Annotated in this window: 50 protein-coding genes and 1 riboswitch (1 of these 51 running past the window's edge); of the genes, 5 read left to right on the forward strand and 45 right to left on the reverse strand. The window is 40.8% G+C overall.

Going from position 1 to position 57,671, the window contains the following annotated elements; all coding sequences use genetic code 11:
* Positions 1-230: 230 nt before the first annotated feature.
* The 17 genes from cas2e to BUB93_RS04655 form a co-directional block, all read right to left on the reverse strand.
* The gene (gene cas2e / locus BUB93_RS04575) at positions 231-1,139 is read right to left on the reverse strand and encodes a type I-E CRISPR-associated endoribonuclease Cas2e (RefSeq protein WP_073269909.1); all 909 of its coding nucleotides are present in this window, start codon (positions 1,137-1,139) and stop codon (positions 231-233) included.
* Positions 1,136-2,137, reverse strand: coding sequence for a type I-E CRISPR-associated endonuclease Cas1e (gene cas1e / locus BUB93_RS04580; RefSeq protein ID WP_073269910.1), 1,002 nt, complete (start codon positions 2,135-2,137; stop codon positions 1,136-1,138). Before cas1e ends, cas2e begins: the two co-directional genes overlap by 4 nt.
* The gene (gene cas6e, locus BUB93_RS04585) at positions 2,138-2,794 is read right to left on the reverse strand and encodes a type I-E CRISPR-associated protein Cas6/Cse3/CasE (RefSeq protein WP_073269911.1); all 657 of its coding nucleotides are present in this window, start codon (positions 2,792-2,794) and stop codon (positions 2,138-2,140) included.
* A 3-nt stretch (positions 2,795-2,797) separates the two neighbouring features.
* Positions 2,798-3,490, reverse strand: a complete 693-nt coding sequence (gene cas5e, locus BUB93_RS04590; RefSeq protein WP_159432064.1) for a type I-E CRISPR-associated protein Cas5/CasD — start codon at positions 3,488-3,490, stop codon at positions 2,798-2,800.
* A 17-nt stretch (positions 3,491-3,507) separates the two neighbouring features.
* A complete protein-coding gene (cas7e, locus tag BUB93_RS04595) occupies positions 3,508-4,599 on the reverse strand; it encodes a type I-E CRISPR-associated protein Cas7/Cse4/CasC (protein WP_073269913.1) in 1,092 nt (363 codons plus the stop codon).
* A gap of 29 nt (positions 4,600-4,628) precedes the next feature.
* Entirely contained in the window at positions 4,629-5,213 is a 585-nt protein-coding gene (gene casB, locus BUB93_RS04600; RefSeq protein WP_073269914.1) for a type I-E CRISPR-associated protein Cse2/CasB, read from the reverse strand.
* Positions 5,213-6,820: a type I-E CRISPR-associated protein Cse1/CasA gene (gene casA / locus BUB93_RS04605; RefSeq protein WP_073269915.1), complete on the reverse strand. Its 1,608-nt coding sequence runs from the start codon at positions 6,818-6,820 to the stop codon at positions 5,213-5,215. Before casA ends, casB begins: the two co-directional genes overlap by 1 nt.
* Positions 6,801-9,554: a CRISPR-associated helicase Cas3' gene (gene cas3, locus BUB93_RS04610; protein WP_159432065.1), complete on the reverse strand. Its 2,754-nt coding sequence runs from the start codon at positions 9,552-9,554 to the stop codon at positions 6,801-6,803. Before cas3 ends, casA begins: the two co-directional genes overlap by 20 nt.
* A 142-nt stretch (positions 9,555-9,696) precedes the next feature.
* Positions 9,697-10,017 carry a hypothetical protein gene (locus BUB93_RS04615; protein ID WP_073269916.1) on the reverse strand — a complete coding sequence of 107 codons (321 nt, stop codon included), beginning with the start codon at positions 10,015-10,017 and terminating at the stop codon, positions 9,697-9,699.
* Positions 10,018-10,091: 74 nt separating this feature from the next.
* On the reverse strand, positions 10,092-13,295 hold the full coding sequence (locus BUB93_RS04620; RefSeq protein ID WP_073269917.1) for a DEAD/DEAH box helicase: 3,204 nt from the start codon (positions 13,293-13,295) through the stop codon (positions 10,092-10,094).
* Between the two features lie 277 nt (positions 13,296-13,572).
* The gene (guaA, locus tag BUB93_RS04625) at positions 13,573-15,108 is read right to left on the reverse strand and encodes a glutamine-hydrolyzing GMP synthase (RefSeq protein ID WP_073269918.1); all 1,536 of its coding nucleotides are present in this window, start codon (positions 15,106-15,108) and stop codon (positions 13,573-13,575) included.
* A 13-nt stretch (positions 15,109-15,121) separates the two neighbouring features.
* Positions 15,122-16,579 (reverse strand): IMP dehydrogenase, encoded by a 1,458-nt coding sequence (gene guaB / locus BUB93_RS04630; protein ID WP_073269919.1) that lies wholly within the window; start codon positions 16,577-16,579, stop codon positions 15,122-15,124.
* Between the two features lie 133 nt (positions 16,580-16,712).
* Positions 16,713-16,814, reverse strand: a riboswitch (purine riboswitch).
* Positions 16,815-16,932: 118 nt separating this feature from the next.
* A complete protein-coding gene (locus BUB93_RS04635; protein ID WP_073269920.1) occupies positions 16,933-17,943 on the reverse strand; it encodes a PTS sugar transporter subunit IIC in 1,011 nt (336 codons plus the stop codon).
* A gap of 130 nt (positions 17,944-18,073) precedes the next feature.
* A complete protein-coding gene (gene groL / locus BUB93_RS04640; RefSeq protein WP_073269921.1) occupies positions 18,074-19,699 on the reverse strand; it encodes a chaperonin GroEL in 1,626 nt (541 codons plus the stop codon).
* Between the two features lie 34 nt (positions 19,700-19,733).
* Entirely contained in the window at positions 19,734-20,015 is a 282-nt protein-coding gene (groES, locus tag BUB93_RS04645; protein ID WP_073269922.1) for a co-chaperone GroES, read from the reverse strand.
* A gap of 138 nt (positions 20,016-20,153) precedes the next feature.
* Positions 20,154-20,834 (reverse strand): DUF554 domain-containing protein, encoded by a 681-nt coding sequence (locus tag BUB93_RS04650; RefSeq protein WP_073269923.1) that lies wholly within the window; start codon positions 20,832-20,834, stop codon positions 20,154-20,156.
* Positions 20,831-21,715 (reverse strand): DNA-3-methyladenine glycosylase family protein, encoded by an 885-nt coding sequence (locus tag BUB93_RS04655; RefSeq protein ID WP_073269924.1) that lies wholly within the window; start codon positions 21,713-21,715, stop codon positions 20,831-20,833. Before BUB93_RS04655 ends, BUB93_RS04650 begins: the two co-directional genes overlap by 4 nt.
* A 106-nt stretch (positions 21,716-21,821) precedes the next feature.
* On the opposite strand from BUB93_RS04655, the gene BUB93_RS04660 reads away from it, so the two are divergent.
* A complete protein-coding gene (locus BUB93_RS04660; RefSeq protein WP_073269925.1) occupies positions 21,822-22,259 on the forward strand; it encodes a hypothetical protein in 438 nt (145 codons plus the stop codon).
* A 44-nt stretch (positions 22,260-22,303) separates the two neighbouring features.
* Here the strand turns inward: BUB93_RS04660 and BUB93_RS04665 are convergent, their stop codons facing one another.
* Positions 22,304-22,876: an ANTAR domain-containing response regulator gene (locus BUB93_RS04665; protein ID WP_073269926.1), complete on the reverse strand. Its 573-nt coding sequence runs from the start codon at positions 22,874-22,876 to the stop codon at positions 22,304-22,306.
* A gap of 91 nt (positions 22,877-22,967) precedes the next feature.
* Between BUB93_RS04665 and BUB93_RS04670 the strand changes: the two genes are divergently transcribed.
* A complete protein-coding gene (locus BUB93_RS04670; RefSeq protein WP_073269927.1) occupies positions 22,968-23,792 on the forward strand; it encodes a hypothetical protein in 825 nt (274 codons plus the stop codon).
* Positions 23,793-23,805: 13 nt separating this feature from the next.
* On the opposite strand, the gene glnA is transcribed toward BUB93_RS04670, so the two are convergent.
* Together glnA and BUB93_RS04680 are read right to left on the reverse strand one after the other, a co-directional pair.
* A complete protein-coding gene (gene glnA, locus BUB93_RS04675; RefSeq protein WP_073269928.1) occupies positions 23,806-25,134 on the reverse strand; it encodes a type I glutamate--ammonia ligase in 1,329 nt (442 codons plus the stop codon).
* 166 nt (positions 25,135-25,300) lie between these two features.
* Positions 25,301-25,951 (reverse strand): redox-sensing transcriptional repressor Rex, encoded by a 651-nt coding sequence (locus BUB93_RS04680; RefSeq protein ID WP_278278373.1) that lies wholly within the window; start codon positions 25,949-25,951, stop codon positions 25,301-25,303.
* A 220-nt stretch (positions 25,952-26,171) separates the two neighbouring features.
* Between BUB93_RS04680 and abc-f the strand changes: the two genes are divergently transcribed.
* On the forward strand, positions 26,172-28,091 hold the full coding sequence (abc-f, locus tag BUB93_RS04685; RefSeq protein ID WP_084116972.1) for a ribosomal protection-like ABC-F family protein: 1,920 nt from the start codon (positions 26,172-26,174) through the stop codon (positions 28,089-28,091).
* Between the two features lie 45 nt (positions 28,092-28,136).
* On the opposite strand, the gene BUB93_RS04690 is transcribed toward abc-f, so the two are convergent.
* From BUB93_RS04690 to BUB93_RS04805, 24 genes are all read right to left on the reverse strand, one after another.
* Complete coding sequence (locus BUB93_RS04690; protein ID WP_073269930.1) at positions 28,137-28,646, reverse strand: ferritin; 510 nt, start codon at positions 28,644-28,646, stop codon at positions 28,137-28,139.
* A 348-nt stretch (positions 28,647-28,994) separates the two neighbouring features.
* Positions 28,995-30,008, reverse strand: coding sequence for a tRNA (adenosine(37)-N6)-threonylcarbamoyltransferase complex transferase subunit TsaD (gene tsaD, locus BUB93_RS04695; protein WP_073269931.1), 1,014 nt, complete (start codon positions 30,006-30,008; stop codon positions 28,995-28,997).
* Positions 29,980-30,672: a TIGR01906 family membrane protein gene (locus BUB93_RS04700; RefSeq protein ID WP_073269932.1), complete on the reverse strand. Its 693-nt coding sequence runs from the start codon at positions 30,670-30,672 to the stop codon at positions 29,980-29,982. The genes tsaD and BUB93_RS04700 overlap by 29 nt, the downstream gene beginning before the upstream one ends.
* The gene (gene rimI, locus BUB93_RS04705) at positions 30,669-31,121 is read right to left on the reverse strand and encodes a ribosomal protein S18-alanine N-acetyltransferase (RefSeq protein WP_073269933.1); all 453 of its coding nucleotides are present in this window, start codon (positions 31,119-31,121) and stop codon (positions 30,669-30,671) included. Before rimI ends, BUB93_RS04700 begins: the two co-directional genes overlap by 4 nt.
* Positions 31,118-32,365: a CapA family protein gene (locus tag BUB93_RS04710; RefSeq protein WP_073269934.1), complete on the reverse strand. Its 1,248-nt coding sequence runs from the start codon at positions 32,363-32,365 to the stop codon at positions 31,118-31,120. The genes rimI and BUB93_RS04710 overlap by 4 nt, the downstream gene beginning before the upstream one ends.
* Positions 32,366-32,394: 29 nt before the next feature.
* Positions 32,395-33,678, reverse strand: a complete 1,284-nt coding sequence (locus BUB93_RS04715; RefSeq protein ID WP_073269935.1) for a sensor histidine kinase — start codon at positions 33,676-33,678, stop codon at positions 32,395-32,397.
* Positions 33,679-34,350 (reverse strand): response regulator transcription factor, encoded by a 672-nt coding sequence (locus BUB93_RS04720; protein WP_073269936.1) that lies wholly within the window; start codon positions 34,348-34,350, stop codon positions 33,679-33,681.
* A gap of 55 nt (positions 34,351-34,405) precedes the next feature.
* Positions 34,406-35,506, reverse strand: a complete 1,101-nt coding sequence (mnmA, locus tag BUB93_RS04725; RefSeq protein ID WP_073269937.1) for a tRNA 2-thiouridine(34) synthase MnmA — start codon at positions 35,504-35,506, stop codon at positions 34,406-34,408.
* A 16-nt stretch (positions 35,507-35,522) separates the two neighbouring features.
* A complete protein-coding gene (locus BUB93_RS04730; protein WP_073269938.1) occupies positions 35,523-35,969 on the reverse strand; it encodes a C-GCAxxG-C-C family (seleno)protein in 447 nt (148 codons plus the stop codon).
* On the reverse strand, positions 35,963-38,347 hold the full coding sequence (locus BUB93_RS04735; protein WP_073269939.1) for an ATP-binding protein: 2,385 nt from the start codon (positions 38,345-38,347) through the stop codon (positions 35,963-35,965). Before BUB93_RS04735 ends, BUB93_RS04730 begins: the two co-directional genes overlap by 7 nt.
* Positions 38,344-39,432: a metallophosphoesterase family protein gene (locus tag BUB93_RS04740; RefSeq protein ID WP_073270032.1), complete on the reverse strand. Its 1,089-nt coding sequence runs from the start codon at positions 39,430-39,432 to the stop codon at positions 38,344-38,346. Before BUB93_RS04740 ends, BUB93_RS04735 begins: the two co-directional genes overlap by 4 nt.
* The gene (gene tsaB / locus BUB93_RS04745) at positions 39,419-40,138 is read right to left on the reverse strand and encodes a tRNA (adenosine(37)-N6)-threonylcarbamoyltransferase complex dimerization subunit type 1 TsaB (RefSeq protein ID WP_073269940.1); all 720 of its coding nucleotides are present in this window, start codon (positions 40,136-40,138) and stop codon (positions 39,419-39,421) included. Before tsaB ends, BUB93_RS04740 begins: the two co-directional genes overlap by 14 nt.
* A complete protein-coding gene (tsaE, locus tag BUB93_RS04750; protein WP_084116978.1) occupies positions 40,135-40,620 on the reverse strand; it encodes a tRNA (adenosine(37)-N6)-threonylcarbamoyltransferase complex ATPase subunit type 1 TsaE in 486 nt (161 codons plus the stop codon). The genes tsaB and tsaE overlap by 4 nt, the downstream gene beginning before the upstream one ends.
* Before the next feature lie 32 nt (positions 40,621-40,652).
* Positions 40,653-42,377, reverse strand: coding sequence for a homocysteine S-methyltransferase family protein (locus BUB93_RS04755; protein WP_073269941.1), 1,725 nt, complete (start codon positions 42,375-42,377; stop codon positions 40,653-40,655).
* A gap of 118 nt (positions 42,378-42,495) precedes the next feature.
* Positions 42,496-43,080 (reverse strand): ECF transporter S component, encoded by a 585-nt coding sequence (locus BUB93_RS04760; RefSeq protein WP_073269942.1) that lies wholly within the window; start codon positions 43,078-43,080, stop codon positions 42,496-42,498.
* A gap of 58 nt (positions 43,081-43,138) precedes the next feature.
* Positions 43,139-43,942 carry a hypothetical protein gene (locus BUB93_RS04765; protein WP_073269943.1) on the reverse strand — a complete coding sequence of 268 codons (804 nt, stop codon included), beginning with the start codon at positions 43,940-43,942 and terminating at the stop codon, positions 43,139-43,141.
* Positions 43,943-43,961: 19 nt separating this feature from the next.
* Positions 43,962-46,118 (reverse strand): Tex family protein, encoded by a 2,157-nt coding sequence (locus BUB93_RS04770; RefSeq protein ID WP_073269944.1) that lies wholly within the window; start codon positions 46,116-46,118, stop codon positions 43,962-43,964.
* Positions 46,119-46,148: 30 nt separating this feature from the next.
* Positions 46,149-47,253, reverse strand: a protein-coding gene (prfB, locus tag BUB93_RS04775; RefSeq protein ID WP_200789422.1) for a peptide chain release factor 2 whose coding sequence is annotated in 2 segments (ribosomal slippage) — positions 46,149-47,177 and positions 47,179-47,253 — 1,104 coding nt in all. Because the reading frame shifts where the segments join, the coding sequence is not laid out codon by codon here.
* A 15-nt stretch (positions 47,254-47,268) separates the two neighbouring features.
* Complete coding sequence (gene secA, locus BUB93_RS04780; RefSeq protein WP_073269946.1) at positions 47,269-49,782, reverse strand: preprotein translocase subunit SecA; 2,514 nt, start codon at positions 49,780-49,782, stop codon at positions 47,269-47,271.
* A gap of 83 nt (positions 49,783-49,865) precedes the next feature.
* Entirely contained in the window at positions 49,866-51,494 is a 1,629-nt protein-coding gene (locus BUB93_RS04785; protein ID WP_073269947.1) for a DUF5317 domain-containing protein, read from the reverse strand.
* Positions 51,491-52,756, reverse strand: coding sequence for an HD-GYP domain-containing protein (locus BUB93_RS04790; RefSeq protein ID WP_073269948.1), 1,266 nt, complete (start codon positions 52,754-52,756; stop codon positions 51,491-51,493). Before BUB93_RS04790 ends, BUB93_RS04785 begins: the two co-directional genes overlap by 4 nt.
* A gap of 273 nt (positions 52,757-53,029) precedes the next feature.
* Positions 53,030-53,668, reverse strand: coding sequence for a hypothetical protein (locus BUB93_RS04795; protein ID WP_073269949.1), 639 nt, complete (start codon positions 53,666-53,668; stop codon positions 53,030-53,032).
* Positions 53,669-53,819: 151 nt separating this feature from the next.
* Positions 53,820-54,350: a ribosome hibernation-promoting factor, HPF/YfiA family gene (gene hpf / locus BUB93_RS04800; RefSeq protein WP_073269950.1), complete on the reverse strand. Its 531-nt coding sequence runs from the start codon at positions 54,348-54,350 to the stop codon at positions 53,820-53,822.
* Between the two features lie 462 nt (positions 54,351-54,812).
* Positions 54,813-55,274 (reverse strand): methylated-DNA--[protein]-cysteine S-methyltransferase, encoded by a 462-nt coding sequence (locus tag BUB93_RS04805; RefSeq protein ID WP_073269951.1) that lies wholly within the window; start codon positions 55,272-55,274, stop codon positions 54,813-54,815.
* 249 nt (positions 55,275-55,523) lie between these two features.
* On the opposite strand from BUB93_RS04805, the gene fba reads away from it, so the two are divergent.
* Both fba and BUB93_RS04815 read left to right on the forward strand, forming a co-directional pair.
* The gene (gene fba, locus BUB93_RS04810; RefSeq protein ID WP_073269952.1) at positions 55,524-56,453 is read left to right on the forward strand and encodes a class II fructose-1,6-bisphosphate aldolase; all 930 of its coding nucleotides are present in this window, start codon (positions 55,524-55,526) and stop codon (positions 56,451-56,453) included.
* Between the two features lie 77 nt (positions 56,454-56,530).
* On the forward strand, positions 56,531-57,103 hold the full coding sequence (locus tag BUB93_RS04815) for a histidine phosphatase family protein (protein WP_073269953.1): 573 nt from the start codon (positions 56,531-56,533) through the stop codon (positions 57,101-57,103).
* Here the strand turns inward: BUB93_RS04815 and mnmL are convergent.
* A protein-coding gene (mnmL, locus tag BUB93_RS04820) for a tRNA modification radical SAM protein MnmL/YtqA (protein ID WP_073269954.1) crosses the window boundary here: on the reverse strand, positions 57,096-57,671 show its 3' portion. 393 nt of this gene lie beyond the right edge of the window; only the last 576 of its 969 coding nucleotides appear in the window; its start codon lies off the right edge, out of view; it ends in the stop codon at positions 57,096-57,098. The two genes, BUB93_RS04815 and mnmL, sit on opposite strands and share 8 nt — an antisense overlap.

Here is a 57,671-nt window from a genome sequence, read left to right on the forward strand (position 1 = left end):
ACGGATCACCCCCGCTTGCGCGGGGAATACCTTGACCCAAGACGGGGTGCCCGGTCCGAAGACGGATCACCCCCGCTTGCGCGGGGAATACGTTATATTATCAAATGCAAATGCTAATTATTTAGGATCACCCCCGCTTGCGCGGGGAATACTCTACCACTTTGCCGTCTCGGACGGGTATGCGAGGATCACCCCCGCTTGCGCGGGGAATACACTTAAAAACCTCCTGTTTATAGCCTTTTTTGTTCTCTGTCCTTTCCGATTTTTTTCAGTTTCTCTAACAAATAGTATGTCGAATAACAATCTCCTATGCTTCTATGTTTACTCTCATACTTTATATCAAAATAATTCAATAACGTACCAAGCTTATAGTTTTCTACATTTATTAATGTTCGTTTAGCGATGGCTAATGTATCGAAGCAAGTATTTAATATTATTGGTAATTTATGTTTTTCACTTGCGGTTTTCAGAAATTTTAAATCAAAATCAGCATTATGCAATACTAATGGCAATTCACCGATAAAACTTATCAAACATAAAATAGCCTCTCTTAATTCTACTCCTACCTTATTTATTTCCGAATTACTTATCCCCGTGAGTTCAACTATTGAATCCGGTATTTTGTGATTTAATTTGATTAGAAAATTAAGCTCGTCAATCACTACATTTTTGCAAACTTTGATTGCACCAATTTCAATGATTTCATCTTCAGTTAAAGACAATCCAGTAGTTTCCAAGTCAATTACAGCATAATCCTCAGGAATTTCTTTCAATGCTTGATTTCGTTTTGTCATTCTCTTTGCTTTGCGCATATTTCCCGCACTACTAAATCCTAACTTTGTCGCATCTTTCTTTTTCAAGCGCGCTGGGCTAGGCTTCAACATTAGTTTTAGACCATCAAAATCTATTGGTTCCCAATCACTGTTATGAACTCGAAAATCCATTCCTTGCTCGTTATTTGTGCTTAAAACCATTGTAGCACGTCCAGTTTTCGCGCTTTCTTTAATCCGTTTCCATAGTTCTTCTCGTACTCTTGAACTAACTTGCCCAACATAAATTCCAGTATTTATTTCAAACAACCACTTTGTCAAATCACCTCTTAGTGCCAATGGACAATCTACTATTGAGACAACTATCATTCTTCATCCTCCAAAATTGTACCGTATCCATCCTCCATCAGTTCCTGATCTTCATACTCGTCTTCTTTTCCGTATGAGATTGCATGCGGCACAGAACCTTTCTTATCATCCCAAAGGTTTAAAATGTCTACTCCCAGTTCATTATCCTCCGAATCATTTTCCAACAGCAATTCCCGCAAATCAGAAACCATATCTTTTAATAACCTTCCATCAAAAATCGCATCCCGGACTCTTCTTCGAGTAATTGAACTGATATCACTAGGATTTTCTGCTGCAACCTCGAAAGCTATAGGAATTGTTATTTCCGCTTTGTAAAGATCCGCAATATCGTACACAAACGATCGTTCATGGCCAGTGTGAATAAATCCTAATCCTGGTGAACATCCCATCGCTACAATCACGCTATGTGCTACACCATATAGACATGCATGCGCAGCAGATAAAGCCATATTAACTACATCGCTATTTTCAAAATTATGTGGATTATATTCTCGTCCATTCCAGACAACACCTGTTCGCTTTGATTCGTTGCGATATACTGCACGCACACGTGCTCCTTCCCTTCCACGCAGTTGTTGCATTGTTAACAATGAAACATCTTCATTAGGAAATCTTTTTTGATACATCTTTCTCGCAACTTCTATCCTTGAACGTACATTTGAAACCAACTCCGCTTGCCTTACTAATAAACGAGAGGAGCTTGTTAGTGGGCGTCCATGGGCATAATATCGAACACCTCTTTCCCCCACCCATACTACACTAGTTCCTGAGTCTCCTATAAGTTCAATAGCTCTATGAGATATCTTTGTGCCAGGTCCAAGTAGTAATATCCCTAGCGATGCAGAAGGTATGTTGACAGTCCCTCTAGCATCTGTTACCGTTATCGCTCCATCATTTCTATTTAAAACAGCTTTTTCAACATAAAGAAATGATATCCTATCCTTCATAGTAGGCAATGTTTGAATTTCTGGTTTTTCAATACCATTATAATTATTCATTTAATCACCTTCATATGGCGCTATGGTCAAAAGACCACAACCATAAGCCTTACCTCTACCTATTCCCGATATTATAGTATTCTTAAATCTTTCTATATTTTGGATTTTTAATACACCCTCAAAATCCGCAATACGCAAGGTAACTTCGTTTCCATTCTTTTTACGAAACTTTTTCCAATCTGTAAAGACAACGTCAAACGAATCATTATTAATTAAAAACCCATTTCGTTGAGAACGCTCGATTAACCAGTCCTTTTGTTGAGTAGCTGTTACATGTGCTACAACCTTTCCTCTTTTTTTTGTTTCAATTCTATTTTTTGTTTTGCTGTAAACAGGATTCGCCCTCAAACGGAATCTCCATAGTTGATTATTATCCAACCTATTAAATAAGTTATTTAACTCTTTTGCATCCCACAAATTATTCTCTAAACCAAATCCAAGCTGTTCATTAATCTGTTCAAAAATAGGTATCTTGCAGCTTTGAATTAATAGACAACACTGTCCATTTAATATATCTAATCGCCACAATGTACGTTCACTTTCATTTCGCACAAACCCAAGACTGGATTCAACAGCTCCATGCAAAATTTGTGGTGAACTCATAGCTCTGATAGTGTCTCTTTTATTAATATTTAAGATTATTCGGGACAGGTACACACTTCACTCCTCCTCAAAAGCAGATAATGGATCATGGTCAGTTATACCATATTTTTCTATATTTTCTCCATCATTTGACCGCTGAATATTTTGAACGTATTCAGTTATTTGGCGAAACCCATATTCTCGTCTGCTCTGATTGAATGAAATCGGCAAGTCTCTTTGAAACAAAACTTCATCGTCCTCAATATTTGAATCTATTAATATTCTTAAATTCAATTTGTTCTGATTTCTTTTTTTTCTCCACTCGCTCACCAACCAGGGTTCGTTGTTTAAAGCATCTTTTAGACTTACTTGCTCTTTAATACCTAATGATACTATGCCTTCGGGCGGACATGAACGTCTTCCCAAATACAGCGGAAAAGCGGGTTTGAGTAATGCTGTATCAATTTTTTCAAGCAAATTTATATTCCCCTCAAGTCCGACTAAAAAGATAGCATCTGACAAATAATATCTATTTGTCACATATGGTTTTTCTCCTTTAACCGTCTGATAATCTTTAAGCAATACCCCTTCTTGATCTACTCGAACCCCAAATTTAAGTTCTAACAAATCTTCTATAGTCTCACTCCTCCTTCTTCCCATCGCTGCAGCTATCATGCCTATAATTCCGCTTTTGCTTGGGGCTCTATCTGTTCCTCTTTTTTCAAATTTAGATTCAACCCCCCAAGATTGTAAAGGTCCAGCCAGGCGCATCAATAGAGTGCTCATTTTTACACCTCTAGGCTTCTTAATGACTCTGATAGTTCATATTCAACAGACATTAACAAGTCTTCAAACGATTGAGGCTTTGCGAGTTCAGCTAATGACTCACCAGTAACAAAAGTTTTTTGGGGGTTGCTTGCAAATGTTTTATACGAATCTAAAATGTGCTTGGCTAATACTTGTGAAGAAGCTATCATTAAACCGTTATCTCCTGCTGTCACTGGTTTTTCAAATGCACCAATATAATTAATTGGCTGATCTTTCCTCAATGATATCATCAATGAGTCAGGTAGTGTACGATTAGCGAAAGTGTTTTGTTTACCTGTAGGCATTGAATAGACAAATGCGTAAATAAACTGACGTATTGCATTTATAGAGCCCTCTCCAAGATATTTAAACAATTCATGAACTGCAACCGTGGAATATCGATACAATGTTGATGAGTTGAATTCTATAGTCCCTATATGACCTGCTCCAGCATTATCTTTATCAGATATATCATCAACAGCAGTAAAGTAGTCAAATTCGTTCGTAACCTTGTGGGTAGATATGCTATGCGCTACTTGAGCACAAGCATCTGTATTAAGAAGTGGAACATCTGCTACCATACGACCAAACAATGCTATGTCAACTCCAGGTAATTCTTTCAAAGCGCCCTTTAATTTTTCCTTATCCTTTTTTGATGGTTTTTCACCTGCCACCTCAGGATTTTCCATTGCTAATTTAGCTATAGATTTGGCCTGCGCCATGCTTATGAAGAACAATGAATCAGTTCCCTTGTCAACAGACTTTATTTTCAACCCCGCATTGATTAAAAGTTGGGTCGCCAATTTTTCTGAATCTCCTTCATAACCTAGATCAGCTATTTGTTTTGCCACCAACTCTACAATTTTTTTTGTTCGAAACCCTAAATCATCAGAGTCGAACAAATTTTTGAACATCAAACGCATAGATCTTTTCCAGCTTTGAGAAGAAACCCTCGCTCGTGTAACTCCACCATAAATCGCAGTTTTGGGACTTCCGGTATCATCTCTGTTGATACAACTTGGGGGGACCGTCTGTAAAATATGCATATCCAAATACAACCTGTTGCTTTTCATCGATTCATCTCTCCTTATTTTTCATTATTTTATTTAAATTCACCTTCTATCTGCATTCTATATAAGTCTTGACCCCATTGCAGACGCACACCATCCCTAAAATCGGGGATTTGAAATAAGTAAATGTCTCTAGCCAATCTTGCGTAGTCCAATGGAATGTCTTTATTTTTCATGAGTTGAACCAAACTTCTTAACTGCCAAATAAATCTTTCCCGAGTATCTGAAGACGCTACTATATGAAATCTTCTCATCACTGAGACTTCGTTGTTTTTATCCTTATCAATAAGTTGTTTAACAGCCAAGCCCAAAGTCTTATCAGTCTTATGCATACATTGATTCTTAATATCCTTACCTTGTTGGTGCAATGCATAAAGACATAAAGCGGTGTGTACTGACCACTCCCCAATGGATGGTTCTTCGCTGATGCTGCTTAATGATACTGGCAATCCATTTAATGTTACATCCCACAACTCAGGTTGGCTTCCTGGTATTTTCCCAATTCCTCGACGAAGTTTGGCAAGTGTAGCTTTAGTCAGAGAATCGTTGTTGTTTGCTTTCAAATAGTTTATCTTTTGTCTTACAAATTCACTCGCTTTCTTGGCTTCACCATACATTAATATTTATCTCCTTTCAATTTCAAAACCTCTTGGCTTGCTGTATTGTATAGAAAACGATTAAACGCCTTTGGTGCTGCATATCTATTTTCTTTTCCATTTTCAATAACAATACGGCCAATAAAAGCTTTAACTCCAGCTTGTTCAACCAACTCATTTCCCAGTCTACGTATTATTCTTCTTTCTTCTTCCCACCATTCATTACAAACATCGTTCATTTCATCATTAATCGGATCTATTTTGCTTAACCATTTACGAAATGGCAAATCCAAACGATAATAACCTTGCTGTTTTGCAAAATCCCTACAATTTCTTACGTTGATATCCCCTTTTGCTTTAGCAACATTTTGAGCAAGTATTCCAACCTGCTGAACAAGCCTGTCTGTAATTTCAATTTCGTCTACAATACGGCTTAACCATTCATTTCCTAGATACGTCAATAAATCAGAGCTAAACGCAATCATATCACTTGACAAATCTTCTACAAAAAAATCTTTGTCAGCATATTTTAACGATACCGTTTGAAATCGAAACAGTGATAATGGAATTATATTTTCCGCTTTTAAACGTGCTATCCAACTGACAACTCCTGGACGTTGTTTCCCTTGTCTTTGGACTGCTATAGTAGAAAAATCCCTCCAAATCTGACGTGCTGGATCATGTCGTTTCGGCTGATATACAGGTGAGTCTGATTCTTTTTTAGCTGTATTTTTCCAAACTGTCATTTGTTCTGCAAAAGCGTTCTCTTTTTGGAAAAATTCTCCTCCAAGCAACGAGAAACCAATTATTTTTTCATCAAGACGCTTTAGTAGCAAGCGCCTAGATTGTATTGTTAACAATTCGGAGGGGTTGTCAGGTATCGATATTTCAACTCTTTCACCTGTTCTCACTGGATTTTCCCATATAGGCGATTCTTTCCCCCACAATTCATTTAATCCATCCTTTAAAAATATCATGTTCAGAAGTAGTGTCTCAAACAAATTATCACCTACAGCAATTATCAATCCTAGTTTCCCTAGCCATCCAGCACCAGGGCTAGGCAATCCTTTCTCTTTAGGTTTAGCAGAAGTATCATCAAAGGAATTTATGTACAAAAGCCATCGCGCTGCTTCTGGATAACTTAGCGCTGTTTTTTCATCACCTGACCTTTGTGGAAATAAACGCAATTTATTGTTGCTCTCTGATAAGATTCCATTTAGTTTTGCAGCAGTGTATTCCGTGGCATTTTCTAAATTTGGCACTTGATAAAAAGGTGCTTCTGGATGAAACAACCAAAAACGATCGCTATACATATTTAGATATTCATTAATAATTGGCACATCTAAAGTTCTTTTATCCCATAAACTCTTCCATCTCCACAGTGCTTCACTTGGGGATTTTATTGGTTCAAACTTGCCACTTAAATCGTATCTACTAAAAACTGCATGTAGTATAGCTAATAACAATCGTAGGACTGCGATATCTTGACTATCCATTTCACCAGCCAATCTTTTCCATTCATGAGCACGCTCGAAAACCGTCACAAGAGACACTTCTTCCTTCTGACCATTATGTTTTATAACGGCAATCCACGGTTCATTCAATAAATTAAATTCTTTTTCCTTCATTCAACCGCTCCTCCTTCTCGTAGTACAATCCATAAGTTTGACTGTAAAACAGAAAATACTCTCCTATTTTAGCTACCAATCTACTATCTAGCACTAAAAACAATTCCCCTGAGAGCCATGGTGAATATAACCACTCTAGAAACTCATTTTGAGCCAATAACTCAAGTTCTTCAATGGTTTTATCAATATTCCATGGTGCACACAATACAGATGGTAATCTAATTCTGCAACGTGCCAATACTTGAGCTGAATACTTATCTAAAACTTCATACTTCGGTAATTCACGACCATTTTCAATCCATGGTAAATATCGAATCCTACCTGAGCTGTCTTTTTGAACAACCAACACCTCAATAGATTCATCTCCATCACGGACCGCAGCTTCACCACTTTTTTCGCCTACATAGGTTTGAAGCCAACTTTTCATATCTCCGTCAACCCAGGGTCTATCTATTCTATAAGAGTTCGCACGTTGAATTTTATCTTGTATTCGTTTTTTGTAATCTGAAAACGCCTTTGTATAATTAGATTTTTCTAAAAAACTTCCCTCTTTTGCATATGTTTTTTGTACCAACTGAGAAATATCATCCGGTAATAATATTTTTGAAGGAATGCAATCACGTGTACGCAAGAGCAAATATTCACCATATACTTTTTCTGTACCTTCTTCAAATTTTCCATCTATAATACCAGTTAAAAAACACCGAGCAACTTTTAACTTTTCGGGTCTCTCTCTCGAGTGCCTGTGCAATCTACCAATACGTTGTAAAATCAAATCCATCGGTGAAATATCAGTAATCAAGACATCAAAATCAATGTCAAGAGACTGTTCAAGCACCTGTGTCCCGACGATAATTCTTTTATAAGGTCGTACTTTTTCTTTGCTTGGTTTCCCAAGTTCTGATATAATAAGTCTCTCCTTCTCCGCACGATCAGGCGCTAAAAACCTAGAATGATAAAGCTTCACAATATTATCGTCGAACTTTTCACTCAGCAATTTTGCAATTTTTTGCGCTCTACTAACTGTGTTTACAATTATACCTGCACAACCTCCATCCGATATCAGGTCGTTCAGCTTTTTAAAAAGATCATTGTCTGACAGATAGTCCACTTGAACGGTTTTTGATTTTTGGTCTATGCCAACATCTATTTGGGAAACATTATTTCCTTCTGTGTATGTTATAATTGGGTAATTAAAACTTGTACTCCACTCAGGCAAACTACTATCCTTAATATTACCTCTATTTAATGGATCTGACTGATTTTTTTTATAGGAGGCCTTATTTAAGTATGCATCGATAACTTCTCTTCGCTTATCTGTAGTTAGCGTAGCAGATAGAACAATTACAGGGACTCTATATGCTCCCAACCAGTTCAAAGCTCTTGATAGATACTGACACATGTACGCATCATAGGCATGACACTCATCAATTATTACAACTTTATTTGCTAAACCCAGATGCCTCAACATCACATGCTTTTGCTTCAAGGCTGCCAGGAGTAGCTGATCGATAGTACCTACAGCAAAGTCGTCAAGCATATTTTTTTTTCGTCCTTCATACCATTCATGAACAAACACACTGCTGCTATCGTTCTCATTTTCTCTAATCTTTTGATATAATTCGTTAAATTCAGCTTTACCATGCATTAAACGAAGTGACTGAAAGTCATCACAATCAAGTTTTTCTACCCATTTTAATATCCGAGGAAAAATCCCATCTGAAGTTGATTGAGTTGGAAGCGCAAAAAAAACTCCTTTTCTTTTACTTTTTGATGCAAATATCTCTGCAGCAACAAGTGCTGCTTCTGTTTTCCCTACACCCATTGGAGCTTCTATTATCATGATCCCAGGAGATTCTATCTTCTTTGATTCGTTTAAAACAGTTGCTTGAAGTTCATTAGGCATAAAATCAAAACGTTGTTGAAAAAAGTCTGTTTGAATCCATTTGCTACCAACTCTCCATGGATCAGTTAACAACAATGTATCCCAAGCATATTCAATTCTTGAGCGAGCATTATAATCATCCAACTCATCAATTCTTATTAGTGGAAAATATTTTTCATTGCTAACAATCCAATCTACCATTATAATCAACCCACTTAGCAATACTTGCGCTGACATTTGAGGACTTGGTAGTTCTTTTATTGATGAAAACCCTGCTAATTCAAGTGAATATTCAATCAATTCTTGTTGAACGTTAGTCCATTGTCTATAACCTTCTTTTCCTAAATGGAAGTTTTCAGCATATATTCCAACTCCACTATTTATTAATATCTCGTTTTCAGGTGGTTTACCGTGATGAGAGCCTGCTACGGACGATATGCTTGTGTTACAACCAAATTGCTCTAATAATTTATATGTTGCTAATGCATGTGGTGTTTTTATTGCTCTTTTAAAATATGCTGAGGGTTTTATAGGTAGCCCTGAATCATATATTTGATTGAAAATAAATGATTCTAATTCACTATGCAGCAAATTAGATTTCGCTTGAAAAACAGGAGTCGCTTTTCCTAAATCATGAACCGCCGATAAAAAAACAAAAAGCTTTTCTGCCTCAGATTTATCTGCAATACCATCATTTATAACTTCTATTACACCCTCTGGAATCCATAGATTCCATATTTTTTTTGCCATCATGGCTGCATCTTTCATATGATATACTAATGGAAGCCACATCAATTCTTGATCTTTACTTTTTTTTGCCCACAAGCTTCTAGCCATCTCAGATATCAAGTTCCCCCCCCTTGAAGTCAAACTTAACTTTTGTATCATCGCACTTATTTATATTATATAAGTGTATTTTACCATATTTAATAGCTAAATCTCTATTTTTGGAAAATAAATTTCTAATTTAAGTTTCTGTTGTTAATTTTCATCAACGTCCAGAAAAGTTGTGACTAAACTCCTGATTGTGGTGATATGCTTTCCTCGTAGTAGCCCTCGATATGTTAAGATGGTTGTCATGAGCTTTGAAAAAGACTCGACAGGGACACTTCTCAAATCTAATGTCAGTTTTGACGGTTGGTTGGGAAGTGTCCCTTTTTACCCTTACCCTTATTTGCACTTCACTTTCTTTTAAAAGGGTCCCCATTAGTTCTTCAAAGAATATCTTATCCCTGTACTCGTTGAAAATCTTATCTTTATTTATTCCTCTCATCATACTTGTGGGGCTAGCTTTTCTAACTAATCTTGGCATCTTATTCACCTCAAGTGGAAATCAACATATTAAAATTTAGAAAGCAACAGGAACCGTCCCTGTTGCTTTCTCTCTTATTCTGCTTTACTGGCTAGTTCCAATAATTTTGCCGGCATCCGATTTCTAAGCTCCCAAATAATATTAATTGGAGCTGATCCTTCATGCCGTACATAATCGGCAAATCCTAAACAAGTATATAAGCATGTATAGTCCTTTTGCTTCTTATAACTTCTAGCAAACATCAAGACTTTTCGCCCACTTTTCTTCTGAGAAATATAACGCTGACCAGTAGTCGATTCAACCGTAGTTCTACTTTGGCTTTGCCAGTGAAATAATTTTTCATTAATAGCATAGTCATCATATAAAGTAGTTTCACTATAGTCAGACTCACTCTTGTTTAAAGTTACAAATAATACATCCATTTCTTTTTCGTTAATGTAGAGAACGCCTTCTCTTAATGGATACAGTCTTTCATAATTGTGTTTTTCAAGAGCTGAGAGGACCATATTTATTGTATAAACACCGTGAAGCTCAAGTGCTCCATTAAGCTCGGCTATGGGCGTCGTTACTTGATCTTGATGATCATAAGTGAATTGTATAACCGACATAAGCTCATCAAAATAACACTGTTTCCCAAACAGCATGTCTAAAACTTCATTAAATTCCTTTCCAAGCATATTTATACCTTCGTTCATAAATGTGTAATAGAGCATATCCAAATATAAACTGGACAAATGAGACGTTCTGATAGTACTTAAATCAAATCTCTCCGCATAAATATCGGGCAGGTTATCCAATAACCATTTCAACCAATGCACAGCCTTGACTTGAGAAAGCCTCGCATAACCGTTGCTTAGCATTTTATCATGTTCCCTGCTTGAACCGGGCATATTGGAAAGTCCAGATAGTGTAGCTTTTTTCGAATCGATTCTATACAACTCAAGTGGACTGACGTTCCAGTGAATGAAAAAATCCAAGAAATTATTTTTGGAATCTTTCCCCTGCCAGTCTCTTATCTTGCGAAGTACCTGCCTTTTGTTGTTGACCGCATTTGAAATATGATTCAAAACTGTTTTTTGTGCAACCTTCTCCAGATATATAGCGCATCCTTTGGGCACATGGACAAATCCTGATTTAATTTCTTGACTGACAGATCCTTTTGTCTGTTTCATTAAAGCTCTAAAGCGTTCTTCAAAATTATACTCAGCCCTTTGTTGCCCTACAAAATCAATTACTGTGAGAGCTTCTTTGTCTTCTGATAATCGAAGTCCCCTTCCTAATTGTTGTAAAAAAACTGTAAGGCTTTCCGTCGGTCTTAAAAACAAAACGGTATTCACTTCCGGTATGTCTACTCCTTCATTGTATAGGTCTACTACAAACACAAAGTGAATCTCTTTGGATACAAGTCTCTGTTTTGTGCTTTCTCTTATTTTCAAATCGGAATCTGATGTTAAAAAATCTGAAGGAATCCCTGAATCATTAAAAAAGTTAGCCATAAACTCAGCATGTTTTTTTGTGACACAAAATCCGATACCTATAATTTCTGCCCAATCTAAGGCGTAATTTCCTATTGCCATTTTTATTTGTTCTGCGCGGATTTTGGCACTTCGTTCGCTTAAGACTATTAGGTTTTCTAAATCCTCCATATTATACTTTCCTGCTTGCCATCTCACATGTCGAAAGTCTATGCTGTCAGTTACACCAAAATAATGAAATGGACTTAATAGTTTTCTTTCGATAGCTTCGGTCAACCTCAGCTGAATTGCATCCGGACTATCAAAGTAGTCAAAGATACTCTGACCATCTGTTCTCTCAGGTGTTGCAGTCAAACCCAAGAGTATCTTAGGCTTAAAGTGCCTCAGCAGATCTTGGTAGGATGGTGCTGCCGCATGGTGAAATTCATCTACTATGATAAAGTCATAATAATCCTCTGGTAATGTTTCAATAAACTTTGTCGAATTAACAGACTGGATTGATACAAAAACGTGCTCTATGCTTTCAGGTCTTATTCCATCAACCAGTAAACCGCCAAAATTAGGCTGCTTTAATATATTTCTGAAGCACTGCAAGCTCTGAGATAATATTTCTTTTCTGTGGGCTACAAATAGCAACCTGGCTCTTTGATTTTCTTTATTAAAACGTTTGTAATCAAATGCTGAAATCACGGTTTTGCCTGTACCAGTGGCAGAAATTACTAGGTTTCTGAAATTGCCGTGCACCTGTCGCTCGGCTTCTAGCTTATCTAGAATTTCCTGTTGGTAATGATGTGGTGATATATCAAAATAGTGAACATCCATTGCAGAATTACCATTTGATTCGATTCCTTTTCCCTTTAACAGTGCGGTTTTTAGTCTGTTTTCGTCTGTTTCGCGGTTAAAGATCATAAATTCAGGGCTATTCCAATACGTCTCAAATGTTGCCTCAATTTTTTGCATAGCAGGTTTAGAGTCATATTCTGAAAGTTTTACGTTCCACTCTAGACCACTAGTCATGGCACTTTCAGATAAATTTGATGATCCAATATATGCCGTGCTAAATCCTGTATTTCTCCAAAAAACATATGTTTTTGCATGAAGTCGAGTTCTTTCAGTATCGTAAGAGATCTTTATTTCAGTATTGCAAAGCTTAGACAACCAATCAACCGCTTTATAGTCTGTAGCTCCTATATATGAAGTTGTTATCACCCTTAGTTTTCCACCTTGTTCCGTAAATTCCTTAAGTTCATCCATAACCAATCTCAACCCTGTCCACTTTACAAAAGATATCAACCAGTCAATGCGCTCGCAACTAACTATTTCCTTGCGGATTTCTGATTCCATTCTTGGTTCATGAGCAGCACCTGTAAATAAACTCTGAGTTGCCACACTTGTGGAAGGTCTTACTAACTCCATTTTTGATTTATTAACTAGATGCTCAGCTTTCCTTTCAGCAATAGCCAAAAGCATCTCACCCTCTTTTTGGATCCAATAATTATCTAGCCGCTTAATTAAATCCACATCAGGACTTTTCTGTTGAGACAAAAAATTCGCCATATAACGAATCAACTCATTAGCCAAGCTTAACCTGTCTTCAATTTTATGGTTTTTGTGATCAAGAGCTGTAAATACTTCTCTAAGAATTTTTGCCAAGTAATTAGCTAGCATATCCTGGGATGTTACCGCATTTATATAGCTTTTATCGATATAAAATTTAGGATTATGAGCTAGTTTTTCCAGCTCTTGATGGATATATCCATTTATAACTTGCTCATAGATTCCTATGGGTAGATTTGTTTTCAATGCAATTCACCTGCTTTATGCGTCATCTTGTTCTCAAAATGCGTTTTTTCAACTTTATCCTTATTATCCCATCTTCAGTCTCTAATTACAACACGTTATTTACATCATTAAACTTTTTCTTGAATCTATACGATAAATATGTAATTACCTTTAAAGTAACATCCGTTCTTCATAGCCTCCTAAAATTCAATAAAAAAAGTGTCTTAGAGGTGGCATGAAAATTCCTAACCTCTAAAACACCTTAAAACTCTTAATCCTTGATTTGCCTACGTTTTCATTACTCCCACTCGATAGTGCTTGGCGGCTTGCTCGTTACGTCATAAACTATACGGTTAACGTGGCTTACCTCGTTAACTATCCTGGTAGAAATTCTCTCCAATACGTCATGTGGAATTCTTGCCCAGTCGCTGGTCATTCCGTCGGTGCTTGTTACAGCCCTTAGTCCGATGGTGTAGTCGTAGGTTCTCTCATCGCCCATGACCCCAACGCTTCTATTGCCGGGAAGCACTGCAAAGTACTGCCAGATCTCTTGATCTAGGCCTGATTTTTTGATCTCGTCTCTAAATACGAAGTCTGCTTCCTTTAAGATATCGAGCTTTTCCTGGGTTATCTCTCCCATTATCCTTATTGCAAGGCCCGGTCCCGGGAAAGGCTGTCTCCATACAAGGTCTTTAGGTATGCCTATCTCTTCTCCTACGGCTCTAACTTCGTCTTTAAACAGGTCTCTAAGAGGCTCTATAAGCTCAAAGCCAAGGTCTTCAGGCAGTCCTCCAACGTTGTGGTGGCTTTTTATTACAGCCGCGTCTTTAGTTCCGCTTTCTATTACATCGGGATAAATTGTTCCCTGGAGAAGATAGTCTATTCCTTCAAGCTTCTGGGCTTCCTCTTCAAATACCCTGATGAACTCTTCTCCGATAATCTTTCTCTTCGTCTCAGGATCTGATACACCTTTAAGCTTATTTAAAAATCTTTCCTGGGCATTTACCCTGATGAAGTTCATGTGGAAACGCTCTTTAAATATCTTTTCCACCTGGTCTCCTTCGTCTTTTCTGAGAAGACCGTGGTCTACAAAGATGCAGTGAAGATTGTCCCCTATGGCTTTGTGTACGAGTACGGATGCAACGGAAGAGTCTACCCCGCCGCTTAACGCGCACAGTACTTTTTTGTCTCCAACAAGTTCCTTAACCTTTTGAATCTCTTCCTGGGCGAAGTTTGCCATTGTCCACTCACCGGAGCAGCCGCAGATGTCATATAAGAAGTTAGATAAAATCTGTCTTCCAAATTGGGTATGCTCTACTTCCGGGTGGAACTGAACTGCATATAGACGCTTTTCTTCGTTTTCCATAGCCGCTACAGGACAGGTTTCCGTCTTTGCAGTAACTGCAAAGCCCTGTGGGACATCCTTAATGTAGTCTGTGTGGCTCATCCAGCAGATGGAGCTTTCCCCAACACCCTTAAGAATCTTGCTTTCTTTAAGGATATGAAGCTCTTTTTTCCCGTATTCTCTGATATCCGGTCTTGCTACGAATCCGCCAAGTATGTTTGCCATAAGCTGAGCTCCATAGCATATGCCAAGCACGGGTATTCCCAATTCAAATATCTCTTTGTCGCAAGCAGGAGCCTTGTCAGCATATACGCTTGAAGGACCCCCTGTAAATATTATGCCCTTGGGGTTTTTCTTTTTTATCTTTTCAATGGATGTGTCGTAAGGCAGGATCTCGCAGAAAACCTTCTCTTCTCTGACCCTTCTTGCAATCAATTGATTGTATTGCCCTCCGAAATCCAGCACTATTACCAGTTCGTGATTTTCCATTTTTCCTCCCGCATCAATAATTGGCGCTGCTGTAGTTAGAAGGCTCTTTTACTATGGAGACATCGTGAGGATGGCTTTCCTTCAAACCTGCGCTTGTTATTTTTATAAACTCTGTATTTTCCTTAAGCTCATTGATGTTTTTGACTCCGCAGTATCCCATGCCGGCTCTTAATCCGCCGATCATCTGGAATATGCTGTCCGCCAAAGGCCCTTTGTAAGGCACTTTGCCCTCCACGCCTTCAGGAACCAGCTTTCTTTGGCCTTCCTGGAAGTACCTGTCCGAGCTGCCTTGCTTCATGGCAGCCTCCGAGCCCATGCCTCTGTACGCTTTAAAGCTTCTTCCCTGGTAGATCATCATCTCTCCGGGGCTTTCCTCGGTTCCGGCAAAAAGTCCGCCTATCATCACACAGTCGGCTCCTGCGGCTATGGCTTTTACCACATCCCCTGAGAACTTGATTCCTCCGTCTGCAATAACCGGCACTCCGTATTCCTTAGCAACTTCGGCACAGTCCATAATAGCTGTAATCTGGGGAACTCCGATACCTGCTATTACTCTCGTGGTGCATATAGATCCCGGTCCGATGCCCACTTTTATTGCGTCGACTCCCGCTTCTATCAAGTCTCTTGCTGCAGAAGCGGTTGCGATGTTTCCTGCGATAAGCTGGGTATCCGGGAATTTGGTTTTAATCGTTCTTACCATCTCCACCACGCCCACTGAGTGTCCGTGAGCAGTATCCAGCACGATGACGTCTGCATTTGCCTCTATAAGGGCCTTTGCTCTTTCAAGGCTATCCTTGCTGACTCCTACCGCTGCACCTACAATCAGCCTGCCGTTGCTGTCCTTTGCAGAGTTAGGATACTTGATTGCCTTTTCGATGTCCTTAATTGTTATCAAGCCTTTTAAGTAGAAGTTGTCATCTACTATAGGAAGCTTCTCGATTTTATGACGCTTCAAGATTTTTTCAGCTTCCTCAAGGGTAGTTCCCTCAGGGGCTACAACAAGGTCTTCTTTTGTCATTGCGTCTTTTATTTTCTTTAAAGGGTCATTTTCAAATCTAAGGTCCCTGTTGGTTATGATTCCAACAAGCTTACCTTCTTCTGTTATAGGCACGCCGGAAATATGGTATCTTTCCATTAGCTCAAGAGCGTCTCCTATTATATGTTCCGGACTTAAAAAGAAAGGATCTACGATTACGCCGTGTTCGCTTCTTTTAACCTTGTCAACTTCCATTGCCTGGTCTTTGATATCCATGTTCTTGTGGATTATTCCAATTCCACCCTGTCTTGCAATTGCTATTGCAAGCTTAGCTTCAGTAACAGTATCCATGCCTGCACTGGCTATTGGAATGTTAAGCTTGATTTTTTTTGTCAAAACTGTGCCTATTTCCACCTGATGAGGCAGAATTTCGGATTTTGAAGGCACTAAAAGCACGTCGTCGAAGGTCAACCCTTCTCTAATCATTTTACTCATTTTTTCCCTCCTATTTTAATTAAATGTGCGTACGCACGTTATGCAGCGTTTTGAAAAGCAATGCTTGCTTTTATGAAAACAGTCATTTTGATTGCAAAAAAGACAAATAGCTCTTTCTACTTGTCTTAAGATATTGTGAAATACCCTAGCTTATAGTCGAAAAATTTACGGTTTTTCGGTAGAGACTTCCAGGCCATATCCCTGATTTTATATAAGATAGCTGCGATTGGTTTATGATATTTTTATAAGTATAGTATTGTTCAATTTATTTGTCAATAAGAATCAATATAAATGAATATTCTGAAAATTCCCTATGAACAAAGGACCTTCCATATATGTGAAGGTCCTGGAAATTATATCTGAAGTTTTAAATCACCATCTTTGATCCAGTTCATTTTTCTTAAGAGCTCAGATACCGATAGGGTAATAATAGCTGGCAGCAAGAAGTGGAGCAGTATGATTCCCATCCAAACAAAGCCCGTTCCCCCCATTGCCTCTAAAGTTCCAAACTGGCCTACAAAACCGCTTGTACCCATACCTGATCCATATGGCACGTTTTCCATCTTAAAAAAGACTGTAGCCACAGGACCTAGGATTGCGGATGAGATGATGGGCGGTATCCACACCTTGGGATTTTTAACTATGTTGGGCATCTGAAGCATGGAAGTGCCTATTCCCTGAGCCAACAATCCACCCATTTTATTTTCCTTGTAGCTCATTACCCCAAAGCCTACCATCTGGCAGGCACAACCTACTGTCGCCGCGCCTGCAGCCAGTCCGCTTAATGACAGCATCAAACCTATTGCTGCAGAACTGATTGGAAGGGTTAGGGCGATGCCCATCAGGACAGAAACGATAATCCCCATCGGTATGGGCTGCTGCTCAGTTGCCCACATGATTACCTGACCGAATCCTGTCATAAACGCGGCTATCACAGGACCTACGAAAAATGCGGCCATTCCGCCGGTTATAATAGTTGTTGCAGGCGTTATTATTATGTCCACCTTAGTTTCCTTTGAAACAAGCTTTCCGAATTCAGCACCGACTATTCCCGCTAACAGTGCAGATACCGGGTCTCCACCGATCATTCCGTTGATGGCAGATGCAAATATTACAAGAGGGGGAGCCTTTAGCGCGTATGCTACAGCAACTGCAATTGCCGGTGCAGTCATCGCCCTGGCCGCCGGCCACACTACTTCTGTTAAGAAAGCTATCTTAAGAACTACGCCAATCTGGTTTAATATGCTGCCGATTATAAGAGTGGCAAACAAGGCATAGGCCATAAATCCCAAAGTGTCAATAAGATATCTTTTGACTGTGAACCGTATATCTTTCTTAGCTAAAAAATCATTTATCTTTCCCATCTCCAGCTCCTCAAATAAAATTTAATTGAATAATTCCATCTGTAAATTTTATACCAAGGCATGACATCTGTCAATACAGCTGTATTAACAATAAAAAACCCTGTACCATTTCTAGTACAGGGTAGTTATGTTACATCATTGGCATTCCGCCGCCCATGCCGCCTGGCATAGCCGGTTCGTCTTTAGCAATCTCCACAACAGCAACCTCAGTTGTAAGGAACATTGCAGAAACGCTTGCCGCGTTTTGAATCGCAGAACGGGAAACCTTAGTAGGATCGATGATGCCTGCCTGGAACATGTCAACATACTGACCGTTGGCAGCGTCAAAGCCCATTCCCTCTTCTTTGTTCTTTAGGTTCTCGACTACTACAGAACCTTCCAAACCTGCATTTGCAGCGATTTGTCTGATTGGCTCTTCGATAGCTCTTCTTATGATGGATGCGCCTGTCTTTTCGTCTCCTTCAAGAGTCTCTAAAAGTGCTTCCAAAGGTTTTATCGTATTGATGTAGGCTGTACCTCCACCGCTTACCACGCCTTCTTCCACAGCAGCTCTTGTTGCGTTAAGGGCATCTTCAATCCTGTATTTTCTTTCCTTAAGCTCAGTTTCAGTAGCAGCACCAACCTTGATTACTGCAACTCCGCCAGCAAGCTTTGCCAGTCTTTCCTGAAGCTTTTCTCTATCATACTCAGAATCGGTTTCCGGAATCTGCTTTCTGATCTGGTTGATTCTTTCTTCAACCGCTTCTCTTTGTCCTTCACCTTCAACGATGATGGTGTTTTCCTTGTCGACTTTGATCTGTCTTGCTCTACCAAGCTGCTCTACAGTCACGTTCTTAAGCTCAAGTCCCAGCTCGTCTGAAATAACCTCAGCGCCTGTTACTGCTGCGATGTCAGAAAGCATTGCTTTTCTTCTGTCCCCAAATCCTGGAGCTTTAACCGCTACGCAGTTGAAAGTTCCTCTTAATTTGTTTACCACTAATGTAGCAAGAGCTTCTCCCTCTACATCTTCAGCGATTATAAGAAGCTTTCCGCCTTGCTGTACGATCTGCTCTAAGATAGGAAGGATTTCCTGAATGTTGTTGATCTTTTTATCCGTAACCAAAATGTAAGGGTTGTCAAGGACAGCTTCCATTTTATCAGTATCTGTTACCATGTAAGAAGAAAGGTATCCTCTGTCAAATTGCATTCCTTCTGTGAATTCAAGCTCAGTGTCCATAGACTTGCCTTCTTCAACAGTGATGACACCGTCGTTGCCTACCTTTTCCATAGCATCTGAAATCAATTGTCCGATAGTTCTGTCAGCAGCTGAAATAGAAGCTACCTGTGTGATTTCTTCTTTATTCTCAACTTTTTTGCTCTTAGTCTTAAGCTCGTCCACAACTACGGTGACAGCTTGTTCGATGCCTTTTTTAAGTCCCATAGGGTTTGCTCCGGCCGCAAGGTTTTTAAGTCCCTCTCTGATGATCGCCTGAGCAAGAAGGGTAGCAGTAGTAGTACCGTCACCTGCAACGTCGTTAGTCTTTGTTGCAACTTCCTTTACAAGCTGAGCTCCCATATTTTCAAACTGGTCTTCAAGCTCGATCTCTTTTGCAATTGTAACACCGTCATTTGTTATGATAGGTGAGCCAAAGCTTCTAGATAAAACTACATTTCTTCCCTTTGGTCCCAAAGTGATTTTTACAGTATCAGCAAGCTTGTCCACGCCGTTGACCAGTGCGGTTCTTGCATCGCTAGAAAATTTTAAATCCTTAGCCATTAATCTTTCCTCCTATAAGTTGTATTCAATGTGCTTATTCTACTATCGCTAAAATATCGTTCTGACGCACTATCAGGTATTCTTCTCCGTCAACTTTGAATTCAGTTCCGGAGTACTTGGAAAATACTACCTTGTCGCCGACTTTAACTTCCAATGCTACCTTTTTTCCGTCTAAAACTTCACCGCTTCCAACTGCGATAACTTCACCTTCCTGTGGCTTTTCCTTTGCACTTCCAGGTAATACGATTCCGCTTGCAGTAGTAGCCTCTTCTTCTTTGACTTTAAGAACAACTCTGTCTCCCAATGGTTTCAACATGCTCTAATAACCTCCTTGTACGATAAAGTTTCTTTTTTTATTGTTAGCACTCATTGAGACTGAGTGCTAATTGCATCTATAATGATACAAAATATAAATAAAAATGTCAACATAAAATGCTGACATTTTCCCTTAATTTCAAATCAAATTCATAAAAAAACCAATTAACACCGGCACGAAAACCGCAGGCAGCATATTGCCGAGCTTCAGCCTCTTGATTTTGAGCATGTTTATCCCTATGCCAAAAATTAAAACTCCTCCTACTGCAGTCATTTCCACTATCACTTCCTGAGCCAAAAAGGGCTTGATGAGACCCGACAGCAATATTATAGTCCCCTGATAAACGAAGACGGATATAGCCGAAAGCACAACGCCAATACCCATGGCGGATGCAAAAATCACCGACATTATCCCATCGAGAAATGACTTTGCAAATAAAATCTCGTGATTTCCCTGCAAACCGCTTTGAAGCCCTCCCATTATCGCCATGGCTCCCACGCAAAAAAGCAGGGAAGCCGTCACAAATCCCTGAGTTACATTTGCAGAATTTTTCATTCTGCTCTGAAAGAAGTCCCCAAGATCGTTAAGCTTTTTTTCTATATCAATTGCCTCTCCAATCAGTGCTCCCAACGCTATGCTCGCAAATAATATAAGAGGATTTTGAGTGGTTATTCCCTGACTGACCCCGTAGACCATTATGCTGATTGCCAAGGCCTCCACCATGAGATCGCTGAATCTGTCCGCTATTTTATTTTTAAAGGCAACTCCAAAGATACTCCCTGCTATTATGGCCAATGCATTTACTATATTACCGGTCATTTTACCTCTCCTGTCTCTAATTGATTCTCTCTTGCATAGTAAAACAAATACTGTTGGGCAAAGCCTGCCAAGTCCCCCCACATTTCCCGGGCAATGCTCTTGATTTCATCAGGCTTTGAATCTTTTTTCAGGTAAAGGGCTTCCGTAACTCTTTTTACCCACACATCCACCGGATAGCTTTCGTATTTAGCTCCTCCGTAGAGCAGGACGCAATCTGCAACTTTAGGCCCTACCCCTTTTATTTTCATGAGTTCTTTGGCTCCTTGTTGATAATTCGTTTTTCTGATGGAGCCTATGTCCACTTCACCCAAGTGCACTTTTTCCACTGCATCTATTATGTAACCGGCTCTGTAGCCGCATTTTATATCCCCCAAATCATCACACCCTGATCCATAGATATCCTCAGGATTCGGAAACGTAAAGAGAACTTGGCCTTTATAGTCCACCGGGTTCCCAAAAATGCTGCAGAGACCGTCCACTATTTTTTTAATTCTTTTTATATTGTTGTTGCTGGATATTATAAAGGAGACCAGGGCTTCCCATTCATCTTGAAGCAAGATCCTAATGCCATTGCCGTATTGTGTAGCTTTAATCATATTTTTTTCTGTAGAGACCTTCTCAATTATCTCTCCGTAATCTCGCCTAAGGTCAAGATAATCCATCCAATAATTCTCGAAGGCGTCCCTGTCCGTGCCTCTGAATATGAACCTGTCACCTTTCTGTTCAATTTCAAGTACCCTGCCCCTTGAAACTCCCAAATACCCGTTTTCGTAAACTTTATTCCACCTGAAGCACTGTCCGCACTCAAAAGTCTGCACCAGGTCGAATTCAGTTATCTTGGCTTGGATTTCATTATTTATTACTGAAAAATCCTTTAACAATGTATTTCCCCCACTCGTGAGAATGTAATTTAACAACACTTCTAAAACTTATGTTATAATTAAGCTGATATTTCATAGCATAATACTTTCACAAAGGAGTTTCAAGATGTTCGTTCAAAATACCCTAAAAACAATAACAAATGGCCTTCTGTTGATTTTTTTGCTCGTAGCAAGCACCCTGTTGAATGCAGCTGAATTTTTGCAGTATTTCATAGCTGATAACACTCACAGCTTTCTGGAGCTTCCCCTCGAGACCGCATCCGTTGTGGAATTCTTTGTTCAACTTATCCTGACTCTATTGGTACTTGCCATAAGCATTTGGATGATCAGGATGCAAAAAGACAGCGTCTTAATAAATTATTTCATATGCATCTGGTTCATGGCAATCAATATTTTCAAGCTGATATTTTACATCCCCAACATCAGTTTCGATCAAGAGTACATTTGGTTTGCTTTAAAGCAGTTTATCCCACTGATTCCATGTGGTTTGATAACTGCAATGGCATTTTTGAAGCTGACTGATTTAAAATACGAAAAATACTGACCTTGCCTTGATCATAAAATAGAAAATGCCCATCAGGGCATTTTCTATTTTGTAAATTTATTTATTATAGCTTTAGCCAGGTTTTCTATAGTTACCTTCTTTTCCATGCTGGTGTTTCTTAGATATTTGTAGGCATCTTCCTCAGAACAGTGCTTCATCTCCATGATTATTCCTTTGGCTCTTTCTATTGTCTTTCTGTCTGCAAGGGTCTTCTTCAGCTTTAATATTTCGCTTTCAAGGCTTACAAGCTTTTTACCAAATATCATCGCCCCTTTTACCATTTTATTGAGCTCGCTTGACTCAACTCCTTGGTTTATAAAGTTAAATATCCATCCCTTTTCAATCCAATCTGTAAAGTCCGCCCTTGGCTGGCTAGTAACGAGTATGACCGGGCAGATTTTTTCAGCGTAAACGGTATTTACAATATCTAACGTCCTGAACCCTTTGATTTCTTCGTCTATTATGATCAGATCTACATTCCTCGATCTTGCAGCGCGAATCAAGGCATTGCCTTCTTCGAATTCTATCGTTTGAAAACCGTTTTTTTTCATCAAGCCCAAAACGGCAGTCTCTGTTTTTTTATTGGTTAGACCTATTATCACAGTACCCATTATCATATTTTTTACCTGCCTATTTATGTTATAATTAATATAATTTCTTCTATTATAAAGCATTCATCTACTAAAATAAATATTTGGAGTGTTATTTATGACCAAAAAATTTTTTTTAATCCTTTTAATTCCATTATTATTGCTCTCAGCATGCTCAAAAGACTATGTAAATGACAGCGAAGGCCAGATACCTTTCCCTGAACAGTCTGCAGTCCTGACTGATGGAGAGTACTTTGCTTCCTTCGAGCACGGCAACAACGAAGGTTATCGTCCTGAAATGACTGTCACTGTAAAAGAAGGTCTCATCACTCGGGTAAATTACCGTGAGGTTTCTTTGGATGGAAAGGACAAAATATCCGACGCTGAATATTTCGAAGCCTTCAAGGAAGAACACAACCTAGACCTCCAAGCCTTATATCTGCGCCTTTACACCAACCTTATAAAAAACCAGAGCACTAACAGCCTGCCTTCTACCGGGGATTTTCCCGACATGCGAAATTATTTCAAGAGACTCTCAGACAGCATAATCCTAAGCGCCAGGAGAGGCTTAACCGATCCTTCTTTGATATCCATGGATGATATCTACTATGAAGCCGGAGAGTACGACAGCAACGGCTACAAGGGCAGAATTTCAATAACATATGTCAACAACGTAATTATCGATGTTCAGTATACCGAGATGAACCAAAACGACGAGCCCAAGGAGGATATGGAGGATCTTGATGAAGTATACCAGCAGCACTATGGGATGTCTATTGGGGAAATGTTCGGTTTATACACCAATCAGATAATTCAAAACGATTCGATCGCCCCCTTGGATTCAATCACAGGGGCCACAAGGACCCAGGAAAAGATCAATTCACTTTTAGATATCATCCGAGAAAGGAGATTTCCTTTCGAAATGGAAAAAGCCGATGATTAGTCGGCTTTTTTGCTTAGATGGTTGTCAGGTACATATCAAGCTCCCACTGGCTTACCTTGGTTCTGTAGCTGTCCCACTCCTGCATCTTGTTTTCGATGTATTTAACTTGCGCATGTGGCCCTAAGGTCTCCATGAGAAGCTCATCAGCCTGAAGCTCTTGAATGGCCTCTTTTAAAGTGCCGGGTAGAGAATCTATACCCTGTTCTTCTTTTTCCTTAAGGCCCATTTCATATACATTTGAAAATACCGGAGGCGGCGCCTCAAGGTCGTTCTTGACACCATCAAGACCTGCAGCCAAGCTTGCAGCCAGAGCCAAGTATGGATTTGCCGACGGATCCGGGTTTCTCATTTCCACCCTGGTTGACGGTCCCCGTTTTGCAGGGATTCTTATAAGCGGGCTTCTATTCTTCGGCGACCATGCAATATATACAGGTGCTTCATAACCGGGAACTAGTCTTTTGTACGAATTTACAGTTGGATTGGTAAGCGCTGCCATACCTCTGGCATGCTTAATAAGTCCTGCAATGTACTTGTATGCTGTGTCGCTTAACTCGTAAGGCCCATCGGGATCATAAAATGCGTTCTTTCCGTCCTTGAAAAGTGACTGGTTAAGGTGCATCCCAGAGCCGTTGATTCCAAAAATCGGCTTCGGCATGAAAGTGGCGTGCAATCCATGTCTTTGAGCGATAACCCTTACCACCATTTTAAATGTCATGATGTCATCTGCCGCCTCTAGAGCGTCTGCATATTTAAAGTCTATCTCGTGTTGTCCAGGAGCTACCTCATGGTGGGATGCTTCAATCTCAAAGCCCATCTCCTTTAAGGTTACCACCATGTCCCTTCTGGCACTCTCTCCCAAGTCCACAGGAGCAAGATCAAAGTATCCTGCGTTGTCGTGAGTCTTAAGAGTAGGATAGTTGTTTTCATCAACTTCAAAGAGAAAGAACTCGCACTCGGGACCTACGTACATGGTATAGCCCATATCCTCGGCTTCTTTTACTTTTTTCTTTAAAATATTTCTCGGACATCCGGAAAATGGCGTGCCGTCGGGATTGTAGATGTCACAAATCAGCCTTGCTTCCCTGCCTACCTGAGGCTTCCATGGAAATACGACGAAAGTGTTTAGATCCGGCTTTAGGTACATGTCCGACTCTTCGATTCTCACAAACCCATCAATGGATGATCCGTCAAACATGATTTCGCCATCCAATGCTTTTTCCAGCTGTTCATAACTGATGGATAGGTTCTTCATAACTCCGTTTAAATCAGTAAACTGCAAGTGAATGAACTCCACGTCCAAATCCTTCGCATTTTGTAAAATTTGGTCTTTTGTAATTGCCATATTACGCGCCTCCTCTATATTTCGTTTCATAAGCTGAGTAAAATATAAAAATATAAAAAACGCCTATCCCAGGTATCCTATGTTCCTTGAATAGACGTCATTGTCTTGTATAAACTTGTTTATGATATACATTCTATAGACAATTTCATTTGATGTCAATAGGAATCTAAATGTTTAAACTGTCTTCATTCATTAGATATGTAAGTGTGTAAAGGCTTTCGCTTATTGCTACATTTTCGATTACTACATTATCCGGCACGGAAACATCTGTCGGTGCAAAGTTCCATATTGCCTTTACATTGTTTTCTATAAGCGTGTCTGCTACGCTTTGGCTGTGCTCCTTAGGCACACAAATAATGCCTATTTGTATATCATTGCTCTTTACGTATTCACCAAGATCTAAAATATCCAGAATCTTGATGTCTCTGATCGTATTGCCAATAAGCCTCGGATTTACGTCAAACATAGCTTTAAGAATAAATCCTTCTCTTTTAAATCCTTCATAGTTGGCAATTGCCTGTCCCAAGTTTCCGGCACCTACAATAACACAGTTATACGATTTGCTAAGCCCCAGTATGCTTCCAATTTCCTTTTGAAGCTCTATAACGTTATAACCGTATCCCTGCTGACCAAATCCCCCAAAGCAATTCAAGTCCTGCCGTATTTGAGATGCAGTAAGGCCCATAAGTTTTCCGAGTTCTTTTGATGATATTCTCATGACATCGTTGTGTATTAAATCTCCCAAGTATCTATAATATTTAGGCAGCCTTCTAACGACAGCCATGGAGACCTTTATTGAATTTCTCTGCATGTCAATACTCCTTTCGATCACATATAAAAACTATAATTTTAATTATAACAATGTGAATTTTTATTGTCAATTTTTTGTTTTTGTATTTTATTGTGTTTTTACTAACTTTTCAAATCCGAATACAAACTTGGGATACAATTCCATCAAACAAAGGTATAATTGAATATTCCCTAATATTATAGTAATATATTGATAGTAAAAAGGCAAAACAAACTTGGAGGAAATCATGCTAGTTAGTGCTAATAATATAGAAAAAAGCTTCGGCGTGGAAACCGTGCTGAAAAATGTAAGCTTTATGGTAGATGACAACAGCAAAATAGGGATAGTGGGCAAAAACGGTACGGGAAAGAGCACCCTGTTCAAGATAATCGCAGGAATAACCCCCTATGACAGCGGCAGCATCGACTACGCCAAAAATCTGTCTATCGGATATCTTTCCCAGGAATCCAGCTTAAATGAAGACAACCGGTTATACGAAGAGGTCATATCGGTATTTGACCACATAATCGACATGGAGCGTGAAATGAGGACGATGGAAGTTGAAATATCCAAAAATCACGACAGGGATGTGGAAAGTCTCCTAAACAAATATGCTCAGCTTACAGAAAAATTCGAAGACATGTCCGGCTACGAATACGAAAGCAGAGCCCGTGGAATATTGATTGGACTCGGCTTTGCTCCGGAAGAGTTTGACAGACCTGTCGCTGCTTTCAGCGGAGGAGAAAAAACCAGGATATCCCTTGCAAAGATGATCCTCACCAACCCGCAGCTTCTTCTTTTGGACGAGCCAACCAACTTTTTGGACATAGAAACCATCCAATGGCTTGAAAGCTACCTTAAAAATTACAGCGGATCCTTTATAATCATTTCCCACGATAGGTATTTTCTCGATTCACTTGTTACCACCGTGTTCGAAATTGAAAACAAGACCTTGACCCGTTACAACGGCAACTTCAGCGAATATGTCAGAAGGAAGCAGGAAAACCTGGAAAGCCAGCTGCATCAATACAAGCTGGAACAAAGAGAGATACAGCGCCAGGAAGAGATAATAAAGCAGTTCAGGCAGTTCAACAGGGAGAAGAGCATTAAAAGAGCTCGCAGCCGTGAAAAGATGCTGGACAAGATGCCTAAAAGCGACAAGCCGTTTATCGACAATCGCAAGGTATCAATGAAATTTGAACCTAAGATCCAAAGCTCTAAGCTTGTGCTTGAAGTGGATGACCTGGCAAAGAGCTATGATTCCAACCTGTTCAATTCCATCAGCTTCAATGTATTCCGAGGAGACAGGATAGGCATCATAGGCGCCAATGGAAGCGGCAAGAGCACAATGCTTAAAATAATCAACGGAGATTTATCTCAAGATCGTGGCCAAGTCAACTGGGGCCAAAAAGTGATCCCCGCATTTTTTAGACAAGATAATGCAGGACTTGATCCGGATTCAACGGTATTGGACGAGGTATGGAACTGCAGGCCCAAAGCAAACGAAGGTGAAATACGCAACATACTATCTTATTTCAAGTTTTATGGGGATGACGCGTTCAAGCCCCTAAACGTCCTCTCCGGAGGAGAGCTAAGCAGAGTATCACTTGCGAGGACTATGCTCTCTGATGCCAACTTCATTATCATGGATGAGCCTACGAACCACCTTGACATGCCTACGGTGGATGTACTGGAAAACGCCTTATCTGACTATACCGGCACCTTATTCATAGTCTCTCACGATAGATACTTCTTAAACAAGACGGTAAACAGGCTATTTGTGCTCAAGGACAACCATCTGGAGATTTACGAGGGCAACTACGACTACTACATCCAAAAGACTCAGGAAGCAAAAATGCTTGAAGATTTAAAAAACAGCCAGCCAGAGAAGACAAAGACTGAAATCGTTCAGGAAAAAAAACTTAAAAATAAGCAGAAAAAAGAGCTTGCAGCACTTAAAAAAGAGATAAGCAGGTTGGAAGAATCTATAATTGTAAAGGAAGAAGAGATTTCTAAACTGGAAAAAATCATTTGCTCTGACGGCTTTTACGACGATTATGACTATTCCTGCAAAATAAATTCGGACTATGAATCTGCTAAATCACAGTTATCCCTGCTTATGGATGATTGGACAGTAAAACAAATGGAAATTGAGGAAAGTTCATAAAAAAATAACAATCCGAATCTTAAGATCCGGATTGTTTCATTTATCTTACTCTGCTGCAGGAGGGGTGAAGACTCTTGAGCCTAGTTCCCTGTCCAACATATGAAGACCTTGAGGATTTCCCTTGATCTTTTTAAGCTGAGCCAGTAAAGTGCTGAAGCTCTCCTCTTCTTCTACTTGTTCGTCTACGAACCAGTTCAGAAGGCTTATGGTGGCATATTCTTTTTCTTCCTGGGCTATATCCATTAAATGGTATATTCTGGAGGAAACGAATTTTTCGTGCTCCAGTGAATATGCAAAAACGTCTACGATATCGTCAAAATCAGCCTTTGGATCGTCAAAGCCTTTTAAGACCGCTTTTTCTCCTCTGCTGTTTAAGAATCCGTAGAATTTCATCGCATGGAATCTTTCTTCATCAGCTTGAGCTATGAACCAGGTTTCAAAACCAGGCAGGTCATTTTCCGAGCAGAAGGAAGCCATGGATAGATACAAATGCGCCGAAAAGAATTCATACTTTATTTGTTCATTGATTTCATCAATAAGTTTCTTGCTTAACATATTATTGCCCTCCTTAAATTTAAACTATACCTATTTATATATACCATCATCCGCTGCCTATCAAACATTTAAAAGCCCATTCACAGGTTGTTTTTTGATTTAATTTGCAATAAAGTTTTTCTTGACATCAAAAACCCTTGATTTTTAAAGGTTTCACTTTTAAGTATTCTTAAATTTTTTCAGTGTTTTCAATGGAGTTATTAACATTTTCCACAGTTATCCACCTACTTGTCCACAGAACATCCAGTTATCCACCTTGATTTCTCGACCTTTCAAAGACTTATCCACATTTTACTGTCCGTTTACATTCTGTTTACAAACAGGGTGTAGACAACTTTTCATGCTCCCTCACCCAATTTTAAGATTTGGTTTTGCCGTTAAATTTTCAGGGGCAAAAACTCCTTTTTGGTATTTGTGATAACCGGCTCCTGCTATCATGGCAGCATTATCTGTACACAAACTGGGGGCAGGATAATCAAGAGCGATACCATGGGCGTCACACTTTTCCCTCATCATTTTTCTAAGCAGGCTGTTGCATGCAACCCCCCCTGACAAACAAACCCTATCAGTCTTATAATCCAGCGCGGCCTTAATAGTCTTCTCTGTCAAAACCTCTACCACAGCCATTTGAAAGCTTGCTGCGACGTCTTCTGGTCTGTATTTAATGTTTTTCATCTTCATGCCGTTCAGATAGTTTAGCACCGCAGACTTTAAACCACTGAAGCTAAAGTCATAGCTGTCATCTTCCAGGTATGCTCTTGGAAACTGTACAAAATCAGGATCCCCTTCAAGTGCTGCCTTGTCTATTGCAGGTCCTCCAGGGTAACCAAGACCCAGAGTCCTTGCTATCTTGTCAAAAGCTTCACCTGCCGCATCGTCCCTCGTCTGACCTAGTACATCGTAGCTGTCGTAATCTTTGACGTATATCAGATGTGAATGTCCTCCCGAAGCAACCAAAGTTACAAAGGGAGGCTTTACGCTTTCATTTCCGATATAGTTGGCGCTGATATGACCGTCTATGTGATTGATTCCTACAAGAGGCTTTTTAGCAGCATAGGCAAAAGACTTCCCGAAGGATAGTCCCACTAGCAGGCTCCCTACCAAACCCGGCCCGTAGGTGGCCGCAACTGCGTCTATGTCACTGTATCCAATACCTGCTTCCTTAAAGGCCATATCCACTATTGACGATATCTTTTTTACATGATTTCTAGATGCAACCTCAGGAACAACTCCTCCAAATGGCTGGTGTATTTCTATTTGTGAATAAATTATATTGGAGAGAACCTCTCTGCCGTTTTTTACGATGGCTGCGGATGTCTCATCACAGGATGTTTCAATTCCCAATATTAAAACGTCTTTCATTTGTCACCTCTTTTTTTAGCATGATCCAATAAAATAATAAAATTGCCGTCATGGCGCCTGAGGAAATTATCAATATCCTCTTAACTATGTTGATAAAAAAGTTTAGTGGCACCATATTTATCAACACGCTGTCCCTTGGATCGAGAATCCAGTAGTCGTTTGAAAAGAAAACCTCATGAAACAGGTTGAAATACCTGTTGAAATCGTAAAATAGCAGCCCTGCAGTCAACACCAACAGGATAAAATAAGATACTGCGGCATACAGCAGGCTTTTTAGCAGCCACTTCTTCCCGGTAAATGCCCCATATGCAAGAATAAATAAAAGAAGCACTGCACCGGCGTTTCTTAAAATTATCCCCCTGTCAAAGAGCACCCTGACATCCTCCATGTGTACGATCTCCCTTTCATTGAAGATCTCACCCTCGACGGAGTTTATCACGCCTGTTATATTGAAGTCGTCTCTATTGCCGAACAGATAGTCCTGAATCTCACCTGTAACCCTCATCAGCTCCTGGATTTCCATACCGGTGGCTTGCTCTACATTGTTGATTTCATACTGTTCCAAAAAGAACCCCTCTGATTTTACCACTATTTCAAGACTGGTTAAGAGCACTACGAAAGGTACCAGCAACACAACCAATATTTTTATTATCTTATCTCTCATGGTTTCCTCCACATCACTACCGCATCTTCACCGTTATCGCTATAGTAGTTTTTTCTTATTCCGGCGGCCTTGAACCCACAGTTCATGTAAAGGCCGAGAGCTGAGGCGTTGCTTTTTCTTACTTCAAGGGTGAATGTATCGATTCCTTCGGCAGCTCCCTTTTTAATCAAGTTATTCAACAGCTGTTTCCCAAATCCCTTGCCTCGGTAAGGCTCGTCGACAGCAATATTTGTAATATGGCCTTCTCCGTGAATATGCCAAATGCCTGCATACCCTGCAATATCTCCTTCAGTTACGATTACAAAGTATCTTGCCAATGGATTTTCCAGCTCTTCTTCAAACATATCTCTAGTCCAAGGCACCTTAAAGCACCTAAGCTCCAATGCCACGACAGAATCCAAATGTTCGCTTCTCATCGGCAGGATTACTACCGGCTTATTCTCTGTCATCGAATCTCCCTGTTGTAATACGTCATCTTTCCAACTGTGTTTTCATAGGATTGCCTCAGTTTATCTGCTGTCTGTCCAGTTAAGTCCATGGTATTTAAAGCATCTTTTACAGGCAGCACCTCATATCTGAGCCTTCCTTGGGACTCGTATCTATGTACCCAAGTAGGTGTATAGTTTACGGTTTTTAAAACTGTTTTCCCAGTCACCATATCCTTTTCTATTTTTATCTGAACTATCACGCCGTCTTCCGTATAATTTCTTGCACTGATGGAAGGCAGGGTCTCTCTTCTCTGATTGGAAATGAAGTTGCCTTGAGAATAGATTATAAATTTATCCTCGCCGTTTACATTGATTATTTCGGATTTTTGAATCACGTGGGGATGACTTCCCAAAATGACGTCCCCTCCCCATTCGAATATCTTCATAGCTAGCTGCTCCTGCTGAGAAGTAGGGGACATTTGATATTCATTTCCCCAGTGCAGTGATACGAATATCATGTCACAGCCTTGGTCCTTCGCTTTATTTATATCCTTCTTAATCTTATCCTCGTCTATGCGGTTTATCATATAGCTTAGCTCTGCAGGCGTCAAAAGGCTGTCCATGCCGTTTAATCCGTAGGTATATGCGATGAGCCCTACTCTTATTCCGTCGCTTTCTAAAACCGTTATCTCCTCTTCCGGCTCACTGAAGGTGCCGGTGGAAATAAGGCCTCGTTCCTCTATTTGCTCCAAAGTTCTTAGCACGCCGGTTCTTCCCTTATCCAGGGAATGATTGTTTACTGTAGTCAATACATCGAATCCCGCATTTTTGATGCTGTCCAGCACCTCATCCGGTGCATTGAACACAGGATATCCCTGGGGAGTTCCTCCCGCAGTTACAGTCTCAAAATTACCTATTGCAAAGTCTACAGCATTGAAAAACTTTTCCACATGCATGAAATTCTCGTCAAAGTCGTAAGCGCCTCTTGCAGAATCGTAGGCGTTTGTGATTTGGGTTCCATGATACATAATATCTCCAACCGAGGTAAACGAGGCCACTTGCTTTCGCCCCAAATATTTTCCCTCTGGAGACGTCAATACCCTCCTGACAAAATCCCTCTCAGGTATTGTCACGGCAAATTCAGGAGACGTTCCCTCTTGGTCCGATGAGAACAGCCCTGTTAACCCAACAGCCCCAACGGCGATGATTATGAGTATTATCCCGAGCCTTAAAAATGCTATAGTCTTCTTTTTTGATTTCTTCATGAGCTAAAAACCTCCATAAGCGCTGGCTATTATTTTCTTTTCTTAGGCAGCTCAACTATAAAGCTGCTTCCCTTGTCAGGTTCGCTTTCTACACTGATTTTTCCCTTGTGCTCCCTGACTATCCAGTTGGCAATGCTCAGTCCAAGCCCTGCGCCGCCCTGATCCCTAGAGCGGGCCTTGTCCACTCTGTAGAAACGTTCAAAAATCTTGTCGATATCTCCTTCTGATATTCCCATTCCCGTATCTTTTACCGTTATTATAGCCTTGTCCGTTGTATGCATCAGGGATATGGATATTTTTCCCTTCTCCGGGGTGTATTTTATGCCGTTGTCCAGCAGGATGACCAGCAGCTGGTTTAACTTGTCTTTGTCTCCCGTCAAATGAACGTTGTCAGAAATTATGCTTTCAAATTCGATATCCTTGTCCCTAGCGATGAGCTCAAACTTCTCCCCTGTCTCCCTGACTAGCTTGCTCAGATCTACGTCGCCCATAAAAACCGGTATCTGATTGTTGTCCGCCTGAGCAAGGGTGAGCAGATTTTGTATAAGCTTGCTCATGTTTTCAGTTTCACTGGATATATTCTCAAGCCACTTGGAGTTTTCCATAATCGTTTCTTGTTCCTTCATCCCTAGAAGCTCGGCGGTGGTCTTTATGATCGTAAGGGGAGTCCTAAGCTCATGGCTGGCATCTGCAATAAATTCCTTCTGTCTTTCATAAGCCCTTCGTACAGGCTCAAGAGATTTTTTTGCCATGTGGGCACTGATAAAAATCAGTATTATCACGCTGAAAACTCCTATGCCCATAACTACCAGAAAAATCTGCCTGGTTACAAGGTCATCAATCAGTCTGGACTGATAAACCTGAACGACAGCGCCTTTCCCGTTTGGTGTTTCCACATAGGAACTATATAGTCTGAATTTAACCCCTGAAAGGGTTATGCTTGTAAAGCTGTCCTTCTTTGTGGTCATTACCTGTTGGGCATATACGTATGTCTGATCCATCAGATTCTCACGTAGAACGCTTAAATTCGCAAGCTTCAGATCCTCATCCCATATCACGTAATCAATTCTAGAATAGTCGCTCTGAGAGCTTCCCCCTGACCAGTGAGTCTCATCTGGCAAGGTTATTTCCAGGGTGTCGAATCTGTATATCATCGATACGATATGTTCCTTGCGCTCCACCAGCGTGCTCTTTGCAGAGGAATTGAAAGCGGCGTTTGAAAACCCCACTATGGAATATGAAAATATAAGTAGAAACGCAATCAGAATAAGTGCGTTCATTATTGTAAGCTTTCTGTACAGTTCTTTAAACATCTAATCCATCACCTTAAGTTTGTATCCTATGCTTCTTAATGTTTCTATTTTAATATTTGTATTCTTAAGCTTTTTCCTTAGATTATGTATGTATATCTCTATGTTGTTTTCGTTGACTTCTGCATCAAAGCCCCAGACTCGGTCTAATATCTGCTCTCTGCTGAAAACTTGATCCGGCCTTTTGATGAGCATTTCAAGAAGAAGTCCTTCCTTATAGGAAAGCTTCAGCGGATTTCCGTCTACAGTGGCGATGAAATTGTCCAAATCGAAGGTAAAATTACCTATCTCTACGACGTTTTCCATATAATCTGATTCAATCCTTCTACCGAGAGCCCTGATCCTGGCAAAAAGCTCTTTTGCGGAAAATGGCTTGACCAGATAGTCATCTGCCCCTGAGTCCAAACCCTTTACCTTGTCTTCCACCGTGTCCTTTGCAGTCAACATCAAAACCGGCGTTTTGCTTCCTTTTTTTCTTATTTCCCGGAGTATTTCAATGCCATCCTTGCCAGGAAGCATTATATCCAGCACTATCACATCGTAAATCTGATTTAGTGCGTATAAGAGACCTTCCTCTCCATCGTTTGCTATGTCGCATTGGATGTTTTGTAATTTGCAAAGCTCCTGCAGCGCTTCGGTAACCTTCTTTTCATCTTCTACAAATAGTATTTTCATATAGGGCCCCCTCGTATTATAAGAGTATAGCTTTTATTTATATGTAAAACTCGGTTCACGGCTTTCCTGAGAGTATTTCGTCTATTTCTGCTCCCCCAAGGCATTCATCCCCATCGTATAAAACTACCTGCTGTCCAGGGGTGACTGCCTTTTGAGGCTTGTCGAACATTACTTTGATTCGTCCGCCTTCCAATACGTTTAAGACCACGTCTTGGTCTTGCTGTCTGTACCGAAACTTGGCCTTAAGCCTTATGTCTTTGCCTTCCGGAATTTTAGCCGTCCAGTTGACCTTTGAGCCTATGAGGCCGTTGCTGAAAAGTAATGGGTTCATCTCCCCTTGGACTACGTAAAGGGTATTTGTATTAAGATCTTTTTTGTATACAAACCAAGGTTCTCCCGTGCCTTCTCCACCGATGCCCAGTCCCTTTCTCTGCCCCAGGGTGTAGTACATAAGGCCGTTATGAGTGCCCTTGATGTTGCCCTTTGGATCTTTAATCTCGCCTTTTTTTGCAGGCAGATACCTGCTTAAAAACTTTTTAAAGTCCCTCTCTCCAATAAAGCATATACCTGTGGAATCCTTTTTGCCTGCCGTTAGCAATCCGTTTTCTGCAGCTATTTTTCTAACTTCTTCTTTTGGGATATCTCCCAAGGGAAACATGGCTTTTGAAATCTGTTGCTGGCTTAACTGACATAAAAAGTAGGTCTGATCCTTGTTTTTATCTTCTGACTTAAGAAGCCTGCAATATCCGTCCTTTTCCTGAATCTTTGCATAATGTCCCGTTGCCAGGTAGTCAGCGCCTGCAACATTCAGGGCATAGTCTAAAAAAGCCTTGAATTTTATTTCTTTATTACAGAGTATGTCAGGATTTGGCGTCCTGCCTCTCTTGTACTCTTCGAGAAAATACGCAAAGACCCTATCCCAGTATTCTTTGCTGAAATTAACCGTATAATAAGGAATCTCAAGCTTGTCGCATACCCGTCTGACATCTTCGTAATCTTCTTCTGCAGTACATGCTCCGTCATCTTCCGTCTCTTCCCAGTTTTTCATGAAAATCCCGATGACATTGTAGCCTTGTTTTTTAAGCAGCAATGCTGCCACGGAGGAGTCCACTCCTCCTGACATTCCCACCACTACAGTTTTTTTATTTTCTGTCATTAAATCATCCCTCTATTTATTTTGCCTTCCACTCTTCTTCAAATCCTTTTACTACTTCCTCAAAAATCTGCGCTCCCCTTATCATGACAGGGCCGCATTTTTTCGTCTCGTGCTTATGGTCTCTTTTGACGTCCACGCATTCAGTAGACCCAAATTCCTTTTCGAAGGCTTCAACCCACTTTTGAGCAAAAGCTTTTACCTTTTCGTTGGTTGTTGGCTTGTCCTGGGCGTACATGACTCCTGCTGCAGCCAATGCTCCAGTCAGCACTCCGCATGCTTTTTCGCAGTAAAACCCTCCACCAAAAGGAACCATCATTTTCAGCGCCCTGGCGTCAAGGTCTAGACAGTATTCGTCATTACAGCTGTTTAGAAGCGTTTCTGCACAGTTGTAGTGGTATAGCTTATGGTCGTCTCCGTATGCAAATTCACTTTCAACGTATTTTTCCGCCTTTTCACTTAACATACCGATCCCTCCAGATCATTAAGATTTATTATATTGGATATAGATTTTGTTTTCCTTAAGACATCCCCTTCTCTGTTTTGGGACGTAAATAGGATTATCTGCCTGTTTTCGCTTTCTTCTATCAGTATATCCAGAGCCCTTTTTAATCTTTCGTCGTCATATTGCAGAAAAGATTCATCCAAAATCAAAGGGAATCCATCTATCCCGAGTATTTTTGCCATTCCTATTCTAAGTGAGAAATAGAGCTGATCCACTGTTCCCATGCTCAGATGCCTAGCTTCCATAAGCATCCCGGAAACCGGGTCTTCCACGCTGATATTGATGTCTTTTGACACCTTGAAGCTTTTATATCTTTTCGTGATTTTCTCCATTAGCTCGCCTAGCTTCTTGTTAAGCTCCGGAGCTATTTCTGAATGCATTTGCTTTGACGCTTCATTTATCTTATTAATGGCCAAGGCTATGGATTGGGATTTGTTTGTATTCTTAGCCTTCAGCTCCTCCATGTATGCAATATCCTCTTTGATTATCTGCGGAACGCGCACATCCTTTTCCAGCGCCAAGATCTCCCCTTCGTCTTTATCCTTTAGTGTGGTAGTTTGTCCTATCTTGTCCTTCAGCTTTGTAATCTGCAGCTTCAAGCTTTCCGGGTCTTCCTTATAGGATTCAGGCAAACCCTTTCCTCTAAAGAAGTCTTCCAGCTTTTTGTACTCTTCTTTGTCCATGAGCATATCCATGGTCCTTATGACCTCTTCCAGCCTAAGTGCCTTTTTCCTGATATTCTTTTGCTTCTCGTAAGATGCCAATAGCTCTTCAAGACTGTCGACCTGGTAAAGCTCCAGCTTGTCCGAGTGCATTTTTTGCCTGTCTTTATAAGTTTCCTCAAAGTTTTTAATATTCTCTCCCACGTATGCCAATCTGTCCGTCAATATTTTTATCCTGTCTATTTCTTCGCTGTAGCGCAGACGCATAGATTTGATCTGCTCCCATTTTTCTTTAAGATCATTTAGGCTGACCGCATCATATCTTGCCAAGATTTCCTCTACAGACCCATCTATTTCTATAATTCTAGACCTTAAATTTTCCAGTTCCGAACCGGTAATTCCATTGCCTCTGAGCATCAAAAGCTTGAAGGCAAAATATATGGCGACAGCTGCAAAAAATGCCCCTGCTCCAATCATATATATATTGCCGTAAAGGCTTCCTGCATAAAAACAAAGTCCGGCGCAAATCCCGGCGAAAACTAAGCCGGCGGCATTGTTTTTTGGCCTTTTAACGCCTCTTTTTTTGATATCTTGGCTTATGTGTATTTTTTCCTCCTTAAGCTCGAACAATCTGTCTCTATCTTCGAGATAGGATTCACTTATTATGTTTTCATCATGGAGGCTGAATTCATCCTTGAGCCTTGCTATTTCTGACTCGATTTTTGCCAAGTACTCATGGGAGCCTTCTATGTCTTCTCGGAGCCTGCTTAATTCCTGGTGATTCAATAAAATTTCCCTTAAATCCTCTTCGGAAACGAACTGGTTTGTGTGGCTTTCTAAAGCAAGCTCCAAAGAGTCTTGTTCTTCCCTTAGTTTTTTGTAATTGTTGAACTTTTGGTAGATATTCTTCACTTCAAGGTTTTCAAGCCTGTTGATTAGATTCTCAAGCTCCTTTTTCTGTTGATCTTCCTCCAGTGCCAATGCCTTTTTTTGCTCCGTCAGTTCTCTTATCCGTTTTTGTATCTTTTCTGATTTATCAAGTTCATCCTGCAGTGCTACTATTTTTTCTACTATCAGGTTAAGAGGGGATCCTTTTCTTCTTTCAGTGCCATTTTGCTCAAGCTTTTTCTCCAAATTCTTAATCGCCTTGTTTACTGAAATATCTGTCCCGGACTGGCTGTAGTTTAAAATCCTCTCCTTAAGCTCCTCCGCCAGGTCCTCATCGGTTTTTGCCTTTAGCTGAGCGATGCTGACGGTGTTTTTGTACAGATTCCGGTTTAAAATTCCAGGATCTAGCAAGTAGTGCATCTTCGTAGCAGGCTCATAATGGAAAAATCCCGTTATATCCTCCCCTGTAGCTTCGTCATAAATCTTCACTTCGTCTTTGCCCTTAAGAAAATTCCTCTCTATCCTGATGGATTTCCCTTCAGCCTCCAAAAGCATGCTGCCCCGATAATCATTGCCTTCCACGGGCATGTACTTGTCATAATCTTCGTTGTATAGTCTTCTTGACCAGGAATCTTTGAAAAATCCAAATAGCATCCCTTCAATAAATTTGTGCAAGGTCGACTTGCCAGTTTCGTTGCCTCCGTAAACTAGGTTTATCCCATCCTCAAAGAGTATCTTCTCGTTTTTAAATTTGCCGAAAGCTGTCAGATTCAGTTCTTTTATTATCATGGCTGTCTCTCCTGAAGCAGTGCCTCTAAACCGTGGTACAGGGCCTGCCTGTTTGTAATATCGTTTAAATCCAAAAGTGCCATTTCCTTGATGAACCTTCCGATTATGTTGTTTTCATTTTGGGCATAAAGACTCTCTAGATCGTAATCTTTTATGGATGAATCAATAATCTCTACATGGTAAAAGCTGTCAGTCACGCCCTGTCTGACCATGTCCAAATCCACATCGGCGTTGATTATGCCCGTCAAAGTGATTCTGAACAGATCCCTGTTTTTGTTTACCGATAGCTTCTTTATCTTATCGCATATCTGTACATAATCCTCCTCAGGCTGGATTTCAATGGATTCCACATGGAACTGCCTGAACTCAAGGGGTAAAAATTCAGTGGTTACTTCACCCTTTGCCAAGTCCCCTTTTATCACGCCTCTTTTACCTTCGTCCTTAAAGCTTAAGGACAATGGGGAGCCGCTATATTTTATTTTATGACTTTGCTGTATTGGCTTATGAATGTGTCCCATGGCAACGTAGTCAAACTTGTTTAAATACTCCAAATCATTTTTCACCGGAAGATAGGGTGATTCAGAATCTATGGCATCTCCATGGAGTATCAGGACATTGGTTCTGAAAACATCAGGCATGGCACCGATTAGGGGGTGGAGCTCTTTTAAATACTCTCCATTCCATCCGTAGCCCCAGACAGAAAGCCAGTCGTCCACTTTCACTTCCTCAATCTTTTCACCGCTGAAAATATAGGTGTTTTCCGGCCAGTCCACTGCCGTGTATGACATCAATCCACCCAAAGCATCATGGTTGCCTGGTGAAACAAAGATTTTTGTATCTTTCAAGGAATTGAAATACGAAGCCAACATTTTAAGATCCGACATCTTGAACAGGTCATGTTCAAACAGATCCCCTGCAATAAACAAAAAATCTGTCTTCTTGTCTCTGCAGTAGTTTATTATAACATCCAAAGCTTTCCATACATCCACCCTCAAATCCTCCCTGACGCTTTCCGGTAGCCCTGAGGTTTTTAGTCCACAGCCCAAGTGCAGATCTCCTGTATGAATGAATTTATACCTGCTCATTTTTTTCATCTCTCTTTTTATCCATTTGAATTTCAGCCTGGGATTTTCTGAAATAATCCGGTTCAAATTCTTCCCAGGTGTAAATATTTTCTTTCTTCATAGCCTTTTCCCAAGCGGCATAACAGAGCATTCCAGCCTTTGGTATTCTGTAAGGCGCCTTGAGTATAGTCAAGTCTCCATCTTCATGCTCCGGCATTTCACCCAGCTTTTTTATCCCATCCCCGGTAAATGCCACCGGAAGGGCAAAGGACAGGGCAAAGCTTGTTGCTTCTTTTATTCCTGCCACCATATCTTTTTTTACAGACTCAAGCCTGCCATCTTCCCATTTGTAAAAACCTGCATAAACCTGGTCTCTCTGGGCATCCACTATGGGGCATATCAATCCTTGAAATGCTCCTGCTCCGTAAGCCAGTACCTCAAGCAAGGAGACTCCTATTATGGACTTGTCTTCAAACTGGGCCATGCCCTTGACAGAGGCCGCCCCGATTCTAAGTCCTGTAAATGATCCGGGACCATTTACGCATGCAAAGCAGTCAACCTCTGAAAGCGTAAGGGAGGATATCTTTAGAACTTCATCCACCAGATACATCAGCTGCTCCGAGTGGGTCTGCCTGTGGTTTGCAGTAATTTCACAAATGGTTTCGCCGTCAACGCTTATAGCCACCGACGTGGAGGCAGTGGAAGTGTCTATTCCGAGTATAATCATATGTCTTTTCCCCTCTCCCCAAGTTTTTTCTTTAATTCCCTTATCAAGGGGCATGGACCTTTCAAATTGATGATCCGCTCATTTTCGTTTCCTGTCTTTATAATCACTATGTCCAATACCGGCTCCTTTAGATCTTCTCTAATGATCTGAGGCCATTCAATTATGGCGATAGAATTCTTTAGATATTCTTCAAAGCCTATGTCGTATAGCTCTTCAGCGCTCTCCACTCTGTAAATGTCAAAGTGGTAAAGCTTCATGCCTTTAGCTTCATATTCATTGACTATGCTGTATGTAGGGCTGGTAATATAGCCTTCCACACCAAGACCTCTGAGCATTGCCTGGCTCAAAGCGGTCTTGCCTCCGCCCATTTCCCCTTCCAAACAAACTACGTGTCCTTCTGTTAATAAATTTCCTATTTCAAGTCCCAGGGTCAAAGTCTCCTGGGGAGATTTTGACAAATATTTCATTTCACAACAAGCCATCTCTTCCTCCCGGTTGTTACAGAGCGTTCAAATCAACTATTTTCATCTTTTTTTGCATAAGTTTCAATGTATTTTTCTGCAGATTTATCGATATTCAAAATCACTTTTGCAGCATTTAACGTTTCTTTCATCCCTTGGTCATTAAAGTCCATAATAAATGCATCTAGACCTGCTCCTAGAGACATTGCCAGATATGTCCTATTCAGCAGCCCTCTCTTAGGCAGCTTGTAGGATACGTTTCCTATCCCCATAAGGGTTTTCCCCCCGAGATTTTCCTTGATAAGCCTGATTGCCTTAAGAGCTTCAATCAGGCTCTCCTGATTCGTTGCAGCAGGCAGGGATAGGCAGTCAAAAACAAAATCCTTTTTGCCGAGCCCGTATTTTTTTGCTTCACTTAATATTTTTGCAGCTATTTCAAGCCTTTTCTCTCCTGTTTTTCCTAATCCATCTTCATCTATGAGAAGAGCTATCGCGACGCCGCCATACTTTTTCATGAGAGGAAAAACTTCCTTCATCGACTTTTCCGTGCCATTTACAGAGTTGATAACTGCTTTGCCGCTATAAGTCCTTAGAGCTGCTTCCAAAACGCCCACGTCTTTAGTCTCTATCTGCAAGGGTATATCCAAGGTTTGCTGAATGGCATTTACCACATCCACCATGGCAGCTTTTTCGTCCACTCCTTCAAGGCTGGTATTTATATTTAGTATATCTGCTCCCTTGTTTTTAATCTCTCTTGCAATGGAAACCAGCTTTCTGTAATTGCCGCTTTTAAGTATCTTTGTAACCTTTTCATTTCCATGTGGAATCATGTTTTCAGATATTGAGACCACTCCATCGTCCAAGTATACGCATTTCCTGCTGGAACATGTGACTGCAATATCTTTCGGTGCCGGTTTTACAGGTTTTTTTCCTTCAAGAGCCTTTATGAGATTTGAAATGTACTCAGGAGTAGTCCCGCAGCATCCCCCCAGAATCAAAACCCCCATGTCCGCCATTTTCACCATTGCATCGGCAAACTGTTCCTTGGTTATATCATAGGTTGTCTCGTCGTCCCTGTACACGGGTATTCCTGCATTTGGCTGCACTATTACAGGTATGGAGGAGTGCTTAAGAATTTCTTCGACTGTCCCAATCAGCTTGTCAGGTCCCAAAGAGCAGTTTACTCCCAGGGCATCCACGCCCATGCCTTCCAACAAGGCGACCATTGACTTGGAGTCCGCACCCATAAAGGTTTTCCCATTTTCTTCGAATGTCATGGTGCATATCACCGGAAGAGATGTGTTTTCCTTGGCTGCCAGTACAGCACACTTCATTTCATAAAGGTCGGTCATCGTTTCGATTATTATCAAATCGCAGCCTGCCTTTTCCCCTGCGATCATCTGTCTGGCAAAGGCTTTATATGCCAAGTCAAATGTGAGATCGCCCATGGGCACGAACATTTTCCCCAAGGGACCAACATCCAAAGCAACAGCTCTCTCCCCCGCCGCTTTTCTGGCACAATTTGTACCTGCTTTTATTACTTCTTCGGGAGCAAGGCCCACCTTCTCCAGTTTGAACTCATTGGCCCCGAATGTATTTGTAGTTATTACATCTGCACCTGCATCTACATATCTTTTATGTATCATTTCCAGAATGTCAGGGTATTTTATATTGACTTCTTCCGGAAGGATATTCTCCTTAACTTCCATTTGAAGCTGGGTTCCCATTGCTCCGTCAAAAAAAATGTATCTATCGTGATTAAAGTTAAATTTTTTCATGTGATCCCCCTAAATTATACTTGATATTTTATTATATCAAAAAAAGCTCCTTAATAGTAGTCATTAGGCTCAAACGAAAATAAGACGCCCTAAAGGACGCCTTACGATTAGATTTATTCTATTTGTGGAGCACAGGCGAAACTTTTTTGTACATCAATGCCGTCACTACCGACACTATAGAAGTCTTAAAGATATTAAATGGCGTTATTCCAAACAGTACAAGAGTTTCGAAGCTGACTATATTTGGGTTTACTGCCGATCCCATCGCTATAATAGCTTCGATTGGCATAATCTTTGCGTATAGTGGGAGCATGATAAAGTAGTTTAGCAACGCAGCTGCCACTACCATGGAAACCGCACCTACCACCAAGGCCTTTATGGCGTTTTTTTTCGTCTTGTTTTTTCTATAGATGATCGCCGCAGGCACTACCCAAGCCGTCCCTATGACGAAATTGGCGAGCTCTCCAACCCCTCCGGTCATCGTGCCTTTGATTAATAAAAACAATAAGTTCTTGATAAGTTCAATTATGGTTCCGGCCAAAGGCCCTAGCGCAAATCCTCCCAAAAGAGCCGGTACGTCGCTTAGGTCAAACTTCAGGAATGCCGGAAATAAAGGTACCGAAAACTCCAGGTACATCAGTGCAAAAGCAATGGTGCTCAGAACCCCTACCCTGGTTAAAAATTTCGTCTTGCTGTTTTGCATATTATCCTCCTTGTTTTGTCAACGCATTGAAAAAAACTTTCGTCGACGTCCAATTTTCTTAATTTTTCATCTCGAGTATTTTCATCTTAAGCTTGTCTGCCTTGCAATTCTTTAGAGCTAGGTCAAAGCTTTCCCTTGCCTTCTTGCCGTTATTTGTATTTTTGTGGGCGACTCCTTTGTAATACGGAACCGAAATAATAGTGGTTCTGTATATGGCGTTGAAGACAGGGTTTCTGATCTTTTTGATGTTTTTCAGCTCGGTTTCAGCCTTCTCGGACAGTTTGATGGCTTTGCTGTAGTCCTTCAGCCAGATCGCATTTTTTATCGCTTCCGTCAATATGTTTATGTTCTGCTCCGTTTTATAAGCTTTATCCAAGTATTCGATGTATTCTCCCGGAATTTTTTTGGTTTCATCCCCATATTTTAAAATATGAAGGCTTAAGAGATAGTTGTAGACATACCTCTTGGACTGTGGATCTTCTTTCATTCCTTCAGTTATCTTTTCTATCGCCTCATCAACCTGGATTTTGCCTATTTCCACTCCGATGGCATATCTTTGTACGATAAAGCTGGTGTCCTTTTTCTTTTTCATCTGCTTGTCGTAATCATTAAAGCGCTTGCCCAAAAACAAGTCGAATTTCTCCTCCGACGCATTGGCCTCTTTTCTAAATCTGAAATGCCCGTAGGCTATTATACTGGCAGCCAACGCTACGAATCCGGCTGCGAAAATCGGTCTGTCGTAAAAGTAAACCGCAGCCAACAACAATAGGATATTGGGGAAAAATACATTTTTTTTGTATTTGTTGTGTCTCAAGGCTGCCAATTGGTATTGAAGAAAAGTCCTGTCAAAAACTCTATCCATAATTAATTCTCTCCTCGTTTCAACCCTTTCGCATGCTCAGGGATATTCTATTTCGCTTTAAATCCACATCCATGACTCTTACTGAAACTATGTCTCCCACTGAAACCACGTCCATAGGATTTTTAACGTAGCTGTCGCTTAGCTGGGATATGTGTACGAGACCGTCCTGATGGACTCCTATGTCCACAAAAACACCAAAATCGATGACGTTTCTGACGGTGCCGCTTAAAACCATCCCGGGCTTGAGATGGGTTATGTCCATAACTTCGGATTTAAATACCGGTTTTTGGAAGCCTTCTCGTGGATCCCGACCTGGCTTTTTAAGCTCTTTTATTATCTCCTCTAAAGTTATGACTCCCAAATCAATCTTTTTAGCCATGCTTTCCACATCTAATTTTTCAAGCTTTTGAGAAATCTCTTTATGGTTGTTGGCAAACTCCTCAAGCTTACAGCCAATATCTGATAGGATTTTTTCTGCGGCATCATAAGACTCCGGATGAAGGGCGCTGTTGTCTAGTGGGTTTTTTCCGTCGGCTATCCGCAAAAATCCTGCGCATTGTTCAAAGGCTTTTGCACCTATCTTCTTGACTTTAAGTATCTCTTTTCTATCCTTGAAAGGTCCGTTTTCTCTACGGTAGTCCAATATGTTTCCCGCTGTAGTCTTGTTAAGTCCGGATATATTCATCAATAGGTATGCAGAAGCAGTATTAATGTCTACTCCCACGGCGTTTACCCCATCCTCTATTACTCCATCAAGGGCCTTGGCAAGTTCCTTTTGGTCTACATCATGCTGATACTGACCTACTCCGATATGCTTCGGATCTATTTTTACAAGCTCCGCCAAAGGATCCTGAAGCCTTCTAGCAATCGAAACCGCTCCTCTTAATGATACGTTGAGATCCGGAAACTCCTCATTCCCTATGGCTGATGCAGAGTAAACGCTGGCTCCCGCTTCATTTACCACGATGAACTCGGTCTTCAAGCCAAACTCCTTCAACATATCTCCAACTATGATTTCAGACTCTCTGCTTGCCGTACCATTTCCTATGGCAATTATGTCTACGCCGTGCTTTTTTATCATCTCTACAATAACTTTTTTTGCTTCCGTCACTTTATTCTGTGGTGCGGTAGGGTATATGGTTTCCCATTCCAAAAGCTCACCGTAGGGACCTACTACCGTTATCTTGCATCCCGTCCTGAATGCAGGGTCAAAGCCCATCACCGTTTTTCCTCTAACAGGAGGCTGCATCAAGTACTTCTTCAGGTTTACGCTAAATACCTTTATGGCGGATTTATCAGCCTTTTCAGTGAGGGTGCTTCGGACCTCCCTTTCTATTGAGGGCATAATGAGTCTTTTAAGTCCATCCCTTACTGCCTCCCTGAGATATCCGCATTTTTCACCCTTCGGATCCCCGACATTTCTTTCTAGATACTGAGCCATCTTTTCTTCATCACATAGGACCTTGACGCTCAGGTATTTTTTCTTTTCGCCTCTGTTGATTGCTAAAACCCTATGGTTCGCGATTTTAGACACGGCTTCTGAAAAGTTGAAATACATTTCAAAATCCGCAGCTTTCTCGTCTTCCGTCTTGGCCTTAGAAGTTTGAACTATCCCTTCGCTCATGTAAGTCTCGCGTATCTTCTTTCTAAATTTTGCATTGTCGGATACATCTTCTGCCAATATATCCATGGCGCCTGCAACCGCTTCTGCCCTAGTCTCCACACCTATCTCTGGATCAACGAATTCTGAGGATTTTATGTCTGCCTGATTGTCGTCCTTTGCCATCAGAATGAAAGCCGCCAAAGGCTCAAGACCCTTATCCCTGGCAATGGAAGCTCTTGTTTTTCTCTTTTGCTTATAGGGAAGATATAAATCCTCCACTTCCTGAAGAACTTTCGCATTTTCTATGGAAACTTTTAGTTCATCCGTCAGCTTTCCCTGTTCTTCTATAAGTCTTAGGACTTCTTCTTTTCTCTTTTCAAGGTTTCGAAGATAAGAAAGCCTTTCGTTCAATTCTCTCAACACGACGTCGTCTAGATTGCCTGTCGCTTCTTTTCGGTATCTTGCGATAAATGGTATTGTATTCCCCTCATCTACCAATTCCACTACGGTCTTGACCTGTGATGATTTTATCTTAAACTCATCTGCAAGTCTTTTTATAATCTGTACGCTCATAATATGCCTCTCAATCTAAATATGCGCTGCTTAATTTTTTGTTGTCTTAAGATATTCGTTGATAAAAGGTTCGATTTCTCCGTCCATCACGCTTTGGATATTGCCCACCTCGACGTTTGTTCGGTGATCCTTAATCATATTGTAAGGATGGAACACGTAGCTTCTAATCTGGTTTCCCCAAGCTATCTGACCGTATTCCCCCTTAAGGTCTTCTATTCTTTCCTTGTGTTCCCTCTCCTTAAGCTCAATAAGCTTTCCATAAAGCATCTTCATGGCAGTATCCTTGTTCTTATGCTGGCTTCTTTCATTTTGACACTGGACCACTATTCCCGTAGGTATATGGGTTATTCTGACGGCTGAGTCCGTGGTGTTTACATGCTGCCCTCCAGCGCCGCTAGCCCTGTATGTATCAATCTTCAAATCATCCTGATTTATATCCACCACGCTGTCGTCTTCTATTTCCGGGGAAATATCCACTGAGGCAAATGACGTGTGCCTTCTTCCTGAAGAGTCAAAAGGCGAGATTCTAACCAGTCTGTGAACGCCTTTTTCGCTTTTTAAATATCCATATGCATTGAGTCCTTCTATCGCAAGAGTGACACTTTTAATTCCAGCTTCGTCACCAGGTTGAAATTCCAGCGTCTTTACCTTGTAGTTGCGCTTTTCAGCCCACCTGGTGTACATCCTTAAGAGCATCTGGGCCCAATCTTGGGACTCGGTTCCACCGGCACCTGGGTGTATCGCAAGAACCGCGCTGTTTGCATCGTAATCACCACTTAGCAATACTTCAAGGTTGTAGTCATCAAGTTCCTGTGAGAGCTCTTTAACCACAGCGGCAAGCTCATCTGCAAGTTCTTCGTCGCTTTCCTCCTCCAGCATCTCCACCAATGCCTTGGCATCTTCGATCCTGAGTTCAAGCTCGTTATGCCTGGCAAGCTTGTTTTTTAGGTCGTTTAGCTTTTTCAATAGGCTTTGGGCATTTTCCTGGTCATCCCAGAAGTTTTCCTGGTTGACCTCTTCGTTTAATTCCTGTGATTTCAGTTCAACGTCAGCCAAGTCAAAGTGAATCACCGATTTCCTTTAATCTTCCCTTCAATTCTTTGATTTGCCTAGTATATTCCTGCAATTCCAACATTTCAATCACCTCTATTTATTCGTTTCTTCCACAGCATTTCTTGTATTTTTTCCCGCTGCCGCAAGGGCAAGGGTCATTTCTCCCCGGCTTGTCTTTTTTAATTACCGGCTCTCTTTTAGGTGCATCTTCTTTATTGGTTGTAACGTTATCCAAAACATTGTTTTTTTCTTCAACCACCGGCTGCTTTTGGACTTCTAGGTGGAAAAGGTATTTAATCGTATCTTCCTGAATGTTTTTTGTCATCTCTTCGAACATGTCAAAGCCTTCATTGGTGTAAGCAGCTACAGGATCCACCTGTCCATATGCCCTTAATCCTATTCCCTGCTTCAGCTGTTCCATGTCATCTATGTGGTCCATCCATTTTCTGTCTACGACCCTTAAAAGGACTACTCTTTCAAGTTCCCTGAAACGTTCTTTGCCAATCTCTTCTTCTTTGGCATTGAGCACTGACATTCCCTTTTGATATACCAGGTCCTTTAGCTCATCCCTTGTAAGCTGCTCTGTGGGAACTTCCATGTGAAACCCATCGGAAAAGAGCGTTCTGCCATGTTCAAAAAGTCCGTTAAGATCCCACTCCTCAAAATATTCGCTAAATCCTGTATATATGGTGATGGACTCCTCGACCAATCCTTCGTACATCTTCAGGACCTGATCGTGGATATCTCCGCCTTCAAGAACGGTTTTGCGCTGAGAGTATATTATCTCCCTTTGCTTGTTCATGACATTGTCGTACTGAAGCACGTGCTTTCTTATATCAAAGTTGCGCCCTTCCACTTTCTTCTGGGCATTTTCTATTCCCTTGCTGAGCATTTTGTTCTCAATTGGCATATCCTCCGGCAGACCCAAGTTGTCTACCAGCCCCATGATTCTCTCCGAGCCGAAGAGCCTCATCAGCTCATCTTCAAGGGATATGAAAAACTGTGAAGATCCCTCATCTCCCTGACGGCCTGAACGTCCTCTCAGCTGGTTGTCTATCCTTCTGGATTCGTGTCTTTCGGTTCCCAGGATATGAAGGCCTCCAAGCTCTTTAACTCCTTCTCCAAGGACAATGTCCGTACCTCTTCCGGCCATGTTAGTGGAAATCGTCACGGCATTTTTTTGACCGGCCATGCTGATTATTTCCGCTTCTTTTTCATGATACTTTGCGTTTAACACCTGATGAGGTATTCCCTGCTTTTTAAGCATCGTGCTTAATACTTCTGACTTTTCTATGGATATCGTTCCTACGAGAACGGGCTGTCCTGTCTGGTTCCTAGATTTTATTTCCTCTACGATTGCGCTGAATTTGCCCATTTCCGACTTGTAGACCAAATCGACCATATCGTCTCTGATCATGGGTTTGTTGGTGGGTATGGCAAGAACATCCATGTTGTAGATGGATTTGAATTCCTCTTCCTCTGTCTTTGCCGTACCGGTCATTCCCGATAGCTTGTTGTACATCCTAAAGTAGTTTTGGAATGTGATGGTGGCGAGGGTCTTTGATTCTCTTTCCACCTTGACGTTTTCCTTCGCCTCAATTGCCTGGTGAAGACCGTTGCTATATCTTCTTCCCGGCATAAGCCTTCCTGTAAATTCGTCTACGATGATTACCTGACCGTCATTTACCACGTAGTCTTTGTCTCTTTTCATCAAAAAATTGGCTCTTAGAGCCTGGTTGATATGGTGGGCAAGCTCCATGTTTTCCATGTCAGCAAGATTTTCGATGCCAAAAGCCTTTTCTGTCTTCACCAGACCACTTTCGTCAGTGAGCACTACGGTATTTGCTTTTTCATCAATGGTAAAGTCCACCTCATGCTTGAGCTTCTTGACAAAATTATTTACCAGGCTGTAGAGCTTCGTGCTTTTATCTCCGCTTCCGGATATTATAAGTGGCGTCCTGGCCTCATCTATAAGTATGCTGTCGACCTCATCTATAATCGCATAGTTTAGCTTTCGCTGCACTCTTTGCTCCATCCTTATGACCATATTGTCTCTAAGGTAGTCAAACCCGTATTCATTGTTTGTACCATATGTAATGTCTGAATTGTATGCGGCCTGCTTCTCATCAAAATTCAAACCGTGTACTACCAGGCCCACGCTCAATCCCAGAAAATTATAAACCTTGCCCATAGTCTCGCTGTCTCTTCTTGCGAGATAGTCGTTTACCGTAACGACGTGAACCCCTTCTCCTCTGAGGGCATTCAGATATCCAGGCAGAGTTGCCACCAATGTCTTGCCTTCACCGGTCTTCATCTCGGATATTCTTCCTTGATGCAGCACCATGCCTCCTAAAAGCTGAACCGGAAAGTGTTTCATCCCCAGGCTTCTCCATGCAGCTTCACGGACTACCGCAAAGGCCTCCTCCATGATATCGTCTTCCGTCTCCCCTTGCTTTAGCCTCTCTTTAAATTCAAGAGTTTTATTCTTTAAGGCTTCGTCGCTCAAGGCTTGCACCTCAGGCTCCAACCCTTCAATTTTCTCCACGGTTTTCATCATTTTTTTAATTTCTTTATCGTCTAAGTCTCCAAAAATCTTTTTTAGTATGGACAACTTTCTTCACCTCTTCAAAATGTGAGCTTTTCACACTAGATTTTTCATACAGAATCAATTATATCATAAAAAGACTTGTATTTTTACAAGTCTTTTTTCCAAAAATTAATCTGCTTATCTCCAACCTTAACCTGAACCAAGCTATATCCTCTTTCTTTTCTTTCCTTCATTTTCTTCATCAAATCGACTCTCTCACTATCTGAAAGTCTCTGGAGAATGTGCCCTGACTCATCTCTAATCGGCTCTTCATCCGGTATATCTTTCTTGCTGTGTTCATCCAGCCCCGAATACTCAAAATTGGTGGCAACAGGCTCTGCTCCGGCTGCTTCTTCTGCTTCTGCTCCTTCAAGAGCTCCCTCTGCCGCTTCTTCAGCTGCCTCTTCTAAAATCGTTTCGTCGGTCACTTCTTCAGTTGATTCTTCGATAGTCTCTTCAATTACTTCTTTAGTCCCTTCTTCAACTGACCCAGGTCTTTTATTGTAGTTTGGATTTTCTACGATCCGTCCGTCCACTATAATAAATTGATGCACTGTGTCCAAAGGCTCATCCGGTTTGAATGTCTGCTCCGAGACTTCCTCCACCGGTTTTTCAGCTGGCACTTCTTCATGAACCACAGGCTCTTCTGCCTCCTGTTGATCGGTTTGCAGGTTTGGATACGGCTCTAAATCTATAACCCTGGTTTCATGAAGTGGCTTGGTATGGTATTTGCTTTCAGGATCCTGCTGCAATTGATTGTATAAAACGTCGTCTTTAAGTTTTGAGGCATAGAGCATCTCGCTGGCTTTGTAGTCTTGGGGCGATATGTCCTCAAGTTTGTATTCTTCAGGAGATGACAACTCCGGCTCCTTTATATCCTGTTTGACCGACTGGGCATCCTCCGTTTCAGTCTTGGCCTGAACTTCCTTCTCTATGACATCCACAGGTATCTGGGGTTTGTCTTCAACCGGTATCTCTATTTTTTGAGTATTATCCACATTGCCTAAGACCATAGTCTGCTCCAATGTGTCATCTTCGATTCTTTCCAGCTTTTCCTGTATTTTTTTGCTTCTAGCATCGGATTCTTCATCAAAATATCCGTTTAACAATTCTTCTTCAGGCACCGGCCTGTTAAACATTTCCTCATCCAGGTCTTCAAGATCCAGTTCAGAAACTGTCGCATGGTCGTTTTTCATGGCACTTTGGATCAGCCCCATGGCTCCGCCGTAAATGAATATGTCTCCTACGCTGTAAATGTTGCTGAACATATCCAGCGCTCCCGGAAGCGGCAAGGGCAAAATATCCGCCAGATACCAGACCAACGTACCGTCAACCAAGGGTTGGTGAGTTCCACCTCGCCTTAAGAACATGGCTTCAAGGCTGTCGCTTATCCCAATAACCTCAGCTGCATCTAAAGATACCGGCATTTTCCCACCGTTAAGGAAGATGACCACAAAATTCATTATCACGCCCAAGGTTATTACGATGAACCATTTGTTGTCGAAATTGCTCATCAATGCGGCAAATAAAAGTATGTAGCTGACAAAGTGAAGCAATATGTCAAATTCCTGTATCTGCTCTACTCCATAGGCGTAGCCTGCATATATTGATCCCTGAAGTAAAAATGCCAGCACCATGAGAGGAATCAGTCTAATTTTTAAATTTGCCAGATTTGAAAGTTTTCCCCTTCTAACATACCCGATAAGAATCGCTGCGAACAACAATGCAACTGTCATTGAATCAACCTACCTTCGTCATGTAATTTAATAAACTTCTCAACCAAATAAGGATCAAGTTTTTTTCCGGATTCGTTTTTTAAAATTTCAATCGCCTCTTCATGACTCATGGCCGGCCTGTAGGGTCTGTCTGTAGTCACCGCATCAAATATATCAACGACTGTAATTATTTTAGACTCGTAAGGAATCTCTTCGCCTACCAACCCTCTAGGATATCCGGTTCCATCAAGGTATTCATGATGAGCTCCTATTATCTCTGTGGCCTTCTTAAGAAACGTAACATTTTCCAGTATGTGCACTCCTTTGGAAGGGTGTTCTTTAATAAACTCAAATTCCTCAACAGTAAGTTTCCCCGGCTTGTTGAGTATGGTATCAAGGATACCGATTTTTCCTATATCGTGAAATATTGCAGCGTATTGAAGCTGCTGCAAGTCGATTTTTGCTCCAGATTCTTTTGCAAGCATGGCCGAGTACTTTTCCACTCGTTCAGAATGTCCCTTTGTGTAAGGGTCCTTTTCCTCCAGTGCTGATGACAAGGCCTTGATAGTGTTAAGATATGACTGGCGCATGTCGAACACCAACTGAAAGGAGTAGCGGATCAAGAGATAGGGAAAGAAAAGTATGATGATGGACTCGATTCCAAAATTCAAGTAAGCCATGGTTATTATAATGCTTATTGCACTGACTCCTAAAACATTTGGAACCAGCCCGCTGAAGTTTTCCTTCCAAACCTCTCTTGGTTCAAAATCAGTCAACTTTATTATGAACATTCCTGTAATCGTCATATTACTAGCAATAAAAACAACTGAAGTTATCAACATAATAAGAATAGAGTTTAATATCGCGGAAATTCCCGTTCCCGAATTCAATGTAAAATACACAATGGAACTTAAACCTGCACTTATTACATAATTTGCAGTATTCCCAACTGTTTTATATAATTCAATATTTAGAATATGCTTATATTTATTGTCCATCTTATAAACAGCTAGCATTGTCCCCAACGCAGCGCTAATAATGGCACCATAAGGCCCATAAATTACTGACACGGGCAATATTACTCCAAACCCTAGAGTTACTCCCCCTTTTCGCGGAGTGAATATTACTAATGATTCTGCTATTATAGTTAATGTTACGAAAATCAAAAAATCTAGGTCTGGTGAAAATGAATAAAATTTAACTATATATATACTTAACAAAACTGCCGTTAAGCTCAGCTTTATTAAAAAGAATTTGGTTTCTCTAGTGATAGTTGAACCCATATAGTTTGGTTCCTTCCTTAAATTTATAACAAGGTCGGCGGTAATATTTGTTGCTGTTAAACTACTTTAAAGCCTGCACCAGCAGCCATTACCAAAGTCATTACAACCATCAATATTTGGATTAATTTAGCTTTCATTAGTTTGCCCCCTTATTATTATTTATAAGTTTAATAATACTGGGACTGTTTTCGCTAGTAAACAATCTTAATCCGCTTCGCTAGGTATTGATTGATCAAATCTTTAATGTTGATCCGCCGACCTTATTATCCTGAGTTAGGCCACCTCGATCATCCTGTTGATGGCATCGAGAATGGACTTTGTTATTGCACTGTTGATGTCGTTGTCCACTATGCACTTTCCTATTAAAAGTTTTTCAGAATTATTTTGAATAAGAGTTACTCCTGAAATCACCACATTTTTGGTCGCGATTGGCAACACTTTAATTTCCTCCACCACGAACCTCTTGTTTTGCTTTGTAAACTGTTCAACAGCGTTTAATGTCGCCTGGGCGACCAGCCTGTAAGCTTGAGAAGATGAGTGCAGCCCTTGTGTTTCTCCTTCGAATAAATGACCTTCATACTCCAAGATGACCTTGGCCTTTCCGTTTATGTCAAGGTTGGTATATTCTACGGATTTTATCATTAGCCTTGGAGTGATTAAATTTTCACTTTCTTCGTAAACCTGGGCTATGCTTATTATCTTGTGATCTATTTTTAAATTGAATTTGGTTACCAATGCAGATTGAACATCTCGGATAATCTGCTTCGCAGATCTTTGATTGTTTGCAAGAATGTGTATCTCGACAATTTGATCGTCTTTGTTTGCCACTACCCTCGAGTTTATTACACTTAAGATTTTATTGATAAGAGTCTCTATTTCGTTGATTCTAGTCTGGTTTTCCAATGTGGCCATCCTCCCAACTTATTGAATGCAAAATACATAAAAGCTAAAACATCTTAACACAAACCATTATAACATATTTTTTAAACAACTGAAAAACAATTTAATCAAATATCAAAACCCCCTTCAAATGTTGAAGAGGGCGTTTTTTAGAATCAAATTATTAAATCGTAGGCTCAATCAAGCCGTAGTTTCCATCCTTTCTCTTGTAAACCACATTTACCTCTTCTGTATCGCTGTTGAGGAATACGAAGAAGTTATGTCCTAGAAGATCCATTTGAAGAGTGGCTTCTTCAGTTGACATCGGTTTTACAGGAAATCTTTTAGTTTTGACCAGCGAAGGCTCATCTGATTTGGTCTCTTCACTGAAAGATGAGAAGTCTATCCTGATAGTGGAATGGTCCTTCAGTTTTTTCTCCAGTTTAGTCTTATGCTTTCTCAATTGCCCTTCAAGCTTGTCAACTGCCAAATCAATGGATGCGTACATATCTTCGGTCGCTTCTTCCGCTCTAAGGATCGTGCCGTTAATAGGTATAGTCACTTCCAGGATATGCTTTCCCTTTTGTGTGCTCAAAGTTGCTGTTGCCTCGGTATCTGGATTGAAGTACTTGTCCAGTTTGGACAGCTTCTTATCCAAAGTGCTCTTTAATCCTGTTGTCACATCTACATTCTTTCCATACACTATTACACGCATAAATAACAACTCCTTTAGCTTTATATTGTCTTTTCTCTATATTGGTTTCTTTAATTATACCCGCCGTTTTATGTTCAAAACAAGAAATCAAAACAAAATCATGAACTCCCGTGTCCTCTAGCTCGAGGGTAATTTAAGTTGAAATTTATTAAGTTATAAGATTCAAGATATAAGCTTTAATAGATAACTATCATGACAAAGGGCGAAAAGCCCTTTGTCATGATATGCTTCAGCTGACCTGGTTTTTGCCCCCACACCCGCCGGCTGGAAGTTTAGCTCGGGGTTGCCTCACGAATCCTTCTCTCAACCTTGTTGATTGGCCGGGCTTACATCTAGGCCGCACCATGATCGACCCCCATTTTTGGGTGCCTTACGTGGATCGTTTCGCCTGCGACTGGCATCGATTTTCAACCACAGACCTGAAGCTTATTATATTATATGGTCATTGACGCCTCCAGTCAATCACTTATGCTCCTGCTCCAGCTTTAATAGCTTTTCTTTTACATCTATCCCGCTATCGTAGCCTGTCATGGCGCCGTCGGATCCTATGACCCTATGGCATGGGATGACTATCGCTATTGGATTTTTATTATTGGCTCCCCCTACTGCCCTACACGCCTTCTCATTTCCAATGGCTTTAGCAATATCTTTGTATGACGCAGTCTCCCCATAAGGAATGCTAAGAAGCGCCCTGTATACTTTATTTTGGAACTCTGTCCCTTGAATTTTAATTGGAATTGAAAATTCTTTTCTTTTTCCATCTAAGTATTCGCTTATCTGCCTTGCGGCTTCAATAGTTATTGAATTGCCCTTATCTATTTGATCTTCTTGAATCTGCCTTAGAATTTTTATTGAATGAACCGAGGTTTCGCTACCTTGGATCAAAATTGTCCCGATCTTTGTTTTTAAATAGGTCTTAGCCAAATTTAACGCCTCCTTTTGAAGGTTTTTAAAAACTTACAATACCAAGTATAACCTCAAGTAAAAAAAATCACAATGAATAGGTTTACATTTCCTTAAAAGAATAATTCTATAGAAATTTCATTTTGAATAAGGTATACTGATTTATGAGAAACGTCTTTTATGCAAAAATCGATGACTATCTGCGGTCGTCGGAGCCTGCACATGTCAAAGTCCATAAAAATATTATTTATATATAGGAGGTTTTTTAAAATGGCATTAGTCAATTCAACTGAGATGTTCAAAAAAGCTTACGAAGGCGGTTACGCTGTTGGTGCTTTCAATGTTAACAACATGGAAATCATCCAAGGCATCGTATCTGCTGCACAGGAAGAAAACGCACCACTAATTCTTCAAGTATCTGCAGGGGCTAGAAAATACGCAAGCCCTATCTATCTTAAGAAGCTTGTGGAAGCTGCTATCGAGGAAACGGGTCTTGATATAGTACTTCACTTAGACCACGGCGAAGATTTTGAAATCTGCAAAGCATGTATCGATGATGGTTTCTCATCTGTTATGATCGACGGTTCCAAATATCCATTAGATGAAAATATCGCCCTTACCAAAAGAGTCGTTGAGTATGCTCACGACAGGGGTGTTACAGTAGAAGCCGAGCTTGGAAAATTAGCCGGCGTAGAAGATGATGTAAAGGTTTCTGCAAAAGATGCCACTTACACAGATCCAGATGAAGCAGTTGAGTTCGTTGAGAGAACCGGCGTTGACTCTTTGGCTATCGCAATCGGAACAAGCCATGGAGCATACAAGTTCAAAGGCGACCCTAAGCTTGACTTTGCAAGGCTTGAGACAATCTCTGCGAAGCTTCCAAACTACCCGTTGGTTCTTCACGGAGCCAGCAGCGTTCCTCAAGAATTTGTAGAGCTTTGCAACAAGTACGGCGCACAAATTCCGGGAGCTCAAGGTGTTCCTGAAGAAATGCTTAGACAAGCTGCTCACTCAGGTGTATGCAAGATAAATATCGACACTGACTTGAGACTAGCATTGACTGCTTCTATCAGAAAGACTTTCACAGAGAACCCTGGGGAATTCGACCCAAGAAAATATCTTGGACCAGGTAGAGACGCTATAAAGAAAATGGTTCAGCACAAAATCAAAAATGTTTTGGGATGCAGCGGTAAAAGGTAATATCCCAGCAATTCTTAAAGGCATCCCACTGGGATGCCTTTATTTTTAAATCAAAGCAACTGAAAGGAAATGATCCTATGGAAATCTATATAGTGCGCCATGGAACTACACAGTGGAATCTGGAGGGCAGGATACAAGGCTGCACGGATACAGATCTTTTGGATTCGGGCAAAGAAGAAGCCAGACTTCTAGAGCCTACCGTATCTAGCCTGCCCATAAAAAAAATCTACTCAAGTCCTTTAAAAAGAGCCTACGACACTGCTCTTATTCTTAATAAAGGCCTGAATCTGCCTTTAATCGTAAAAAAAGACCTGCGAGAAATCGAATTTGGTGAATGGGAAGGTCTTACCTGGAGCCAAGTGTTGGACAAATACAGTCATTTGATAAAAGAAAATGATACGGGATATGTTGATCCTCCTGCCGGGGAGAGCTTCTACCAGGCACTGGATAGAGTCAGAGGCGTAATGGAGGAAATCATATCATCGGGTGAAAACTGCCTCGTGGTTTCCCACAAGGCTACTATCAGGTTTATTCTATACGGCCTTATCAAAAAAACACCGGCTCAAACCGGTGCAATAGAAATCGACAATCTTTCAATACTTAAGCTTTCATTTAACGACAAAAAATTTGTAGGGTGGAGCTTTACCTAATAGCCTTTCCTCCTAGGTAATCCCACTTAGAACCTTGAATCAAACCTTTATTTTTCATTTCATCTTCGATCATATCCCTAATTATCCACCAACTTCTGTTCCAGTTGACAAACAGGGTGTTCTTCTCCGGCGCCCTTCCTACAAGCCTTTGTATCACTATGTCAGGGGATAGATAAGCTAAAAACTCCACGACTCTGTCCACATACTCTTCCAAATCGATCATGCTGATGTCTCCACTTTCAAAAAGCTCTGCCATCCTGGTACCCTTGTCTATATAGAGGGCATGCAGCTTAACCCCATCTACTTTTAGGGCTGAGAGAATCTTGGCACATTCGATACAGTCTTCGATATCATCCCATGGAAGGTTCAGTATCACATGAGCACATATCTCGAACCCGTATTTCTTGATCATCAGCACTCCATCTATGAACTCTGCCAAAGTATGCCCCCTGTTTATTTTTTTCAGGGTCTTATAGTTTACGCTTTGGAGGCCCAGCTCGATATAAATCTTTACGTTGTGAGTCCTTTCAATTTCCGCCAGCACCGAGAGATAATCCTCGTTTATGCA

Origin of the sequence: Alkalibacter saccharofermentans DSM 14828, assembly GCF_900128885.1 — a bacterium.
Lineage (GTDB): Bacteria > Bacillota > Clostridia > Eubacteriales > Alkalibacteraceae > Alkalibacter > Alkalibacter saccharofermentans.

Bases quoted from the DNA above. Each gene is read 5' to 3' on its own strand.
- cas2e (WP_073269909.1), bottom strand. From the start codon at position 1,139: ATGATAGTTGTCTCAATAGTAGATTGTCCATTGGCACTAAGAGGTGAT.
- cas1e (WP_073269910.1), bottom strand. From the start codon at position 2,137: ATGAATAATTATAATGGTATTGAAAAACCAGAAATTCAAACATTGCCT.
- cas5e (WP_159432064.1), bottom strand. From the start codon at position 3,490: ATGCGCCTGGCTGGACCTTTACAATCTTGGGGGGTTGAATCTAAATTT.
- cas7e (WP_073269913.1), bottom strand. From the start codon at position 4,599: ATGAAAAGCAACAGGTTGTATTTGGATATGCATATTTTACAGACGGTC.
- casB (WP_073269914.1), bottom strand. From the start codon at position 5,213: ATGTATGGTGAAGCCAAGAAAGCGAGTGAATTTGTAAGACAAAAGATA.
- casA (WP_073269915.1), bottom strand. From the start codon at position 6,820: ATGAAGGAAAAAGAATTTAATTTATTGAATGAACCGTGGATTGCCGTT.
- BUB93_RS04615 (WP_073269916.1), bottom strand. From the start codon at position 10,017: ATGCCAAGATTAGTTAGAAAAGCTAGCCCCACAAGTATGATGAGAGGA.
- guaA (WP_073269918.1), bottom strand. From the start codon at position 15,108: ATGGAAAATCACGAACTGGTAATAGTGCTGGATTTCGGAGGGCAATAC.
- guaB (WP_073269919.1), bottom strand. From the start codon at position 16,579: ATGAGTAAAATGATTAGAGAAGGGTTGACCTTCGACGACGTGCTTTTA.
- BUB93_RS04635 (WP_073269920.1), bottom strand. From the start codon at position 17,943: ATGGGAAAGATAAATGATTTTTTAGCTAAGAAAGATATACGGTTCACA.
- groL (WP_073269921.1), bottom strand. From the start codon at position 19,699: ATGGCTAAGGATTTAAAATTTTCTAGCGATGCAAGAACCGCACTGGTC.
- groES (WP_073269922.1), bottom strand. From the start codon at position 20,015: ATGTTGAAACCATTGGGAGACAGAGTTGTTCTTAAAGTCAAAGAAGAA.
- BUB93_RS04650 (WP_073269923.1), bottom strand. From the start codon at position 20,834: ATGACCGGTAATATAGTAAATGCATTGGCCATAATAGCAGGGAGTATC.
- BUB93_RS04660 (WP_073269925.1), top strand. From the start codon at position 21,822: ATGTTCGTTCAAAATACCCTAAAAACAATAACAAATGGCCTTCTGTTG.
- BUB93_RS04665 (WP_073269926.1), bottom strand. From the start codon at position 22,876: ATGATAATGGGTACTGTGATAATAGGTCTAACCAATAAAAAAACAGAG.
- BUB93_RS04670 (WP_073269927.1), top strand. From the start codon at position 22,968: ATGACCAAAAAATTTTTTTTAATCCTTTTAATTCCATTATTATTGCTC.
- glnA (WP_073269928.1), bottom strand. From the start codon at position 25,134: ATGGCAATTACAAAAGACCAAATTTTACAAAATGCGAAGGATTTGGAC.
- abc-f (WP_084116972.1), top strand. From the start codon at position 26,172: ATGCTAGTTAGTGCTAATAATATAGAAAAAAGCTTCGGCGTGGAAACC.
- BUB93_RS04690 (WP_073269930.1), bottom strand. From the start codon at position 28,646: ATGTTAAGCAAGAAACTTATTGATGAAATCAATGAACAAATAAAGTAT.
- tsaD (WP_073269931.1), bottom strand. From the start codon at position 30,008: ATGAAAGACGTTTTAATATTGGGAATTGAAACATCCTGTGATGAGACA.
- BUB93_RS04700 (WP_073269932.1), bottom strand. From the start codon at position 30,672: ATGAGAGATAAGATAATAAAAATATTGGTTGTGTTGCTGGTACCTTTC.
- rimI (WP_073269933.1), bottom strand. From the start codon at position 31,121: ATGACAGAGAATAAGCCGGTAGTAATCCTGCCGATGAGAAGCGAACAT.
- BUB93_RS04710 (WP_073269934.1), bottom strand. From the start codon at position 32,365: ATGAAGAAATCAAAAAAGAAGACTATAGCATTTTTAAGGCTCGGGATA.
- BUB93_RS04715 (WP_073269935.1), bottom strand. From the start codon at position 33,678: ATGTTTAAAGAACTGTACAGAAAGCTTACAATAATGAACGCACTTATT.
- BUB93_RS04720 (WP_073269936.1), bottom strand. From the start codon at position 34,350: ATGAAAATACTATTTGTAGAAGATGAAAAGAAGGTTACCGAAGCGCTG.
- mnmA (WP_073269937.1), bottom strand. From the start codon at position 35,506: ATGACAGAAAATAAAAAAACTGTAGTGGTGGGAATGTCAGGAGGAGTG.
- BUB93_RS04730 (WP_073269938.1), bottom strand. From the start codon at position 35,969: ATGTTAAGTGAAAAGGCGGAAAAATACGTTGAAAGTGAATTTGCATAC.
- BUB93_RS04735 (WP_073269939.1), bottom strand. From the start codon at position 38,347: ATGATAATAAAAGAACTGAATCTGACAGCTTTCGGCAAATTTAAAAAC.
- BUB93_RS04740 (WP_073270032.1), bottom strand. From the start codon at position 39,432: ATGAGCAGGTATAAATTCATTCATACAGGAGATCTGCACTTGGGCTGT.
- tsaB (WP_073269940.1), bottom strand. From the start codon at position 40,138: ATGATTATACTCGGAATAGACACTTCCACTGCCTCCACGTCGGTGGCT.
- tsaE (WP_084116978.1), bottom strand. From the start codon at position 40,620: ATGGCTTGTTGTGAAATGAAATATTTGTCAAAATCTCCCCAGGAGACT.
- BUB93_RS04755 (WP_073269941.1), bottom strand. From the start codon at position 42,377: ATGAAAAAATTTAACTTTAATCACGATAGATACATTTTTTTTGACGGA.
- BUB93_RS04760 (WP_073269942.1), bottom strand. From the start codon at position 43,080: ATGCAAAACAGCAAGACGAAATTTTTAACCAGGGTAGGGGTTCTGAGC.
- BUB93_RS04765 (WP_073269943.1), bottom strand. From the start codon at position 43,942: ATGGATAGAGTTTTTGACAGGACTTTTCTTCAATACCAATTGGCAGCC.
- BUB93_RS04770 (WP_073269944.1), bottom strand. From the start codon at position 46,118: ATGAGCGTACAGATTATAAAAAGACTTGCAGATGAGTTTAAGATAAAA.
- BUB93_RS04785 (WP_073269947.1), bottom strand. From the start codon at position 51,494: ATGACAGTTGCATTGTTGTTCGCAGCGATTCTTATCGGGTATGTTAGA.
- BUB93_RS04790 (WP_073269948.1), bottom strand. From the start codon at position 52,756: ATGGGTTCAACTATCACTAGAGAAACCAAATTCTTTTTAATAAAGCTG.
- BUB93_RS04795 (WP_073269949.1), bottom strand. From the start codon at position 53,668: ATGGCCACATTGGAAAACCAGACTAGAATCAACGAAATAGAGACTCTT.
- hpf (WP_073269950.1), bottom strand. From the start codon at position 54,350: ATGCGTGTAATAGTGTATGGAAAGAATGTAGATGTGACAACAGGATTA.
- fba (WP_073269952.1), top strand. From the start codon at position 55,524: ATGGCATTAGTCAATTCAACTGAGATGTTCAAAAAAGCTTACGAAGGC.
- BUB93_RS04815 (WP_073269953.1), top strand. From the start codon at position 56,531: ATGGAAATCTATATAGTGCGCCATGGAACTACACAGTGGAATCTGGAG.